The following is a 42,902-nucleotide window of genomic DNA, read 5'->3' as shown; positions in this document are numbered from 1 at the left end:
CCCGCCACCAACAACCCCCCACAACGGCCTAATATTTTTTACCCAATTTTTTTTCCCCGGTAGGCCTTGGGTGCCCCCGCGCGGGGGGGGTTTTTCCACCCCCGCCCCGGAGCGATGCTGAGAGGCCTAGTTGGGCAGCGAGAACACGGTCAGCGTACCGCCGAGTGCCGTGTAGTTGCTGAGCGCCGCGTAGCCGCCGACTGCGCCGAGACCGGCGGTCGGATCGGTCAGGCCTGCCGCCAGACCGATGCCGGCCCAGCCGCCCACGCCGGAGAGCACTGCGACATACTGCTTGCCGCCGTTCTCATAGGTGGTGACGTTGCCGATGATGCCGGAGGGAGTCTTGAACTTGTAGAGCTCCTTGCCGGTCTTGGCGTCGACTGCCTTCAGGTAGCCTTCGAGCGTTCCGTAGAACACCACATTGCCCGCGGTTGCGAGCGCACCCGACCAGACCGAGAACTGCTCCTTGTTCGACCAGACGATCTTGCCGGTCTTGCCGTCCCAGGCGATGAAGTTGCCCATGTGGGTTTCACCCTGCGGCGGATACATCGAGAGCGTTGCGCCCACGTAGGGCTGACCCGCGGTGTAGCTCACCTTGAACGGTTCGTAGTCCATGCAGACGTGGTTGGTCGGAACGTAGAACAGCTGCGTGTCCGGCGAGTAGGCTGCCGGCTGCTCGTCCTTGGTGCCGAGCGCGGCCGGGCAGATGCCCTTCACGTTGTGGTCCTCGCCCGCCTTGTCGGTCGAAGCTGCATCGAGCACCTTCGGGCGGCCGTAGGTCGGCGAGTTCTTGTCCATGTCGACGCCGGAGGTCCAGTTCACCTTCGGATCGTACTTTTCGGCGACCAGGAGCTCACCGGTGGCGCGATCGAGCGTGTAGCCGAGGCCGTTACGATCGAAATGCGTCAGCAGCTTGCGCGGCTGGCCGTTGATGGCCTGGTCCGAGAGGATCATCTCGTTGACGCCGTCATAGTCCCACTCGTCGTGGGGCGTCATCTGATAAACCCACTTGGCCTGGCCGGTGTCAGGGTTGCGAGCCCAGATCGTCATCGACCATTTGTTGTCGCCGGGACGCTGCTTCGGATTCCAGGTCGAGGGATTGCCCGACCCGTAATAGACGAGGTTCAGCTCGGGGTCGTAGGAGATCCAGCCCCAGGTGGCGCCGCCGCCGATCTTCCACTGATCGCCTTGCCAGGTCTTCAGGCTCGAGTCCTTGCCGACCGGCTTGCCGAGTGCGGTGGTCTTCTCTGCGTCGACCAGGATCTGATCGTCCGGTCCTTCAGAGTAGCCGCGCCAAGCCAGCTTGCCCGTCTTGATGTCGTAGGCGGTCATATGGGCTTGAACACCGAACTCGCCGCCGGAGATGCCGATCAGCACCTTGTCCTTGACGACCATGGGGGCCGAAGTACCGGTCTCGCCCTTGCTGGCGTCGCCGTTCTTCGCGGTCCATGCCACCTGACCGCTCTTGGCATCGAGCGCGACAAGCGTGGTGTCGGCTTGATGCAGGAAGATCTTGCCGTCGCCATAGGCCAGGCCGCGGTTGACCGTGTCGCAGCACATCACTGGAATGACGTTCGGATCCTGCTTCGGCTCGTACTTCCAGACGATCTTGTTCTCGTTGGAAAGGTCAATAGCGTAGACCTTGTTCGGGAACGGCGTGTGGACGTACATCATGTTGCCGATGATCAGCGGGCCGCCTTCGTGGCCGCGCAGCACGCCGGTCGAGAAGGTCCAGGCGACCTGGAGCTTGCCTACGTTTTGTGCGTTGATCTGGTTCAGCTTGGAATAGCGGGTGTTGGCGTAGTCGCCGGTCGGCATCACCCAGTCTTTCGGGTTCTGCGACATCTTGAGCACTTCGTCGTTGGCCGACGCGCTGCCGACGGCGAGAGCCGCCGCGGAGCCAAGATAGGCCGCGAGTAGTACCTTGCGCATAGTCATTCCTCCATTGGTCTCGTTTATTGTTTCCGAAGCATTGCTTAATCGCCGGGCTTTTCGTCCGGCGTCTGCTCGTGCAGGGCGGTCACGATTGGGACCAGAAACGATGCTGTGGTGTTTCCTCCTCCTGATGAGAGCCACGGGTCCACGTGCGGAGCGGCCCGTTCTTGTTGTTCCTGATACAATCCCTAACGACTTCGTCATCGGGAAACTTGCCCAAGAGAGAAGCTGGTTTGCTTGACAGCGCACGGGTCGGAAGTTTTTGATTTTGCAGTAGCGAATTCAGCGGCTTCCGCAACGCTTTGGCAGCGCCTTCACCGCTCAGGTTCCCCTTGACGGCGCTGCAACTAAGGCGGAGGATTAACTTACAAGGGTGGCAATGGAACGATGGCGCTCGTTCTAGAAGATCGCTCAAAATCGAGGTAAACGTCACGCAATCACGGTTCAGGGCTCCGGCAGCGCGGCTCGCGATTCGCGTCAAATCTCCGGATCAAACCAGTGGCTGGATTAATGTCCGACACGATTCACACGCTCTCGACGACGGGCATGACGCCGAAACGTCAGATCCAAAGCTGGATCGACGGGCTGACCAGCCTGTGTGGGCATTTCGACGTCGATCCGCTGGAAGCGTCTTCGCTCGAAGGCCGCATCGACTACACCAGCGTCTCGCGTCTGAAGCTCTGCCAGATCGAGGTCAGCCAACATCGCATCGCGCACACGCTGGCGCGCGCCAAGGCCAATGAACACCCGTATATCAAGATCCACTTCCAGACTTACGGCGTGTCCTATTTCGAGCAGGAAGGCCGCCACATCGAGCTGAACCCGGGCGACATCATCGCCTATGACGTCTCCTGTCCGCATTCGATCATCAGTCCCGCTTTCACGCGCCATGACGTGGTGATCGTGCCGAAGGCGCTGCTGCGCGACCGTGGATTCCCGTCGCAGCGAATGCCCGCCTGCAAATTGACCTCACGCACGGGGACGGGGCGCATCGCCCATGATTTCGTCCATGCGACCTTCGACGAGGCGGCCAAGCTGTCGGCGAACAGTGCGGTCGGCGTCGCCGATTCGCTGATCGACCTCTTGCTGCTGCCGCTGCGCGAGGCCGACACGATGCTCGATCGCGTCGGACCCGAAGCGACCTATGTGCGCGCGCAATTCTTCATCCGCGAGCATTTGCGCGATCCGGATCTGTGCATCGACCAGATCTCCGGCGAACTGGGCTGCTCCAAGCGTTATCTGCACATGCTGTTCTCGGAGCGCGGCACCACGGTGAGCGACTACATCTGGCAGGCGCGTCTTCAGAATTGCCGCCAGGAGCTCGAGGCCCACGCCGGCAAGACCATTACCGACGTCGCGTTCTCCTGGGGCTTCTCCAGCTCATCGCATTTCAGCCGGGTGTTCCGGAAATATTTCGGCGTAGTGCCGTCCTCGATCCACAAGGCGCAACAGGGCGCGGTTGCGGCGGACGAGCACTAGGCAAACGCCAGGTTCGGAGTCGACGCGACGGTTGACCGTCACGCGCCCGCGATGTCTCTCATGCCGATATGGCGATGTAGGGAATGCTGGTCAGGAGAGCGACGAGCAACACCGCGTTGCCCAGCATTCCACTCCAATGCAGTCGGCGTAGCCGGCGCGGGGCCTCGGCATCGCCGGCGTCCCTGGCGCTGAGCTGTTCGTCCATCTGTTGCATGAACCAGCGGCGCCCATAGATCGCCAAGGCTGCAAGGAGGCCAACGCCCATCGCTGCGACCAGACGACCGTCGAGCAGGAAAGCGACCGCTCCGATGATTCCGGCAACGCGCATCACCAGAAAATGCGCATTGAACATTCCGCGCAAAAGCTGGGCGACGGGCTGGATATCCAGCTTCACCAGCAGGAAGGCCGGAGACGCCAGGGTGAAATAGCCCATCGGAAAGAGTAGGATGATCATGACGGCTACGGCAACGCCATCCGGTGTCATGGGATCGGCCTTTCTCGTCCGCGCCGGCGAGACCTTCCCGCCAGCGTCGCACAATCATAGCGGGAAAATGCGCTTCCGGCACTAGGCTTTGGTCGGATGCCGCGCTGCGAAGGGCGTCATGCCTCGCGGTTCAGGCGGGTTCGAGGCCGAGCGATCGCGCGCTCTCGATCCAGATCGGCAGCTCGCGCTGATACAGGGCGTTGGTTTCCTTGAAGCCGATCGCGGGTTCGAGCACGAACGTGTTGAGAACCTCCTTCACCTTCGGATCGCTGTTGGCAGCGACGCAAAGCTCCGCCAGGCGATCGACGACCGGCTGCGGTGTCGCTTTCGGCACGGCCCAACCGGAGAAGCCGCTGACGGTGAAGAATTTCGACGTCGCGCCCTGCTCGGGGAGGGTTTTGATATCAGGGATGGCGTCGACCTTCTTCGAATGCACCGCGAACACGGTGCCGCGATCGCTTTGCAAGACCGATTGCGCTGCGGTGTAGCTGCCCATGGCCACATCGAGCGTACCTTCCAGCATGCCCGTCCACATCGGGGCTTCGCCGCGATAGTGGATCGGCTCGATGGCAAGGCCATACTGCTTGTTGAGCTCGTGGACCGTCATATGCGGGGCCGAGCCCGCGCTATAGGTGCCGAAGTTGACCTTGCCGCTCTTGCGCGCAAAGGCGACGAAATCCTCCAGCGTCTTGACGCCGGTTTTTGGGTTCGCCACCAGCAACAGGCCGGCGCCCGGAATGACGCTGACCAGCGTCAAATCCTTGTCCATGTCGTAGCCGGGAGTCTTCATCACCACCCGGTTCATGATGTAGGTGGTCGAGATCGAGCACAGGATTGTGTGGCCGTCGGGCTCTGCGCGGGCGACCTCCGCCGTCCCGATCGCGCCGGCGGCACCGGGCTTGTTCTCGACGACGACGGTCTTTCCGACCTGCTTGGCAATGAATTCACCATAGGCGCGCGCGAGCAGATCGGTCTGTCCGCCGGCGGGATAGCTGCAAATCATGCGGATCTGCCGCGATGGCCACGCAGCCTGCGCCGAGGCGCCACGCGAGACGAAAGGCATCGCGAGTGTGGTGGTGCCGGCGGCGATGAAGCGGCGGCGATCGAGTTTTGCGGACATGATTCTCTCCCGGGTTGTCGCCGACGGTACTGCATCGGGTCGCCTCTGCCATGGGTGGCTGGCGAGACAGATTGGCGCATTCGAAGGGCCGCGCTGGGTGCGCCAGCTGTCCACTAGCGCTGAATGATCTTCAACCAGACGTCGCCAAGGATCGCAGGCTCCCGCGGCGGCAGATAGCTCAGCCCCGCCTGTGTGCCGAATTCGGCGATCTTGCCCTCGGCAGCAAGCCCGGTCAGCGCCTTGTTGACGGCGTCGAGCAGTGCGGGATCGCTGGCCAGCCCGACATAGCCGCGATTGGCCCCGATCGGATAGTAATAGCCGGACGCGGTGATCGCCGTGTCGGGGTGCGCGGCGCGATGGGCGTCGAAGCGGCCGAGGTCGATCAGCGTCGCGTCATAATCGCCACGGGCAAGTGCGCCGAGGAGATCATCGCGGCCGGGGACGAGATGCGTGATGTCGTCGATCAGGCGCCCCTTGTCGAAGGTCATGAGGATCGCATCGCCGAGCGAGCCGCTCTCGATGACGAGGCGCAGGCCGGCGAGATCTCCGATATCGCCGATGTTGCGACCCCGCGCCTTCGGCCCGAGCACGACCGTCATCGGCGAGTAGACATAGGGCTGGCTCGGCGCGAGCACGCCGAGCGCGACGCGGCGGCGCCGGTCGTCGCGCGTGGCGCCGGCAAAATCCGGCAAGCGCGCCGTTTTCATGCCGGGCTTGACGAGGGAGTCCGTCGTCAGCGCGTAGCCGCCGACGAGCGAGCAACGCCCATCGGACAGCAGCGCATTGGCCTCGAGCTGCGGGCTCGAATCCTCGTCCAGCTTGCTCTCGAACCACTGGATCGTCAGCGGCCGTCCGAGCCGGTCGGCGATCGCCTGCGCCAGCAGCACGTCGAAACCCGAGCCGGGCTTGCCCTTGTGATGCACGGAGAGCGGCGGCCTGTCCTCGTCGAGACAAATCTTGAGCGGATCGTCGGCCGCGCGTGCAGCTGCGGCCGCCGCCGCGAGAATCGCGGCAATGCTCCAAACGGCCAGCCAGCGCCTCATGGTTTTCTCCGGCTCGAGATGAAGGCCCAGAGATTCCCGATCTCCTCGTCGCTGAGAATGTCAGCCCAGGGCGGCATCTTGTTGTTCTTGCCGTTCTTCACGGTGGTGACGAAGCGCGTCTTGTCGTCGGGGAAGGCGCGCAGGTCCGGCGTGATGGTGCCGGGGTTCATCATGTTGGGGCCGTGGCAGTGCGAGCATTTCTCGGCATAGGTCGACTTGCCGTGGTCGATCTGTGCCTGCACGGGATTGCCGGTTGAATCATCCGCGGCACGAACGGTCGCCGCAAGCGCGACCGTCAGCACCGCGACGGCGGCGAGGATCGCCACCGTCTTGTGAGATAGCTTTCTCAGCATCGTGCCGTGGTTATTGCTTGACCGCAAAAACCCAAAGTGAGCCGCCGGGCGGGACTTTGGCCAGCCGTTCGTCGCCGGAGAACAGCGAGTAGACGCCGCCATAGCCGCTCGTCACGGCGACATACTGCACGCCGTCCTGCTGCCAGGTCACCGGTTGTCCCTCGATGCCCGAGCCGGTCTGGAACTGCCAGAGCTTCTTGCCGGTATCGGCATCGAAGGCCTCGAACTCGCCGGTCAGCGCGCCCGAGAACACGACACCGCCCGCGGTCGACAGCACGCCGGAGAAGCGCGGGATGTCGCTGGGTGCTTCCCACTTCGCCTTGCCGGTCATGGGATCGATCGCCTTCAGATGACCGCGCGGGCCGTCACCCCATTCCCAGAGATCGGTGAGGTCCATGCCGAGATACCATTCACCCTGCTTGAAGGTGGCGGGTTCGGTCTTGTACCTGCCGCCGAAGGCGAGCGTGTTGGCGTAGGCGAGGCCGGTCTGCGGATTGAACGACATCGGCTCCCAGTTCTTGCCGCCGAGGATCGACGGATAGACGGTCACCTTCTTGCCCTCACGCGCATCCTTCGAGACGTCGGTCTCGATGGGACGTCCGGTCTTCATGTCGATTCCCGTCGCCCAGTTGACCTTCACGTAAGGATTGGCCGCGAGCAGCTTTCCGTTGGTGCGGTCGAGCACGTAGAAGAAGCCGTTGCGGTTGGCGTCCATCAACACCTTGGTCGGCTTGCCCTCGACGTTCATATCGGCGAGGACCATCTCGGCCACGCTGTCATAGTCGAACGGATTGTTGGGCGAGAACTGGTAGTGCCACTTGATCTTGCCGGTCTTGGGATCCATCGCCAGCACGGAGCAGGTGTAGAGGTTGTCGCCCGGGCGTACCGCCGAGTTGAACGGTCCGGGATTGCCGATACCCCAGTAAACCGTGTTCAGCTCGGGATCATAGGAGCCCGTAATCCAGGTCGAGCCACCGCCGAGCTTCCAGGTATCGCCCTTCCAGGTGTCGCCGCCGGGCTCATCCGGAGAGGGGATCGAATGGGTGCGCCACAGGTGCTTGCCCGTTGCGGGATCCCAGCCGTCGATGAAGCCGCGGGTGCCGAACTCGGCGCCGGAGATGCCGGTGATCACGACGCCGTCGGCGACCAGCGGCGCCACCGTCATCGAATAGCCTTCCTTGATATCGGCCGCCTTCTGCCGCCACAGCTCTTTGCCGTCCTTGGCGTCGAGCGCGATCACGTTGGCGTCCAGCGTGGTGCGGAACACCTTGCCCTCATAGAGTGCTGCGCCGCGATTGATGATGCCGCAGCAGACGATGCGCGGCGTTTCGGCAGGATACTCGACCTTGGATTTCCAGATCTGCTTGCCGGTCTTGGCGTCGACCGCCATGGTCGCGTTGTGCGACGTCACGTAGATCACGCCCTGGTACACCAGCGGCTGCGATTCCTCGCTGCGATCGTCGTTGAAAGAGTAGTTCCAGACCGGGACAAGGTTCTTGACGCTGTCCTTGTTGATCTGGTTCAGCGTCGAGAAACGCTGAAGATTGTAGCCCATCCCGTAGTTGAGAACGTTCGATGTATCGGTCGCGCCTTTGACCAGCTGCTCGCTGGTTTGTGCACTTGCACAAGTCGATGCAAGCATGACGAGGCTCGCGGCCATCGCAAAGCGTTTCATCCGTCCCTCCCAATATGCGCGCCTATTGACGCTGCGACAGCAACACTCCGCCCGAATGCAAAACGCGTCAATACGAAAGTCGTAATTGCGATGCCGATATGGTAGGCGGCGCGGGATGCCGTCACCTGACGGAGACCTGACAAAGCAACTCTCACTTGTGCGCAGGCGCTGAAGAAATTCCGCGGCATGGAGCAGAGCGCGTGCGCCACGGCAGCGGTCGCGCCGACGGGTTCTGCAAGTTGTGCGGTGCGCAGGCTGCAATTCGGGACTTGAACCGAGGCTCGCTTGTGGACTTATGTCGTTTCGATCCGGTTCGAATCGGAGCTCTTGGTGAGGGAGGTTTTCATGATATCGCGTCGCTCTGTTGCACTTGCGCTCACGATTGCACTGCTGTCCGGTCCGGCATGGTCGGCCTCCGGCAACGCGGTCAAGACGTTCGATACCGACAATGACGGCACCCTCGATCTTGCCGAGGTGAAGAAGGCGGCGGCGGCGTTGTTCGCCAAGCTCGATCCCGATCACGACGGCACGCTCGACGCCCGCGAATTGCGCGGACGGTTAACAGCGAAAGAACTCGCCGCCGCCGATCCCGATCGCGACGGGACTCTCACGCTCGACGAATATCTCTCGGTGGTGGAGCAGCGCTTCAACGCGGCGAATCCCGACAAGGATGGAACGCTGGATGCGAAGGAGCTGAACTCGCGCGCCGGTCGCGCGCTGCTGCGCTTGTTGCGGTGAGAACCGCGCCGCTTGACTGGGAGCGAAGGCGAGTTGCCCGAGAGAGAAATTTGCAAGCGCGATGCGACAGTTCGCTGTGTCAACGGTGCGATTCCAGACTTGCGCTGTGGCTGACGCAGCCCTAGGTTTTCGCCGGCGCGATGTCGCGCTCAATCCCTTGGGAGTCCCCGAATGGCCTGGAAAGCTCCGAAGATCGTGGAAGTGCCGGTCGGCATGGAAATCAACATGTACGCCTGCGCTTTGCGCAAGTAAGACCACAAGTAAGACTGACGACCTGCCGCGGCTTCGATGGCAACCACCGTCGAAGCCGTGGTAGTGTCGGGGATGCGCGCGAGAGCCCTTACATTCTGGACCATAGCCGCCTGCACCGTCGCGCTCGCGCCGGCATGCGTCCGCGCCGAAGAGGGCTTCGATACCGAACACATCTTCGGCTTCATGATCGGTACCGATGTCGGCAATCCCGGCGAGCGCGAATTCCAGACTCAGACGACAGGCCGATTCGGCAAAGGAGGCGGGACCTATCGCGCCCTCTCGCAGGAGGTCGAGATCGAGATCGTGCCGCTGCCGAACTTTCGCATCGAGGTCGGCGGCACTGCCACGCTGCACGACATCACCGGCGTTCCCGATCTCGGCGACCGCCGCCAGTTCAATTTCCAGGGCGCCTCGCTCGACCTGCGCTATCGCCTGCTCGATCGCGAGCGCGCGCCATTCGGGTTGACCGTCGCCGCCGAACTCCATGGCGACCGCATCGACGAGACTTCTGGAGCAAAAGGGCGGATGTACGGTACCGATTTCACGCTCGCCTTCGATCGCGAGCTGATCCCGAACTTCGCCATCGGGGCGCTCAACCTGATCTATCAACCCGAATGGGCGCGTTTCGAGATGGCGGGACTCTCCGAAAAGAGTTCGACCATCGGCGCGGCCTTCGCCGGCCTGGTGCGCGTGCGGCCCGATGTGCTGCTCGGCGGCGAGGTGCGCTACTTCCGGCAGTACGAAGGCATCGGCCTCGGCGAGTTCGCAGGACAGGCGCTTTTCGTCGGTCCGACCGCTTATTTCCAGCTTTCCGAGCGCTCGCGCCTGACCATGAGCTGGAGCATGCAGGCATGGGGCCGGCCGGCCGGATCGGGCGGCAATCTCGACCTCGTCAATTTCGAGCGCCACCAGGCAAGGCTGGTCTTTGGAGTTAATTTCTAGCGCTCGGGGAGAGTTGACAGGCAATTCCCGCTTTATTTCGGGCGGCCGGATTGAAACTTCCCGCTCATCGGAACGTAATCTTTTGTGCTAACTTCATCGCCTCTGCGAGGATCCCGGCATGAACCCGATCGACCTGGTGGTGACTGTGTGTGCGTTGCTCTCGCCTGCGACCTGCGAGGAGCAGCATCTGGTGTTCAACTATGCGGGGTCGCCGACGCAATGCGCGATGGCTGCCCCGCCCTATATCGCGCAATGGGTTGGCGACCATCCGAAGTGGCAGGCAGTGCGGTGGCGCTGCGAATATCCTCACCCGAACGACAAAGCGTGAGTCGCCGGCGTTATTTCGTGCAGTCCTTCAGATCCTTGTCGGCGATCGAGAACACCGCATCCGCCTTGATCTCGATGTCGCGCACGATGCATTGCCGCGCATTGGGATAGCTGACCCTGGCGTCGTAGCGGCCGGGCTCGACGCCGGTGATGCGCAGCCGCTCGTCGTGGTCGACCTCCTTGTCTTTGTCGTTCAGGCACTGGTTCGGCCCCCACTCGGTCTTCCCGGCCGGGGAGAGCTGGAAGCCGGAGATCGTCTCCGTCGTCAGATTCCAGAGCCGGATACCCTTGCCCTTGGCCTGGGCGAGCGCCGCGCCCGGCATCGCAACCAACAGGATGCCGATCGCAATCAGCGTACGCCGCATGATGACCCTCCCGCGAAGACGTCGTTGGTCCAATTGACCATGAGTTCTCATTGCGATTCAAGCTGCAACGCCGCGAGCTCGGCCCTGATCTTGCCGAGTTCGGCCTCGCTGCGCTCCGCGCGCGGGACGGCAATCGGCACCTCGCGCACGATGCGCGCCGGTCGCGGCGACAGCAAGAACAGGCGGTCGCCGAGCCGGATCGCGTCATCCAGGCTGTGGGTGACGAGCAACGTCATCACCGGACGGCGCGCCACCAGCGTCGCGATCTCGTCGCGCAAACGGCCGGCGAGTGCGTCGTCGAGCGAGGCGAGGGGCTCGTCGAGCACGAGCAGGTCAGGCTCGACGGCAAAGGCGCGAGCGAGCGCGACGCGCCGGGCGAGGCCAAGCGACAGCTCGCCTGGAAAATGACTGCGATGCGCGTCCAGCTCCAGGATCCTGAACAGCTCGGCGAGCTTGGCGTCGGTGACATCGGGTGCCGCAAGCCGCACATTCTGCTCGACCGAGCGCCATGGCAGCAGCCGCGGCTCCTGGAAAACCATGCCGATCCGCGCTTCCGGCGGGCGCGAGACGCGTCCCTCGAAATCGCGGTCGAGGCCGAGGATAATGCGCAGCATCGTGCTCTTGCCGCAGCCGGACGGTCCGATCAGCACGCCGACCTCGCCGGATTGAAGCGCGAAGCTGACCGGCGCGAGCACCTCCTGCGTCCCGCCCGCGGCACTCTTGAACCTCTTGCCTGTGATATCGACCTCAAGCCGCACGGGGGCGCCATCGTGTTGCGCGGGCTTCGAACGGTTGCACCAGCGCGGTCTCGATCACGAGCACGACGGCGGCGAAGGTTAGCGAATAGGCCAGCAGCCGCGGCGTGTCGAACAGCTGGAAGGCGACGCCGATCTCGAAGCCGACGCCGTTGGGTCGCCCCAGGAGTTCGGCGACCAGCACGATCTTCCACACCAGCGACAATCCGGAGCGGGCTGAGGCTGCGATATAGGGCGCCAGTTGCGGCAGCAGGACGTGGCGGAAGGCGCGCCAGCGCGGCATCGCGAACACGCTCGCCATCTCGTCGAGCGAGCGGTCGAGCGCGCGCGCGCCCTCGCGCAGGGTGACGATGGCGGTCGGCAGCTTGTTGATGGCGATCGCCGCGATCGCTGCGGCTTCGGTGAGCCCGGCCCAAATATAGGCCAGCACGATCACGACCAGCGCGGGCAGGTTCAGGAGCAGGATCAGCCAGGGATCGCCGAGCCGGTCGGCAAGCTTCACCCGTCCCATCAGATAGCCGATGGCGCTGCCGAGTGACATCGCCAGCACGAAGGCGAGGCTTACGCGGGCGAGCGTGGCGCCGAGATGCAGGAACAGGGCGCCGCTCGATGCTTCCGCGATGACGACGTCGAGCACGGCGGGCGGGGAGGGCAGCTTTGCGGCGCCGACGAAGAGGGCGGCAATCCACCAGATCGCGAGCAACAGGGCAAACGACAGAAGACGCAGCACCTCAGTCTCCGGCAACTGCGTGATAGAACGTGCCGGGATCGAGCTCGGCGGCCGGGCCGACGAGGTCGCGGCCGCCGGTTTCGGCCAGCACGCGGTAGAGCACGCGCGCGTCCTTTTCTTCGTCATCGATGCTCCGGCGCGGAATGCCGTCGCGATAGCGCTCGCGATAAGTCTTGAGCAGGGTGGCATCGCTCGTGCCGGTGAGCGGTGCGATCTTGTCCCAGGCGGCATCGGAGGTCACCAGCAGCTGCTTGGCCTTGCGGGTCATCGCGATGAAGCGCGCCACCGCATCGCGATGACTTGCCGCCCAGGTTTCGTCGAAGACATAGCCGACTGCGGAGACCGCGCCCTTGGCGCCGAGTTTCGGCAATATGTCCTCGATACCGGCAAGGCGTCTAAAACCCTTGGCCTCCAGCTGTGCGCAGAAATTCCAGAAATTGAGGCTCGCATCCATCTCGCCGTCGAGCGCCTTGGCGGCGAGCAGAGGCGGAGCACCATAGACGATGGTCGCCTCCGATTTCAGGTCGATGCCGTCCTGCTTCATGCGCGCCTGGAGCAGCAGCCAGCTCTTGTCGATGGGACCGCCGCCGACGGCGAGCTTGCGGCCCTTTAAATCGGCGAGCGACTTGATCGGCGAGGAGGCCGGCACCATCACCGCGCCGAGCGCGCTGGAATAGGGATAGAATGTCAGCTTGGCGCCAAGCGTGCGCTCGCGAGACACCCACAGCCAGTCGGACAGGATGATGTCGGCATTGCCGGCGCGCAGCGCGATCTTGCCGGCCTCGGGGCTCGCAAGCTCGGCGACGTCGAGCGACAGGTCGGCCTCCTTGTCGAGGCCGTTGGCGCGGATCGCGGCCAGCTCCCAGGAGAATGTTCCGGTCTTCTGCACCGCAAGGCGAATCGTATCCGCGGCGCGGCCGGGCCCGGTTAGCGTCAGCGCCACCGCGAGCGCCAATGATCCACCAAATGTTCTCATCACCTTGTGAGCCGTTTCCTCTGACAGAAGTGCTTTTCAGGACAATACGCATAGCATAGCTTCCGTCGCAACCAGCGGGAGGACGCTCATGAATCTGGCCGGACAGCTACGACCGATTGTCGCCGCATTGGCGGTGTGGGCTGCGACCGCGCTCGCCGCGCAGGCTGAACAGGCCAATGATTATCCGACGTCGGCGCGTGCCGAGTATGTCTATGGCTGCATGAAGGCGAATGGCGAGAGCCGGCAGGCGATCGAACAATGTTCCTGCTCGATCGACGTGGTGGCCTCGATCGTGTCCTATGAGCGCTACGTTACCGCAGAAACCGCGCTCAGCATGTCCCAGGTCCGCGGCAATCTCGGCGTCCAGTTCCGGACCTCGGAGCAGGCGAACTCGGCCGTGAATGATTTGAGGCGTGCCCAGGCGGAAGCCGAGGTGAGGTGTTTCTGACCGCTTGGTTGTACGACCACCGTATTCGTCATGCCCGGGCTTGTCCCCGGGCATCCACGTCTTGGCGGCACCTAAGATCGTGGATGGCCGGGACAAGCCCGGCCATGACGACCGGGAGCCTCACGTCCCCGGCTTCTCCACGTCCCACTCGTTCCGGAACACGTGTCCGTCCGTGTCCTTGGCTTCCGCGCGAAAACGCTTGGCGCCGTTGGATACATAGGTGAAGCGCAGATTTGGATCTTCCGAGATCGAGATGCCGCCTTCCATCGACAGCACGGGGCTGTCGTCCTGCGTCAGCTTGAGCTGGTTGATGAAGAAGGCGGGAATGTAGAGCTGTGTGACCTGGTCCATCTGCAGGCCGGAATTGTTGGGATGGCCGATCATGATCTGCGCTTCCCGCATGCGGCTCGCCGGGGCCTCCTCGCGCGCGAATTGGCGGTAGCGCATCTGGCCGAGCCGGTTCTGGGCCTCCTCGGCATTCTTCCCTGCTGGTGCCGAGCAGCCGCCGGAGGCCTTCACATAGACTTTCGACACATAGAGCTGGCCATCGCTGAGCTCGGCCACCGCATGAACGTCGGTGTAATTGTTGACGCGCACGCGGGTCGAGATTTCAGTGACGTTGGCATCCGGTCCGAGCTCGAACTTCGCCGCCATCGGCGCGGGATTACGATCGATCACCAGCGTGATCGAACGGATGCGGCGGGCATCGCCGGGCGAGAGCTTGCTGCGCAGGGTCACCGGCACGATGGCCGCGTCTTCGGCACGATACGGCATCTCGATTCCAATGACATTGCCGCCGTCATTCATCGGACGGTTGCTGAAGATGTCCTGCACCAGGCCCGGCCAGGGATCGTAAGCCTCTTCCGCCTGCGCCGGCACGGCGAATGCAATGCCGAGGAGCAGGGCGATCAGAGGCAGTCGGCGCGTGCATCCCGTCATGGTCATGGTCCCGCGGACGAAGCAACGTTTCACGCATCGTAGCGCGTCCGCTACTCCCATTCAATTTCCGAAAATGCTGCGGTTGCGTTGCGGGCGTTGTAGTCGTCGAACAGCTCCCAGTGCGGCCGTTCCGAGGCGGCGGCCTTGTCTGCAGCGGTTCGGATCGGTTCGCCCTTCTTGTTCGACGCCCGGATGTCCGCCAGCAGTGCCGTCAGATAGCGCCGTTCATCGGTCAGCGCGGCAGGCCATTCACTCACAGGTCCGTGACCGGGAACGACGCGCTGCGCCGGAATGCTCTCGAGTTCCGCGAGGATGCGAAGCCAGCCGCGAATGCTGCCGTCCATCACCGGAATATGGCGGAGGAAGATGAGGTCGCCAGTGAACAGCGTCTTCGTCATCTCATCGAACACGGTCAGGTCATTGTCGCTGTGCCCGGCCGGCCAGGCCCGCAGGGTCAGGCGGCGCGCACCGAGATCGAGCATCAGGGTGTCCGTGACGAGCATTGTGGGCGGCACGATTTTCACGGGAGATATCAATTCGTCGCCCATGATGCGCCTAAAATTGTCGAGATAGTACGGCCCGCGGGCAGCGAGCGCCCGCGGCAGTCGGCTGTGACCGACGAAAATGGTGTCCCCGGCGACGAAAGCCGCATTGCCGAAAACATGGTCGGGATGGCCGTGGGTATTGATGACGTAGCGGATCGGCTTGCTGGTGCGGGCCCGCACCGCCGCCAGCAGCGCCTCGCCCTCGCGAACGCTACCGCCGGTATCAATCACGGCCACCGCATCTTCGCCCACGATGAAGCCGACATTGGCGATGTCGCCCTCGTTCTCGCGGGTCATCAGGGCGATGGTCCCGGAGTGTACGAAGATTCCCGGCGCGACTTCGCTCACAGGCAATTCGGCCGCTGCGGCGCATGCTAGCGTCGCTGTTACCAGGGACAAGGCTGCGATCACGAGAGCGATGCGAGACACTTTTCAGCCTCAGTTCAAAGGTTGCGCGCATTGCACTGCAACAAAGAAAGCCAGCACAAAGTCTGGCAAAACATGGCGCGTCATGCGTTGCATGGCTAGCATTCAAACAAGCCTAGGAGGAAGCGCGATGACGGAGGCCGGACGACATCGTCGCTGGTTGCTTTCACTGAGTATCCTGGTTGCGTCTTGCGCGTTCGGCGACGTCGCCATAGCGCAGACCAACGAGACGGGTGACCTCTCGTTCGAGTTGGTCGACCCCAAGGTGCTGCGCGTCTGTTCCGACCCGCGCAATCTGCCGTTCTCGAATGAGAAGGGCGAGGGGTTCGAGAACAAGCTTGCCGAGCTGTTTGCGGACAAGCTCCAGAAGAAGCTCGACTATGTCTTTTTTCCGCAAGCCACCGGCTTCGTGCGCATGACGCTCGGCTCGCATCGCTGCGACGTCATCATGGGTTTTCCCCAAGGCGACGACCTCGTGCAAGGCACCAATCCCTATTACCGCACGAGCTATGCCTTGGTCGCGAAAACAGGCAGCGGGCTGGAGGAGGTCGACACGCTCGAGGATGCCAGGCTGAAGGGCAAGCATGTCGGCATCGTCGCCGGCACGCCGCCTGCGACCAACATGGCCATGGCGGGACTGATGGGTGATGCAAAGCCCTATCCGCTGATGATCGACACGCGCTACGACAATTCGGCGCAGGCAATGATCGATGATCTCACGGCGGGCAAGATCGACGCCGGCGTGCTGTGGGGACCGATGGCAGGGTTCTACGCGAAGAAGGCGGGCTCGCTTCATGTCACGCCGCTGGTGAAGGAAACCACCGGGCCAAAACTGGTCTATCGCATCGGCATGGGCGTGCGTGGCGCCGACCAGAACTGGAAGCGGCAGCTCAACAAGTTGATCCAGGAGAACCAGGGCGAGATCAACAAGATCCTGCTCGACTTCGGCGTGCCGCTGCTGGACGAGAACGATCGGCCGCTCGGCGCGGAGACGGCCAAGAAGGCACCATGAGGCAGACGCCATGAGGCGGCACCTTGCCGCCGGGCTGGTCGCCGCCGTGCTGGTGGCGCAGGTCGTTGCGCAGCAGCAGGAGCCGTTCGAGCCCGAGGGCTATCGCACCGACAACTACCGCGCGCCCGTGCCGGCGACGCTCGGCGGCGCGCGCGTGCTGTCGACGTCAGAAGCCGAGGCGATCTGGCACGCGAAGAGCGGCGCCTTCATCGACGTGCTGCCGCGCGCGCCGAAGCCGAAGAACCTTCCCGCGGTTACCGTTTGGCGCGAGGCGCCGCGCAAAAATATTCCGGGCAGCATCTGGCTGCCGGATACCGGCTACGGCACGCTGCCGCCCGCCATGGACGACTATTTCCAGCGCGGCCTGGCGCGTGCATCACACGGCGATAAGACCGCGCTGCTCGTGATCTATTGCCTGGCCGATTGCTGGATGTCCTGGAACGCCGCCAAGCGCGCGCACGCGTATGGCTACTCCAACATCGCCTGGTATCCCGATGGCACCGACGGCTGGGAGCGTGCAAAGCTTCCGACCGCGGAGGCGCAGCCCGAGCCGCGGCCGGAGCAGTAGGCAAGAGATCGTCATGCCTGGGCTTGTCCCGGGCATCCACGATCTTGGTGCCTCGTGGCTGTGCGTGGATGGCCGGGACAAGCCCGGCCATGACGCCCTGTCGCACGTGGGAAGAGGCGAGGAAAAGCTTACTGCTTCTGCAACTTCGTCAGCGTGCCCGTCCCGTTATTGTCGGTCGCAGAGTAGCTCACCCTGTCGCCGGCGTGGACGGCGTCGAGCATCGCGGCATCCTTGGCCTTATACTCCTGGAGCGCGCCGGCGCCACCTGCGCTGCCGCCGACTGTGCCCTTCTGCGTCTGCTGGATCAAAATCGTGCTGTTGAGCCGATCTATCCGGGTGACCATTCCGGTCAGATCGTCAGCGAATGCGCTGCTTGCGAGCATGCTGATGGCTGCAGCGCCTGCGAGGATGAATTTCGTGGTTCCCATCGAGGCCTCCCGATGCCTTGGATTACCCGTCGACAAGACATCCTAGACCGATTTGGTTCCGGCATATAGCACGGCGGCAGGTTAATGATCGCCATGGAGGCGCGGGAACCGGCCGCAAGCGGTCAATGAGGCTGACTCTATTCCATTTCCTGCTGGATCACGCGTCCAAGCGCAAACAGCCGCTGGTCGATGGTGGTGGGAACCTCGCAGACGAATCGCACCACCTTGTGGCGGTCCTCGAAAATGCGAGTCTTCCAGATCAGCTCGTTGCTGAGCGCATCGACCTTAGCCTCGTCGCGCGGCGTGGCGCCTTGGAGCGCCTGAAGCTGGACGCTCTCCTCGCGGATCTTGTCGGCGGCTTCGCGCTGCTTGCGGCTGACGCGTTCCAGCCCGCTCATGACCTGCGAGCGCTGAGCGTTGAGCGTGTCGAACAGGCCTGCGAACAGCAGTTTTGCGTTCGTGGTCTTGTCGGCCGCGGAGCCCGCCAAAAACTCCTTCACCAACTTCTCGCCCTCGTCCAGCGGCGTCTTGCGTGCCGACAGTTTGGCGACCAGCGCGCTGACCTTGGCGTCGTCCTTCCATTTGTTCTGCACGTCGTCGAGCGGAGGACCAGCCCATACGGCGGCGAGCGAAATTTCCGGCACTTTGGCCTGAGTGCAGGGCCAATCCGGATAGCGCGGATCGGCCGCGCGTGCCGCCGTGCTCGCGGCTGCGAGCATCAGAGCGGCCATGGCCAGAACCCGAACCGTCATCCTTCGCCTCCCGCAGGCCCCCGTCGCGCCAGCCCGCGCGAGGGATCATAGGCCAGAATCGCGCCGATCATGAAGACGATTGTGCAGGTCGCGACCACCGCCAGCGAGATCCAGTTGATCTGTCCGTACAGCGCGAAGCGGATCAGCTCGACCGCATGGGTGAACGGATTGGCCTCGCAAACATAGTAGAGATATGGGCTGCCCTCCTGCACCCGCCAGAGCGGGTAGAGTGCCGATGAAGCGAAGAACATCGGGAAAATGACAAAATTCATCACGCCGGCAAAGTTCTCCAGCTGCTTGATGCCGGAGGAGATCAGCATGCCGAGCGAGCCCAGCATCAGTCCGGACAGGATCAGTGCCGGCAGCACGGTGAGATAGCCTGACAGAGGAGGGGTGATGTCCCAGAACCAGGCGATCAGCAGGAACGCATAGACCTGGAGCAGCGACACCGCGGTGCCCGCGAGCAGCTTGCAGAACAACAGGTAGCCGCGCGGCAGTGGGCTCACCAGCAGCGTGCGCATGTTCCCCATCTCACGGTCATAGACCATCGAGAGCGAGGACTGCATGCCGTTGAAGAGCTGGATCATGGCCATCAGCCCCGGCGCGATGAACACCTCGTAGAGGATGTAGGTCTCGTAGGGCGGGATGATGGAGATGCCGAGCACTTGGCGGAAACCGGCGGCGAAGATGAACAGCCAGACCAGCGGCCGCACCAGCGCCGAGACGAACCGCTCGCGCTGGTGCAGGAAGCGCAGTCCCTCGCGCCAGACAATGCCCGTGAGGCAGGTCATGTATTCGGCGGCCGAGAAGCCGCGCTGCGCCTCGCGCGTGGTGATGCTGCTCATGCGCCGCCGCCCGGCAGGGTCTGCGCGCCGGTCAGGCGCATGAAGGCGGTGTTGACGTCCTGCGCGCCGGCTTCCGCGACGACGCGGCTCATCGGTCCCTGCGCCAGCACCTTGCCCTGATGCAGCACCACGAGATCGTCACCGGCCATGATTTCGTCGAACAGATGCGTGGCCCAGAGTACGCCGATGCCTTGCTCGCTCACGAGCTGGCGCACATGGCTGATGATGTCGGCGCGCGCCTTGACGTCGAGGCCGACGGTCGGCTCGTCCAGCAAGAGCAGGCGCGGCCGGTGCAGCAGCGCCCGGGCGATCTCCAGCCGCCGCATCTGCCCGCCCGAGAGATCGCGCACCTTGCTGCCGGCGCGCTCGGTAAGCCCGATGCGATCGAGCAGCTCGGCGGCTCGAGCGCCGGCTTCGCGGCGGCTGATGCCGTGGAGTGCGGCGTGATAGAGCAGGTTTTGCGTCAGCGACAGGTCGAGATCGAGCGTGCGCGGCTGGAACACGACGCCGAGCAACCGCAGCGCTTCGCCGGGACTCTTGCTGATGTCATGGCCGAAAATGCCGACGCGGCCGGACTGGATGCCGAACAGGCGCGTGATCAGCGAGAACAGCGTGCTCTTGCCCGCCCCGTTGAGGCCAAGCAGGGCCGTGAAGCTCGCGGGCTGCACGTTGAAGGACACGTCCATCAGCGCGCGGCGCGGTCCATAGGCGTGGCTGACGTCGTCGATCGATAGCGCGGGCACGGTCGCCGGATCGGGCCTTGGTGTTTCGCGTTGTTCGGCGATGGGAACAGGGATGGTCATGGCGCGATCGTGATACCCCAGGGCAGTTCGCCCACTTGAATGGTCTTGATCACCTTTTGCGCGGCGACGTCGATGACGGAGACGTCGTTCGAGACGCCATTGGTGGTGAGCAGAAATTTTTCGTCCGGCGTGAATGCCATGTGCCAGACCCGCTGTCCCACCAGCAGATATTTCGTCACCTTGCGCGAGGCGGTATCGACCACGGCGACGCGATTGGCGGGACCGAGCGCGATGAAGGCGGTCTTGTCGTCCCGGGTCATGCCGATGCCAACGGGCTGGATCGCCTCTTTCCTCAACCCCGGAATCTCGAAATTGATCTTGCCGGTCACCTCGTGCTTTCCGGGGTCGATGATCGAGACGGTGCCGCCGATCTCCGAGGACACCCACAATTCGGAAGCGTCGTGCTTGAATTCGGCAAAGCGCGGCCGCGCGTCGACCAGCACGTTGGCGACGATCTGGCGCGACGACGTGTCGATGAAATGCGCCATGTTGGTGGTCTCGGACGTGTTGATCAGCGTCTTGCCGTCCGGGCTGATGGTCATGCCCTCGGGCTCGACACCGACCTGGATGTCGCCAAGGCGGGCGCGCTTCTCGAGGTCGATCACGGTCACTGTGTTGTCGTTCTCGTTGGCGACATAGAGGACCTTGCCGGCGGCATCCTGGGCGAACAATTCAGGGTCGGGCCCGGAGGGCAGGCTGTCCACCACGGTTTGCGTCTTCGCGTCGATCATCTGGATGGTGTCGTCGTCGCCGACCGCGACCATCACGAACTTGCCGTCGCGCGTGAAGTCGATGCCGCGCGGGCGCTGGCCGACCTTGATGGTTTTGGTCACCGTCCAGCTATCGGTATCGATCACCGACACCGTGTTGCTCTTCTCGTTCGAGACATAGGCGATGAACGCATGCGCCGGCGCCGCCGCCAGCGCTAGTCCGGACAGCAATCCAACGCGCCACAAGCGCAACATCTTCTTCCTCACTTCAGCTTGCATTTGCTCTCCGGGCGGTCATAGCCGAGCGTGTCGAGCTCGGAGACCTGGTGCAGGAAACCTTCTTGCGGCGACACCGACACCACCATGCGGCCATCGACCAGCAGGATCGGCTGGCGCAGCTGCAGGTTCCAGTCGCGCAAGGTCAGCTTCGTGCCCTTGAAGGCGGCGACCGAGAACTCCGGGCCCTTGATGAAATCGGTGACCTTCTTGACGTCGCCGGAATTGGTGCGCGACGTGGCCTCTCCGATCATGCGCACGGCGGTCCACGCCTGCATGTCGAGCGCAGTCATCCGCCGCGCGTTGAGCTTGACGAAGCGGTTCTGCATCTGGATCGCGCCCCACTGGTCCTGCGCAGCGTCCCAGCTCCGCGGCACGAGGCCGGCCGAGCCCGCGACAGGCCGTGGATCCCAGGTGCGATAGGGCAGGTAGGCGCCGAACACCTCGCTCTCGTCAGCGGCGACCAGTACATCATAGGCCGGAGCTTGTTGCGTGAACACCGGCATCTGCCGCTGGATCAGCGTCACGCCGGAGTCCGTGCGGCGCGCGCCGCCTTTGTCTTCGAAGCTGCGCTCCTGCACGATCTTGGCGCCGAACCGCGTCGCGGTGCGCCGGAGCGCATCGGCGAACAGTCTGTCCTCGTCATGCGAGCCAACCACGAGCAGCCAGCGCTTCCATTGCTTCCACATTAGATACTGACCGAGCGCATCGGCCAGCATTGCGCGCGTCGGCGCGGTGTGGATGACGTTGGCACGGCAATCGGCCTCGCGCAGCCGCTCGTCGATCGCGCCGGCGTTGAACAGCAACGTGCCGCGCTCGCGCAGGGCGTCGGCGACCTTCAGCAGCGTGTCGGCCGGCAGGTCGGCGATGATGAAGCCGTTGCGTGCGGCGAGCTCTGTCGCGGCCTGCACGGCATCTTCGCCCTCCTTGATACGACGCTCCTCCAGCGCAAATCGCTGGTTGAGGAATTTGCCGGTGGTGTTGTTGTCCTCGATGGCCAGGCGTGCGCCGGCGACGCCGTCATTCTCCACGGGCTGCTCGACCAGCGACAGCGTTGATCTGGTGCCGGCGATTCCGAGATAGCCGACGCCGATCATGACAGGGTCGGCTGCGAGCGCACTCGTCGCAGCAAAACCCAGGCCGATCAGGCCGACCAACCATCGGATCATGTTTCCTCCAGATGTTCTCCCCGGCTTGACCGCCGATGGAGAATTGTCTCTGCTAAAGCATGACCGATTTGTCAGGGCATGCAACCCCGCATTTCGTCCTCACGCCGCCACGCCGGGAATCACGATCATGCGAGCGCTGATATGTTTCGCCGCTTTGCTGTTGACGGGCTCGGCCGCATTCGCCGACCCGCCGAAACTCGCGGTGTTCGATTTCGAACTGATCGACACCAGCCTGCCTGGCGAGTTCTACGGCTCCAAGCCCGAGGAAGCGCGGCTCGACCTCATCAGCGAGCAGTTGCGCAAGGCACTGGTTGAGTCAGGCAGGTTCCAGCTGCTCGATATCGCGCCGGTCCGGGACGCGGCCCGTCACGCCAATCTGCAGGCCTGCGGCGGCTGCGACCTCAAGCTTGCCGGGCAGCTGGGTGCCGATTTGGAAATCACCGGCATGGTGCAGAAGGTCTCGAACCTGATCATCAATCTGAACATCTACCTGCGCGACGTGAAGACCGGAAACATGATCACGGCCGCGAGCGCCGACATGCGCGGCAACACGGATGAATCCTGGACGCGCACGATGAGCTATCTGATCCGCAACCGCTTGCTGGCGCCGAACTACGGCAAGCCGTGAGGGAGATATTTACCCCTTCAATCGCTCCGCATGCCAGTGCAGGTGATCGCCCATGAAGGTCGAGATGAAATAATAGCTGTGGTCGTATCCCGCCTGCCGCCGCAGCGTCAGCGGAATGTTGGCCTTGGCACAGGCCGCCTGCAGCAATTCAGGACGAAGCTGCTCTTTCAAAAAGTTATCGGCCTCGCCGACGTCGACGAGGAAGCCTGAAAACTTCGCGCCGTCCTCGATCAGCGCCACCGTGTCGTGGCTGCGCCAAATGTCCTTGTTCGGCCCGAGATAGCCGGTCAACGCCTTGATGCCCCAGGGCACGAGCGACGGCGCCACGATCGGCGCAAAGGCGCTGGCCGCGCGAAAACGGTGCGGGTTGCGCAGCGCGACCGTCAGCGCGCCATGGCCGCCCATCGAATGGCCCATCACCGATTGGCGCTTCGCATCGACCGGAAAATTTTCCGCCACGAGTTTCGGCAGTTCGTCGGTGACGTAGCTCCACATGCGATAATTGCGTGAAAACGGCGCTTCCGTCGCGTCGACATAGAAGCCGGCGCCAAGACCGAAATCATAGGCATTATTGGCATCGCCGGGCACGTCGGGGCCTCGCGGGCTGGTGTCGGGCGCGACGAAGATCAAGCCGAGCTCGGCGCAGGCTTTGCGGAATTCGCCCTTCTCGGTGACGTTGGCGTGCGTGCAGGTGAGGCCGGAGAGATACCAGACCACAGGCAGCTGGGCGCCCTGTGCGTGCGGGGGAACATAGACCGAGAACGTCATGTCGGTTCCGGTCGCCTGGCTGGCATGGCGATACACGCCCTGCACGCCGCCATAGGATGTATTGGTCGAGACAGTCTGGATCGTCATGCCGTTATGCTCCGTGGCATCAAACCACATCAGGATTGCAACGCTTGTGTGACCGAATTCGCGGCGGCCGTCAGGCCACGCCGCTGTCGATCGCCAGCCGCACCAGCTCGACAGAGGTTTTCACCCCGAGCTTCTGGCGCATGATGGACGAGGTGTTGGCGACAGTCTTGTAGGACGACTGCACCAGCCAGGCGATCTCGGATAGGCTCTTTCCGGCGCTGAGCAGCCGCAAAATCTCCATCTCGCGCGCGTTCAGCTTCGACAGCGGGCTTTGCGCCAGCGCGGGTCCCGCAAAGGCGATGCTGCGCGCGATCGCGCTCGGCAGATAGGTGCCGCCGCCGCCGACGGTGCGAATCGCCTCGACGAGATCGTCGGGGTCACCGGTCTTGGAGACATAGCCCTTGGCGCCGCACTCGATCGCCCGCGCGGCAAAAGCAGGGTCGTCGTTCATGCTGAACATGATGATCCGGGCCTCGGGCGCGCGCTCGAGGATGCGGCGCGCGAGCTCGAAGCCGGACACGGTCGGCAGGTTGATGTCGATGATCGAGAGGTCGGGGCGCTCGACGATGAAGACGCACTCGCCGTCTTCGGCGTCGGCGGCCTCCAAAATCTCGATCTCGCCCTCGTCCGCCAGCACGGCACGGCAGCCGGAGGCGACGATGGGATGATCGTCGACGATCAAAATGCGCATAGGCGTTCCTCGCGACAGCGTCTTGGCCTGTTTCGCGCCCGGCCGGGATTGCTGTACGCTTTCGATTAGATATCGGGCGCTTCGCCTCTGTCAACGTTATCGGACAAGGGGCAGGCCAATCCTTCGCGGGGGCACGGGCGATACCAATGTGGCAAAATCTATCCTTGCGCGGGCGCATCAACCTGCTGCTGGCGCTGCTGCTGGCGCTGGGACTCGCCGTGAATATCGGCCGCCAGGTCGCGGAAGCCGGGCCGCGCGTGCAGGCCGAGGACCAGAGCGTGATCCGGCTCGCGCGCGAATTCATCGAGATGATCGTTGCGGATCTCAACGAGGCGCCCGATCCGGATGCCAGGCTGAACCAGATCGCACGCGACCTCAGCCGCCTGCGCCATGTCAGCATCGCGCTTCGGGACGAAGCCGGCCGTCCGCTGACGCAGCCCCGGACCGACGCCGATGACGACACCCGCGCGCCGCCGGCCTGGTTCGTCAGCCTGGTTCATCCCGAGCAGACCGCGGTGAGCGTGCCCGTCTCGATCCATGGCAAGCCGGGTTCGCTGCTGATCACCTCCCATCCCGATGACGAGATCGCCGAGATCTGGGACGCCATCGTGACCCAGCTCGAGGTCGGCTCGGTGATCGCGCTGGCGCTATTCCTGGTGATGATGAATGTGATCGGCCGGGCATTGGCGCCGCTCCAATCCCTTGCGGACGTGATGGCCGAGCTCGAAGACGGGCGTTATCAGGCGCGCGTCGCGCCGGGCGGCGCGCCGGAACTCGCCGCGATCTGCACCAAGCTCAACCATCTTGCGGCAACGCTCAGTGACGCCATCGAGGACAAGCGGCGCCTCGCCGAGCGAACGGTGTCGCTCCAGGACGTCGAGCGCAAGGAGATCGCGCGCGAGCTCCATGACGAGTTCGGGCCATACTTGTTCTCGCTACGCGCGCATGCCAGCGCGCTGGCGAAGCAGGCGGACGGACGCGCCCCGAATGCGGAGGCCGTGCGAAAACACGGCAGTGCCATGCTGGAGCAGATCAACGCGCTTCAGCAGTTCAATCGCCGCGTGCTGGAGCGCCTCCGGCCAGTCGGCCTGGCCGAGTTCGGCCTGCGCCAGGCGCTGGAATCGCTGTCGCGGCTGTGGCGGGAGTCGCATCCCGATGTCACCATCGAGACCGTGATCTCGCCGGCGCTTGGCGTCACCGGGGAGACCGCCGACCTCACCATCTACCGCATCGTGCAGGAGGCGCTCACCAACGTGTTCCGCCACGCCGGCGCGACCTCGGTTAACGTCGTCATCGAGCCGGTGGCGGAGGCGGCAAGCGACGGCCGCAGCTGTGCCCGGGTGCGGGTCAGCGACAATGGCCGCGGCATGGAGCCCGGCCAAAAGCTCGGCTTCGGGCTCGTCGGCATGCGCGAGCGGATTCTCGCGCTGGGCGGCACGCTCAACGTCGTCTCGGGTGACGGTGGTCTGACCGTAGAGGCCCTGGTCCCGACAGCAGCGGCCTGATCGCGTCGGGAAAAATTCCCGATTTGGTCGGGAAAATTGGTGCGATACGGCCCGACCTTTTGTGGCTGGCGCACGCATTCCTGCCGATTACACTCGTCTCGACCAACCGGGGGAAGATCAAAACAGTCGGTGGTCACGGATGGGAAGGCTGGGATGGGCGATCGTGTTTGGTTCAAGCGTTTTCGGTTCAAGCCTATTGGGTTCAAGCCTCTTGGGTTCAATCGTCGTTTGTTGATCGCCTTGGTTTCGACCGGGCTGCTCTCCGTCTTCGCGATCCCCGCGGGGGCCGCGCAGGACGAGGAAACCAACGTCCAGAACCTGCCGCCGGTCGAGGTGACGGCGCCGCCGCGGTCAACGGCGCGGCGCACCGCGTCATCGCGTCCGGTCGCGCACATCGGAGCGCCGTCATCCGCCAGCCCCAAGACGCGCCTCTACGTCTATCCGACCGCGCCGGGTACCGGCGGAGGTCTTGACGTCGACAAGGTCCCCTCGGCGATCAACGCCGTCGACGCCAGCCAGATCAAGCGCACCGGCTCGCTGAACATCACCGACGCGCTTCGCGACAACATCGCCGGCGTCAACATCAGCGAGGTTACCGGCAATCCATTTCAGCCGGATGTCGAATTCCGCGGCTTCGTTGCCTCGCCGGTGACGGGCACGCCGCAAGGCCTCGCTGTGTATCAGAACGGGGTTCGCATCAACGAGGCCTTCTCCGACGCCGTCAACTGGGACCTGATCCCGACCGCGGCGATCCGGTCGGTGACGCTCGTGACCAACAATCCCGCCTTCGGCCTCAACGCGCTGGGCGGCGCGATCAATTTGCAAATGAAGGACGGTTTTACCTATCAGGGCTCGGAGCTTGATCTCATGGGCGGCTCGTTCGGCCGCATTCAGGGCTCGGCGCAATGGGGTAAGACGGTCGACAAGAACTACGGCGTCTATGCCGCGCTCGAAGGCCTGCACGACAACGGCTTCCGCAATTTCTCCCAATCGGACGTGCGGCGCTTCTACGGCGACGTCGGTTACAAGGCGGGCGACAGCGAATTCCACGCCAACATGGGCGTCGCCAAGAACGATTTCGGCGCCAACGCCACCGTTCCCGCCGAGCTGCTCGACAAATATTGGGGCGCGACCTACACGACCCCGCAGACCACTTCCAACCGCGTCGGCTATCTCAACCTGACGGGCAAGGTCGATGCGACGCCGACCTGGACGCTCGAAGGCACCGCGCATGTGCGCAGGTACGAGCAGAAGCTCGTCGACGGCAATCCGACCGACGCGCAGGAATGCACTGACCCGGGGCTCGCTGGGCTTCTTTGCTTCGGCGACGGCGCCACACCGGCAAACGGCGTGAACGGCCTGCCGCTTGCCAATCCTTTCGCGTCCGGGACCATCCTCGGCGAGATCGACCGGAGCTCGATACGTTCGACCACCTTCGGCGTGTCGGGGCAGGCCACCAACACCGACCAGCTGTTCGGCCACGACAACCGCTTCGTGATGGGCGCGACCTATGACGCCAGTGTCACGCGCTATAACGCCACCGCCGAAATCGGCACGATCGGAGAAAGCTACGTCGTCAGCGGCGGCGGCCTCTTCCTGGGGCCGACTGGCGTACCTGATACCGTTGCCGGCCCTGTCTCGCTGCGGACCGTCAATCAATATAACGGCCTCTACGCAATGGACACGTTCAATATCACGGACGCCTTCGCCGTCACCGGCGGCGGCCGGTTCAACGTCGCGCGCATCACGCTGGAGGATCAGCTCGGGACCGATCTCAACGGCGATCACACCTTCACCCGCTTCAATCCGGTAATCGGCGGCACCTACAAGATCACGCCGGAGCTGACGGCCTACGCCGGCTATTCCGAGGCCAACCGCGTTCCGACGCCGCTCGAGCTCGGCTGCTCGGATCCAGCCCGTCCCTGTCTGATTGCCGCGTTTCTCGTCTCCGATCCGCCATTGAAGCAGGTCGTGTCCAAGACCGTGGAAGCGGGCCTGCGCGGCAGCAGGGAGCTGAACATCGGCACGCTCGGCTGGAAAATCGGCGGCTTCCGCGCCACCAATTACGACGACATCGTCGCCGTTCCCGCAGTCGGCCGCACCGGCTTCGGCTATTTCTCCAACGTCGGCCGTACCAGGCGTCAGGGGCTCGAAGCTGAGGTCAACATCAAGTCGCCCACGCTTCAGTTTCAGGCGAGCTACGCTTTCGTCGACGCACGCTATCTCGACGCTTTCGCGCTCGGTTCCGAAAGCCCGTTCAGGGATACTGTCACCGAGACCATTCAGGTGCTACCCGGCAACCAGCTCCCCGCGATCCCGCGCCATCGCGTCAAGGTCGGCATCGACTATGCCGTCACCGACGTGTGGAAGGTTGGCGGCAACGCGCTGTTCGTCTCCAGCCAATATCTGGTCGGCGACGAGTCCAACCAATATACGAAGCTGCCGTCCTACACCGTGTTCAACTTGCACACGTCCTACCAGGTAACCAAGAACGTCCAGCTCTACGGCAAGATCGACAATATCTTCGACAGGCGCTACGCGACCTACGGACAGTTCTTCGACCGCGAAGCCGTGCCCAACTTCACCAATGGCGGTGCCGAGTTCACCGACCCGCGCTCGCTCAGTCCGGCAAGGCCGCGTGCGTTCTATGCGGGGATGCGGGTGACGTTCTGATCTTGGCTCGGTAAGCCCGGGTTGGCGCCGCCCGGCATGGCGTGTCACGCCGGCTCTGCTCTACCTGAAGCCGATTGACTCATTGTTCATGTTTTGTTCTTATGCTGCTCGTCCAGCCAAGGGAGCGAGCCATGGACAACCGCATCAACGAAATCCGCAGGATCATCAGGGCGTTACGCGTCAGCATGCGTGAGGCCGAGGCGATCATGCATGAGCAGATCAACAGGGACGAGGACTGCAGCTTCGTCGCAGGCGAAGTCATGAAGATGCGCACGGTAATGAGCGGGCTCGTTCAGGAGCGGGCCGCGCTCGGAGACACCGACCCGATCGTCGTCGCCAGCCTGTTCGTTCCCCGCCGTCGGCCGATGCCATCGCGCGTCGGGGTTGAGAAGCGCAGCCTTGTTCCGCCGCGAAAGATGGCACGAGCATGAAGGGGGAGAGGCCGACCTACTTCTCCGACATGCAGGAGCCGCCGGAATTTCTGAAGGCGCTTCATCATGCGCGGCGCCTGTCCTGCCTCGAGGGTTGGTGCCGCATGCACATCGAGGCCATCCAGGTTGCGATTGATCAGTACGCGGAGGCGGCTCTCGGTAACCGGGAGTTCTTCCTCAATAAGCCGCACAGCATCGGTGGAAGTCGCAGCGGCGGCGACGTGCCGTGACAGCGGTGCGTGTCAGCGTATCGACCTTTTGACATCTCCGATGATCCCGCCCGCCGGCGAAGCTTGGCGTCGCGTTGTTTTTACCGATCGGAAACCATAGCGAATGATCCTAAAATTGTAACGAAACTGTTCGGCTGTCTCTGCGTCGGTTCGTCGGAGGGCCCGTCCGATGACAGAGCACCAGTTGAGAGAGCAGGAATTCCAGATCGCGCGGTACCGGCATTTGGAGCGCGAAGTGACCGATCCACTTGCCGCCTGTCTGCTTCACAGCATCATTGAAGACCTGGAGGCCGAGCTGCGCAGGAATAGCCCGGATTGGCACGGGCCGCGCGATTAACGCTTTGTTAGCGCTGATCGTGTCGATATGCGCGAGGAAATACCAGGGGAGACTGCTCCCATGTTGAAGGACGGCACCTACGCCGCCTGGTACAAGACGCCGCTCGATCAGGGGACCGGGATCGTCCATATCGCAGACGGACAGATCTGGGGCTGCGACAGCCTGATGACCTATCACGGCTCTTGCAAGGTCGACGGCGATCGCTTCACCGCCACCGTGTCGACGAAGCGCCATACCGACGGACGCGCAACCGTGTTCGGCGTCGACGATGAGCTCACGCTGGACATCGAGGGAAACTGCCCGGGCAAGGTGGCGACCTACACGGCGACGGCAGCGCAAGCGCCGGGAATGATCCTCCAGGGTACGCTGATTCTGACGGAACAGCAGGCGCCCGCACCTGAACGAACCGGGCAGATGCCGCCGTTCAATCCCGACAAGCTGCCAAAGTTGCCGAAGCGCTCGCGCTGATCGCGGAAGCCCGCGCGCCACCGCGGCGGAAGGACCTCATGTCTGCTCCCGACCCAGGCAGACATTCCGCAATCCAGGCTCGCCAAGCAACGAGAACGGTCCCGTCGTTGGTCATGGCAACACCGAGCCAATTCATCCGCGCTGGATTCCCGCCGTCATCAAGCGATCACTGCGAATACGAAAGCTGATCTTCCGTGACGACTCGCTCGATTTTCTCCGACTTGCACTTGATGCGGTATCGGAGACGTCCATCGGACTCGATGGGCATATGCTGGACGATGGTGTAAATCATCGGTGGCTCAGTTGCGGCACGTCCTTGTGGGCCTTGGGGCTGGTGGCGAACGTCTTCATTCAGCTTGTAGGCATACGACATATATCTACCTCGAATTCACGGTGGCTCTGACGCGGGTCAGTCATTGTATCCCTGGCAGGACAGGCGCTTGGTCAAGCGGAAGAGGTTACCACAGTCTGATGCGGTCAAACCGCGTCATAAGTCAGTCGTTCTCTTGCTTGACCGGTGCAGACAGACAATCGCCCAGAGCGGAGCGGCGATGGCTGCAGCATACGCCATATTTGCGAAGTTTGGTCGTAATTTCCGAGCGGTATATGGCATTCTGTGAGCCTACGGGCCCTCGTATCGAGGGAACTGACAACTTCCTTGCCGGATTGGGCTGGAATTCGAATGACGGTGGGGCTGGTATTTCGGCTTTGGGGTAGCTCTGCCGACGATCGCCCTAGCCCCTTTCGGACAACTTTGTCGCATTCCGCAATCCTGCATCCTCGGCCCTCGGCTCGCCCGCTTCTCAAACGACCCGCGATTCGCCATGGTGCCACCGAAAGAGCATCACCCCGGAGCACGATCAATGTCGGACAAGGTCTCGCGTCGCCAGTTCGCCACGCTGGCGGGATTGTCCGCAGCCGGAATCGCCAATCCTCTCGAGGTCGCGGACGCCAAGCCCGCATCGCCGCCGCGAAACGTGGACGGTTTCCCCGCGGGCTTCGTCTGGGGCACGGCGACCTCGTCCTATCAGGTCGAGGGCGCGGTCAACGAGGACGGGCGAGGGGCCTCGATCTGGGACAAGTTCGTCCGCATCCCCGGCAAGATCGAGGATGGCTCGACCGGCGACCGCGCCAACGAGCACTATCACCGCTACAAGGAGGACATCGCGCTCATCAGGGAGCTCGGCTGCAAGGCCTATCGCTTCTCGGTGGCCTGGCCGCGGCTGTTTCCGGACGGCGACGGCAAGCCCAACCCGAAGGGACTCGATTTCTACAACCGCCTGGTCGACGAACTCCTCAAGAACGGCATCGAGCCGTGGCTGACGCTCTATCATTGGGACCTGCCGCAATCGCTCCAGGACCGGTTTGGCGGCTGGCGGTCGACGGAGACCTGCAAGATCTTCGGTGATTACGCGGCCTATGTCGCCGAGCACCTGACCGATCGCGTCAAGAACGTATTCACACTGAACGAGAGCGGTCGCTTCGTCTATTTCGGCTACGGCATCGGCATCGACGCGCCCGGCGTGACGCTGCCACAAGCCGAGGTCAACCAGATCAGGCACAACAGCGCGCTCGCGCACGGGCTTGCGGTGCAGGCGGTACGCGCCCATGGCCGCCGTGGCACCAGGGTGGGGCCGGCGGAGAACATCGATGCCTGTGCCCCCGCGATCGACACGCCGGAGAACGTCCGCGCCGCAGAGATCGCGCTGCGCGAAATGAACGCCGGCTATCTCAACGTCATCATGACGGGCCAGTACACCGACGCCTTCCTGAATTTCGCCGGGCGCGACGCGCCGAAATACACGGATGCGGAGCTGAAGATCATCTCCTCGCCGGTCGATTTCCTCGGCCTCAACATCTACGCGCCGCAGAACTATGTGGTGGCCTCCGACCAGGGCGCGGGCTTCATGCCGCTGCCGATCCCGAAATCCTTCCCGCACATGAATTCGGACTGGCTGCGCGTCGGCCCCGAGACGATCTACTGGGTGCCCAAGCTGGCGGCAAAGATCTGGAAAACGGACGCGATTTATATCAGCGAGAACGGCACCTCCGGCGACGACGTCGTGACGCCCGACGGCAAGATCTACGACACCGACCGCATCATGTATTTGCGCAACTACCTGGCCCAGCTCCAGCGCGCCACCGCCGAAGGCGTGCCGGTGCGCGGCTATTTCCTCTGGAGCCTGATGGACAATTTCGAATGGGTATTTGGGCTCAACAAGCGCTTTGGGCTCTACCACGTCAATTTCGATACGCAGGTGCGTACGCCGAAACTCAGCGCCAGCTTCTATCGCAACGTGATCGCGAAGAACGCAGCGGGGGTTTGATTGCTCTCCCTCGCCCCGCTCTTGCGGAAGGGCGACGAGCTTGGCTCGCGTTGAGAGGGCGGGGTGAGGCGGTTCCGCCAGCGCGCATTGACTCCCTTGGCCCGCTGATTCAAAACGCTTCCAACCGTTCAACAAGAGGATAATGCCAATGATCGACGCACTCATCATCGATGCCTGCCGGACCCCGCGGGGCGTTGGCAAGGCCGGCAAGGGGGCGCTCTCGGGCATTCATCCGCAGCAGCTGGGAGCAACCGTGCTGCGCGCGCTCGCGACGCGCACCGGCATCGACACCGCCGACGTCGACGACGTCATCTGGGGCTGCAGCGCGCAGGTCGCAACGCAAGGCGGCGATCTCGGCCGCATGTCGGCGCTGGACGCCGGCTACGACGTGCGCGCGAGTGCCGTAACGCTCGACCGCTTCTGCGGCTCCGGCATCACCGCCGTCAACATGGCCGCAAGCTCGATCATGTCGGGCACGGAGGACCTCGTCGTCGCCGGCGGCTGCGAGATGATGTCGATGGAAGGACGCCGCGGCGGCGGTCCGATGATGATGGACAACGGCAATCTGCGCCTGCGAGCGCGGCATCCGCAGTCGCATCAGGGCGTCTGCGCCGACGCGATCGCGACGCTGGAAGGCATCACGCGAAGGGACGTCGACGCGCTGGGCCTCGAAAGCCAGAAGCGTGCCGCGCATGCGATCGCGAACGGCCACTTCAAGAAGAGCCTTGTGCCGGTGCATCGCGAGGACGGCAGCCTCGCGCTCGACCATGAAGAATATCCGCGGCCGCAGACCACGATGGAAGGGCTGAGCGCTTTGAAGCCCGCATTCCCCGCTGTCGCCGACCATGCGCTCGACGACAAGGGCACGACCTATCGCGGCCTGATCCTGCAGAAATACCCCGACCTCGAGATCGACTTCATGCACCACGCCGGCAACTCGTCCGGCGTCGTCGACGGCGCCGCCGCGATCCTTCTGGCTTCGCCCGCTTACGCCAGGGCGCACGGCCTGAAGCCGCGCGCCCGCGTCGTCGCGATGGCGAATATGGGGGACTCGCCGACGCTGATGCTGAACGCGCCGGTGCCGGCGACGCGCAAGGTGTTGGCGAAGGCGGGGCTGACCATCGACGACATCGACCTGTTCGAGATCAACGAGGCCTTTGCCGTGGTTGCGGAAAAATACATCCGCGACCTCAAGCTCGACCGCGCCAGGGTCAACGTCAATGGCGGCTCGATCGCACTCGGCCATCCCATCGGCGCCACCGGCTCGATCCTGATCGGCACCATGCTCGACGAGCTCGAACGGCGCGACTTGAAGCGCGGTCTCGTCACCATGTGCGCGGCCGGTGGCATGGCCCCGGCCGTCATCATCGAACGTATCTAGCGCGAGCGAAGCTCGTCGCGCTCCCTAGAAATAAGGGAGAGAAAGTACCCGCGATCGCCACATCACGACGATCTAGGCTTGTTTTCCAGGGTGAATCGCGACCGGACTCCGACAAAGAGGCCGGTCATCGCTTGTCGAAAGCATCGAATCAGCTTTAGCAAGGCTGCGTGCGGGCCTTTGAAACAAGGTAAAATCCGCTGCCTGAGGCCTCTCCCGCTCCGGAAGTGGCTAAAAAGCAGGGTTTTTTGCCACAGAGGGCCAAAAAAGCCCGTAAAACCCCGACAAAACTGTGCAGAAGGCTATAGGCCTTCACCGGTTGGTCTAATATGCAGCCGTTAACGAATCAGAGGAGACACGATGGCCACCCAAATGTCGAAATCGCAGCTGATCGAAAAGATCGCGACCACCACCGAGCTTTCCAAGCGTGACGTCAAGAGCGTCATGGAGACGCTGACCGACGTCGGTCACAAGGAGCTCAAGAAGAACGGCCTGTTCCTGGTGCCGGGCTTCGCCAAGTTCGTGGTCATCAAGAAGCCCGCGACCAAGGCGCGCAAGGGCACCAACCCGTTCACGGGCGAAGAGATGATGTTCAAGGCCAAGCCGGCCCGGAAGATCGTTCGCGCCCGCCCGGTCAAGGCCGCCAAGGACGCCGTGGGCTAACAAGGCGAAGGCCCCCTCGAGCGAGGGGGCCTTTTGTTCGGGGCTGTCGCGAGGACTTGAGACGGAGGGCTCAACCCTTGCGGCGCTTCGCCCGGACCGGGGCCGGCTGAAGCCGCGGTCCCGGCATCGCCAGCGCATCGCGAACCCCGTCGATGGCGCGATCCAGCAACTGGCGCAGCCGCTGCGTCGTCCGCGATCGCTTCGCTCTTTCCAGCAATTTCTTCATGGCATTCACTCCGCCGCTTCGACCTTGGCATCGGCTTGGGCCTCGGCCGGCTCGAGCGCCGCGGCGATGGCTTCGTCGACGCGCTCCAGCCAGATGAATTCGAGGTTGTCCCGCGCGCTCTGCGGGATATCGTCGTAATCTCGCTTGTTGCGCGCCGGCAGCATCACCCGCTTCAGGCCCGCGGCCGCGGCTGCCACCACCTTCTCCTTGATGCCACCGACCGGCAGCACCAGGCCGCGCAGCGAGATCTCGCCGGTCATGGCGGTGTCGCTGCGCACCGTGCGATTGGTGAGCAGGGACGTCAGCGCCGTGAACATCGCAACGCCCGCGCTCGGTCCGTCCTTCGGGGTCGCGCCTGCCGGCACGTGAACGTGGATGTCGCTCTTTTCGAACAGCTGCGGATCGATGCCGAGCTGCGTGGCCTTGCTCTTCACCAGCGTCATCGCAGCCTGCACGCTCTCGCGCATGACCTCGCCGAGCTGGCCGGTCAGGATCATGCCGCCGCGGCCTGATACCCGCGAGGCCTCGATGAACAGGATGTCGCCGCCGACCGGCGTCCAGGCCAGGCCAGTGGCCACGCCTGGAATGCTGGTGCGCTGCGCGATCTCGCCTTCGAAGCGCGGCTGGCCGAGCACAGTGCCGATGTCCTTTGGCGTCACGACGATCTTGGCAGCCGTGCCCTCGGCGACCTGCACGGCAGCATGGCGGAACAGCTTTCCGATCTCGCGCTCCAGGTTACGCACGCCGGCTTCGCGGGTGTAGCCCTTGACCACCAGCTTCAGCGCCTCCGGCTCGATCTCGGCTTGCTCCGGCGTCAAGCCGTTGGCCTCGAGCTGCCGCCGCACCAGATAGCGCCGCGCGATCTCCAGCTTCTCATCCTCGGTGTAGCCGGCGAGGCTGATCAGCTCCATGCGGTCCAGCAACGGACCCGGGATCTGGTCCAGCATGTTTGCGGTCGCGATGAACACCACGCGCGACAGGTCGAAGGGCACGCCCAGGTAATTGTCCCGGAATGTCCCGTTCTGCTCGGGGTCGAGCACCTCCAGCATCGCGGCGGAAGGATCGCCCTGCACGCCGCGGCCCATCTTGTCGATCTCGTCCAGCATCATGACGCAGTTCCGGGCGCCGGCCTTCTTGATGCCCTGGATGATGTTGCCGGGCAGCGCGCCGATATAGGTGCGCCGGTGGCCGCGGATCTCGGCCTCGTCATGCACGCCGCCGAGGCTGACGCGCACGAAGGGACGGTCCATCGCGCGTGCGATGGACTGGCCGAGCGAGGTCTTGCCGACGCCGGGCGGTCCGATGAAGCACAGGATCGGCGCCTTGCCCTGCGGCGCCAGCTTGCGCACCGCCAGATATTCGATGATCCGGCTCTTGATCTTCTCCAGGCCAAAGTGATCGGCGTCGAGGATGCGGCGCGCTTCCTTGATGTCGATCGGCTTCTCCGCGGGCAGTGCCCACGGCAGCTCGATCAGCCAGTCCAGGTAAGTGCGGACCATGCCGGCCTCGCCGGCGGCCTCCGGCATGCGCTCGTAGCGGCGCAGCTCCTTCTTCGCATGTGCATCGGCCTCGGGCGGCATGTTGGCCTTGGCGATGGCAGCCGTCAGCTCGGCCACCTCGGCCGCCTTGCCGTCGCCTTCGCCGAGCTGGCGCTGAATGGTCGCCATCTGCTCGCGCAGGATCGCTTCGCGCTGCCGCTCGTCGAAGCTGGCGCGGGTCTGCTGGCCGATCTCGTTGCTGATGCGCAGCACCTCCAGCCGTTCGGCCAGATGCTTCGACACCTTCTCGACACGCAGAGCGAGGTCGATGGTCTCCAGCACCTCCTGCTTGTCCTGCGGCTTGATGTCCATGAACGAGGTCGCCAGGTCCGCCAGCGCGCCGGGCGCCGTGGTGCCCTGGAACATCGCGACCAGTTCGGGCGGCGCCTGCGGCAGCAGCTCGATCGCCTCGATGGCCTGGCGCTGCAGGTTCAGCCCGCGGGCCTCGATCTCGGGCGTGCTGGTGGTCGGCTCCGGAATCTGCTGGATCCGCGCGGCCGGGAACGGCGTCCCCGGCAGGAAGTCGAGGATGCGCGCGCGCTGCACGCCCTGGCAGACGATGTGATGGGTGCCGTCGGGCGCGGTGATGTAGCGCACGATGTTGGCGATGGTCGCGACCCGATAGAGGTCGTCCGGTCCGGGCTCCTCGGTCTCGGGGCTGCGTTGCAGGACGATGCCGACCGGTCGCTGCTCGCGCAGCGCCTGTTGCGCGGCGGCGACCGACTTCGGCCGTGCGATCGCGATCGGCGCGATGGCGCCGGGGAACAGCACCATTTCGCGCACGGGAATGATGATCAGCGCGTCTTCGGGAATCTTCACGTCGGAATTGCTCTGGGGATTGGTCGGTGCGGTATTCATTGGTTCGGTGGCCATGATCGACCTCAGGATTTGGCGAGGCGCAGCGCGACGCAGCCGTCCATCACGAAGCGGCTGATGGCGTAACGGCCAACGGGCAATGCAATGCGGCGCTCAAAACGCCCCTGCGGCAGTTCGAGCCGGTGGATGCGGGCGTTGCGAAGCTCTGGCGGAAGGGTGCGCTGGCCGGAGATGACGAGCACGCCGTCATGGATGACAGTCTCGACATTGTCGGGATTGACGCCGGGAAGCGCGACCAGGATCAGGAGCTCATGCTCGGTTTCGAGCACGTCGATCGGCGGCTCCCAGCAGGCTTCCTGCCGGCCGAACTGCTGGCGCAGCCGTTCGGCGCGGGTCAGCGAGTCCAAGGCTTCGGACAGCATCCAGTCGAGGGGATTTTTGGGTTGCATGATGCGGGCTCGGCGGGTGAGGAACGCTGAATATGGGGCCGGTTCCCGAGAATTCCAGCCCGGCTGCGCGCAGGTGCCATGCGGATCGTGCGATCCGAAAACAAGCGCCGCGGCCTTCCGGGCCGCGGCGTTCCGTCGTCACCCTATGTGTGCCTCAGGCCGCTTGGCGGTATTCCTCTTCCGCCTCGAGGTTGATCACGGAGGTGGCGAGCTCGGTCAGGGCGTGATCGGTCGCCTCTTCCTCGTCCAGCGTCGCCTGCAGCAGCTTTGCCGCGTCCTGCATGCCGAGCTCCTCGGCCCAGGTGCGCAGCGTGCCGTAGCGGGAGATTTCGTAGTGCTCGACCGCCTGCGCGGCTGCGAGCAGGCCGGCGTCGAGCGCAGGCGCGTTCTTGAACTCCTTCATGATCTCGGCACCTTCGTCGGTGATGCCGTTGATCGCTTCGCAAGGCTTGCCGCGGGCCGGCTTGCCCAGCATCTTAAAGATCTGGTCCAGACGTTTGACCTGGCCCTGGGTCTCGCGCAGATGCTTGTTGAAAGCCGCCGCGAGCTCCTTCGAGTTGGCAGCCTTGGCCATCTTGGGCAGGGTCTTGATGATCTTGTTCTCGGCGAAATAGATGTCCTTGAGCGTCTCCAGGAATAGGTCGCTCAACATCTTCGGCGCCTGACGGGCGCGGCCCGTCGACGATTTCTTGCTTGTGCGCTTCTTTGCTCGTTTTGCCATACATCCTCCTCTTGAGGTGACGCGCGAAGGCATCGCCTTCCGCAATCCTCAGGCGATCAAAAGCTTTCGGAGAACGAAAGTTCCAAACTGCAGCCTGCGCTCAGGTCGGGCGCTTGTAGGGATCTTCCTGCCGCTGCCGCGCCTCGGTGTTGCGGTCGAGCTGCGCGCGCTCGCGGCGCCGCAGGCGCCCCGCCTTCGCCACGCCGTAGACGAGGACCGCACCGAGCACGAAGGCACCGATGAACCAGAGCCAGAGCAGGTTGCCCGAAAGGTGACCCAGCAACATTCCAATTCCACTGTCACTCATTGTGCATCTCCGGTGATTTTTAAAGCGGTTCTATCGGGCTAAGTCAGTCCGCCAGCCATCGTTCCTGCGTCCAGGGAGCCCACCGAGACATGATCGACTTCACCCTGTCCGCGTTCGTGACACTGCTGCTCGTGGTCGATCCGGTGGGCCTTGCGCCGGCCTTCCTCGCCGCGACCGGAGGCATGCCCGACAAGACCAAACGCACCATCGCGCTACGCGCGCCGCTGATTGCGGCGTCGATCCTGGTGGTGATCGCCCTGATCGGAAACTGGCTGCTGCGCCAGCTCGGGATCGGCATCCCCGCCTTCCAGATCGCCGGCGGGCTGCTGCTGTTCGGCGTGTCCTACCAGATGATCTTCGGCGACCGTCCGCATCGCGAGGCCCGCGAGGCCGACAAGGCAACGTCGGAGCATGCCTCCGACGTCGCGGTATTCCCGCTGGCGATCCCGATGATGGCCGGTCCCGGCGCGATCGCCACCACGCTGCTCCTGACCGGCGATGCCGGCTACGGACCGAGGCTCGCGATCATCATCGCGGTCGTGCTCGCCGTGTGCCTGCTCTGCATGCTCTGCTTTGTCTCCGCGAACATGATCGCGCGGACCCTCGGGCGCACCGGCAACGCCGTCCTCTCGCGCGTGCTCGGCATGCTGCTCGCGGCCTATTCGGTGCAGTTCGTGATCAACGGCTTCGCTGCTGTCCGGGCGAGCTTGCCGTAGAGCTGCGACAATCTGTTAATGCGTTGATTTTCATGTTTATTCCATGATGCCATGAGGCGGTTAGCGGGATCGCGCGCGATCCGGTCCGCTTTCTCTTGCGCTGCCATATTGCTTGACGTACTCCCCGTCTGACAGGCGCCCATCGTCAGGAAATCGAGATGTCGATGACAGCGGACGAGCTCGACAAGAGACAGGCCATCATCGGCGCCTGCCGCCGCATGAATGCGCTCGGCATCAACCAGGGCACCTCGGGCAATATCAGCGTCCGGCATGTGGACGGGCTTCTGGTCACCCCGACCAGCGTGCCCTACGACGCCATGACGCCGGACCAGATCGTGTTCATGACGATGGACGGATCGCACGCGCCCGATCAGAAGCCGTCCAGCGAGTGGCGCTTCCACCTCGACATCCTGAAGGCCCGGCCAGACGTCGACGCCGTCGTCCACGCCCATCCGACCTATTGCACCATCCTGGCGATCATGGGCCTGGAGATCCCGCCCGTGCACTACATGATTGCAGCCGCCGGCGGCGACAGCATCCGCTGCGCGCCCTATGCCACCTTCGGAACGGCGGAGCTGTCCGAACATGCCGTGCGGGCGCTGGAGGGGCGGCTTGCCTGCCTGCTCGACCATCACGGCATGATCGCAATCGGCAAGTCGCTGGACAAGGCGATGTGGCTCGCCGTCGAGGTCGAGACGCTGGCGCGGCAATATCACGGCTGTCTCCAGATCGGAGAGCCGCCGCTGCTGTCGAGCGCCGAGATCGAGCGGGTCCGCCAGCGCATGTCCGGTTACGGCATGTCGGAAGAGTAGGGCGGACAGAACGTGTTCCTGCGGATCAGACATCTCGCCGACCGCAAGGGGACGAACCGCATCATGGTTCGGCTGCGGGCGCTGCTGCGCAGCAACGAATTCTATCTGATCCCGCTGGCGCTGGTGATCGGCACGCTCGCCGGCGCCATCGTGACGCTGATGGCCGAGATTGCGCAGATTGCCCATATGGTGATCTACGGCATTCCCATCGACGTCCGCCTGTCCGCCAATACCAGCGTCAGTCCGTGGGCCGCGCTGATCGCGCCCGCGCTGGGCGGGTTGGTGCTTGGGATCATGGAGTGGTGGCGGCGACGGCTCAAGCTCTCCAGCGCGGTCGATCCGATCGAGGCGAACGCACTGCGCGGCGGCAATCTGTCGATGCGCGACAGCGTGGTGGTGTCCAGCCAGACGCTGATCTCGAACGGCTGCGGCGCCTCCGTCGGCCTCGAGGCCGGCTATACCCAGATCGGCTCGGGTATCGCCTCGTTGCTCGGCAAGTTCTTCAATCTGCGCCGCAACGATCTGCGCCTGATCGTCGGCTGCGGTGCCGCTGCGGCGATCGCGGCGGCCTTCGGTGCACCGATCACGGGCGCCTTCTACGCCTGCGAGCTGATCGTCGGCGTCTACTCGGTCGGCAGCGCGGCGCCGATCCTCGCCGCCTCGCTCGCGGGCGCCCTGACCGCGCAATGGCTCGGCGGCGCGCCATACTCGCTCGAAATACCCAAGGTCAGCGCCGTCGGCGTCGAGCAATATCTGGCGCTGATCGGTCTCGCGCTCGTCACCAGCGGTGTCGGCATCGCCGTGATGCGCTCGTCCTCGATGTTCGAGCGCCTGTTCAAATGGCTGCCGGTCTGGTTGCGCCCGGTGATCGGCGGCCTCATCGTCGGCGGTTTTGCGATCGTCACGCCGCAGGTGCTGGCGGCCGGCCACGGCGCAATGGTGCTCGATCTCTTTCACGACATGACGATCGGCCTGATCGCGCTGATCATCGCCTTGAAGGTGACGGCCTGCCTGATCTCGCTCGCCTCCGGTTTCCGCGGCGGCCTGTTCTTTGCCTCGCTGTTCGTGGGCAGCCTGATCGGAAAGTTCTTCTCCGCGGTGCTGCTCTTGATCAGCCCGAACTTCGTGATCGATCCGCTGGTCTCGATGCTGACGGGCATGGCGACGCTGGGCGTCGCCATCGTCGGCGGTCCCTTGACCATGTCGTTCCTCGTGCTCGAGATGACCCGCAACGTCGACGTTACCGCCGTGGTGCTCGCCGGCTGCATCGTCACCTCGATCTGCGTCCGCTTCATGTTCGGGCACTCCTTCTCGACCTGGCGCTTGCATCTGCGCGGCGAGACCATCCGCAGCGCCAACGACGTCGGCTGGCTGCGCAACCTCACCGTCGAGCGGCTGATGCGCTCAGATGTTGGCAAGGTGCCGTCGACCACGACGATCGCCGCGGTCCGCCGCGAATTCGCGCTGGGCTCGCGGCCCGGGATCGTCATCGTCAACAATGCGGACGAATATGTCGGCCTTGTCCTGCTGCCCGACCTGTTCTCGGGCGACCTCGACACCATCGCCGACGAAATCCAGGTGATCGAGCTCGCGCGCCTGACCGAGATCGTGCTGATCCCGGAAATGAACGTGAAGTCGGCGATGGCGGTGTTCGACGAGGCGGAGGCCGAGATGCTGGCGGTGGTCGATTCCACCGACAGCCGCAAGGTGGTCGGCTTCCTTACCGAGACCTTCGCCCGCCGCCGCTATGTCGAGGAGATCGACAAGGCGACGCGCGGCGTACTCGGCGCGCTGTCGTAAGGTCACACGGAAGCGGGACGGCGTGCATCATGCGCCGCCGTCCGCGCCTGCTATCGGCCTGGCTGCAAGGGAGCAGCGACGACGCTAGCCACGATCCGGCGGACCAGTGGCAGCACCATCAGCAGCGTCGGAAAGGCGACGAGCCATGACAGCGCCCAGGCGCCCGGCCAGGTTGCGAGGAACGCCGGCGTTGCGCCGAGGCTTCGAAGGGTGGAAATGACCGACACCACGGCTGTCATGAGGATGGACAGCACAAATGGCATCACGATCGACGCATAGCGCGCCGGCAGTTTGCGAACCGCAATCATCTGGTTTCTCTTGGAATAAGACGCGTCAGTCACGGTGAACCCAAGAATGGCATCGATCCCGACGGCGTCGGTTGATGCGTTGGTTCACGTAAAACGCTTACGGCGACCGAAAGACGGTGCGCCTGTTCATTATCCGCTCATGTTGGATGGTTCAAGCTGGATCTGGACGTTCGATCTACAATCGTTCAACGCGTGGCAGATTGCCGCGATCACGAAACCATTTCAGTGGTTTGGACGTTTAGTCTTTTTTTTTATGTCGCTTCGAGCGAGAACAGGAAGGTCAAGATGAATAAAGGACCGATGATTTCCGCAGCCGGCCGCAGCGTTGGGCTGGCAGCTTTCGCAAGTCTTGTTCTGATGACGGCCCCGATCACCCCTTCGGCTGCCAACTCGCCCGCGCCCACCAAAGCCGCTGCCGCGGGCTCGGTCGCTCCGGCTGCCACCGATTTCAGCGCGGCTCGCCGCCACCGCTATTATCGGCGAGGTCCGAACGCTGCAGGCCTCGCTTTCATGGGCGTGGCGGCAGGTCTGATCGGCGGCGCGATCGCAGAGAGCAGGCGCCAGGAGTACTACGAGGACCGCTATAATTACGGTCCCGGTCCTTACTACGGCGGCCAGGGATATTACGGCGGCGGTCCCTACTATGGTCCGCGTGGCTATTATCAGCCGTATTAGGCGCCTGTCCTCGCCGCAGTCTCGTTCTCGCCAAGGGGCGGTGTTTTGCACCGCCCCTTGTTGCTTCTGCGCGAGGCGTCTCATTGCGCGACCTGTGTCGCGGGCGCGTCAATCCCCTCCAGAAAAAATATTCCGCTTTACCGAAATTCGGAAACGGCGTATGTGTCGCCCATCCTGGCTCATCCTTGAGGGGCGATCTTGTGGTCGTCATGTTCGCGAGCCGGGCTTGCGGTGGACGCGGCAGCGTTCGGGT

Annotated in this window: 48 protein-coding genes; 22 read left to right on the top strand and 26 right to left on the bottom strand. The window is 63.8% G+C overall.

Translation table 11 applies throughout. From position 1 onward, the window contains the following. Positions 1-126: 126 nt before the first annotated feature. Positions 127-1,932: a lanthanide-dependent methanol dehydrogenase XoxF5 gene (gene xoxF5, locus AC0L23_RS28190; protein ID WP_018460306.1), complete on the bottom strand. Its 1,806-nt coding sequence runs from the start codon at positions 1,930-1,932 to the stop codon at positions 127-129. A 513-nt stretch (positions 1,933-2,445) separates the two neighbouring features. Here xoxF5 and AC0L23_RS28185 point away from each other — a divergent pair. Continuing rightward, positions 2,446-3,414, top strand: coding sequence for a helix-turn-helix domain-containing protein (locus AC0L23_RS28185; protein WP_007601369.1), 969 nt, complete (start codon positions 2,446-2,448; stop codon positions 3,412-3,414). Positions 3,415-3,472: 58 nt separating this feature from the next. Here the strand turns inward: AC0L23_RS28185 and AC0L23_RS28180 are convergent, their stop codons facing one another. The 5 genes from AC0L23_RS28180 to AC0L23_RS28160 all read right to left on the bottom strand — a co-directional run bounded on the left by AC0L23_RS28180 (position 3,473) and on the right by AC0L23_RS28160 (position 8,089). Next, positions 3,473-3,898: a hypothetical protein gene (locus AC0L23_RS28180; protein ID WP_085350671.1), complete on the bottom strand. Its 426-nt coding sequence runs from the start codon at positions 3,896-3,898 to the stop codon at positions 3,473-3,475. A 130-nt stretch (positions 3,899-4,028) separates the two neighbouring features. Further along, positions 4,029-5,018: a Bug family tripartite tricarboxylate transporter substrate binding protein gene (locus AC0L23_RS28175; RefSeq protein WP_085384845.1), complete on the bottom strand. Its 990-nt coding sequence runs from the start codon at positions 5,016-5,018 to the stop codon at positions 4,029-4,031. A 113-nt stretch (positions 5,019-5,131) separates the two neighbouring features. Further along, positions 5,132-6,061: a substrate-binding periplasmic protein gene (locus tag AC0L23_RS28170; protein WP_085350563.1), complete on the bottom strand. Its 930-nt coding sequence runs from the start codon at positions 6,059-6,061 to the stop codon at positions 5,132-5,134. Continuing rightward, positions 6,058-6,414, bottom strand: a complete 357-nt coding sequence (locus tag AC0L23_RS28165; RefSeq protein ID WP_018460302.1) for a c-type cytochrome — start codon at positions 6,412-6,414, stop codon at positions 6,058-6,060. The genes AC0L23_RS28170 and AC0L23_RS28165 overlap by 4 nt, the downstream gene beginning before the upstream one ends. Positions 6,415-6,424: 10 nt before the next feature. Continuing rightward, positions 6,425-8,089, bottom strand: a complete 1,665-nt coding sequence (locus AC0L23_RS28160; protein WP_085350564.1) for a methanol/ethanol family PQQ-dependent dehydrogenase — start codon at positions 8,087-8,089, stop codon at positions 6,425-6,427. Between the two features lie 345 nt (positions 8,090-8,434). Between AC0L23_RS28160 and AC0L23_RS28155 the strand changes: the two genes are divergently transcribed. The 4 genes from AC0L23_RS28155 to AC0L23_RS28140 all read left to right on the top strand — a co-directional run bounded on the left by AC0L23_RS28155 (position 8,435) and on the right by AC0L23_RS28140 (position 10,349). Then, positions 8,435-8,827 carry an EF-hand domain-containing protein gene (locus AC0L23_RS28155; protein WP_026233996.1) on the top strand — a complete coding sequence of 131 codons (393 nt, stop codon included), beginning with the start codon at positions 8,435-8,437 and terminating at the stop codon, positions 8,825-8,827. Between the two features lie 171 nt (positions 8,828-8,998). Beyond that, positions 8,999-9,079: a pyrroloquinoline quinone precursor peptide PqqA gene (pqqA, locus tag AC0L23_RS28150; RefSeq protein WP_018460299.1), complete on the top strand. Its 81-nt coding sequence runs from the start codon at positions 8,999-9,001 to the stop codon at positions 9,077-9,079. Positions 9,080-9,115: 36 nt separating this feature from the next. Beyond that, the gene (locus AC0L23_RS28145; RefSeq protein ID WP_085350565.1) at positions 9,116-10,021 is read left to right on the top strand and encodes a hypothetical protein; all 906 of its coding nucleotides are present in this window, start codon (positions 9,116-9,118) and stop codon (positions 10,019-10,021) included. A gap of 118 nt (positions 10,022-10,139) precedes the next feature. After that, on the top strand, positions 10,140-10,349 hold the full coding sequence (locus AC0L23_RS28140; protein ID WP_007601386.1) for a hypothetical protein: 210 nt from the start codon (positions 10,140-10,142) through the stop codon (positions 10,347-10,349). Positions 10,350-10,359: 10 nt separating this feature from the next. Here the strand turns inward: AC0L23_RS28140 and AC0L23_RS28135 are convergent, their stop codons facing one another. From AC0L23_RS28135 to AC0L23_RS28120, 4 genes are read right to left on the bottom strand one after another with little or no spacing between them, the layout of a single operon-like run. Beyond that, the gene (locus AC0L23_RS28135) at positions 10,360-10,713 is read right to left on the bottom strand and encodes a hypothetical protein (RefSeq protein WP_085350566.1); all 354 of its coding nucleotides are present in this window, start codon (positions 10,711-10,713) and stop codon (positions 10,360-10,362) included. Positions 10,714-10,760: 47 nt separating this feature from the next. After that, entirely contained in the window at positions 10,761-11,471 is a 711-nt protein-coding gene (locus tag AC0L23_RS28130; RefSeq protein WP_085350567.1) for an ABC transporter ATP-binding protein, read from the bottom strand. Next, positions 11,461-12,198 carry an ABC transporter permease gene (locus AC0L23_RS28125; RefSeq protein WP_085350568.1) on the bottom strand — a complete coding sequence of 246 codons (738 nt, stop codon included), beginning with the start codon at positions 12,196-12,198 and terminating at the stop codon, positions 11,461-11,463. Before AC0L23_RS28125 ends, AC0L23_RS28130 begins: the two co-directional genes overlap by 11 nt. Before the next feature lies 1 nt (position 12,199). Next, a complete protein-coding gene (locus AC0L23_RS28120) occupies positions 12,200-13,174 on the bottom strand; it encodes an ABC transporter substrate-binding protein (RefSeq protein WP_473357557.1) in 975 nt (324 codons plus the stop codon). A gap of 88 nt (positions 13,175-13,262) precedes the next feature. Here AC0L23_RS28120 and AC0L23_RS28115 point away from each other — a divergent pair, with 88 nt between their 5' ends. Then, complete coding sequence (locus AC0L23_RS28115; protein ID WP_018460292.1) at positions 13,263-13,622, top strand: hypothetical protein; 360 nt, start codon at positions 13,263-13,265, stop codon at positions 13,620-13,622. Between the two features lie 120 nt (positions 13,623-13,742). Here AC0L23_RS28115 and AC0L23_RS28110 read toward each other — a convergent pair whose 3' ends face one another. Continuing rightward, the gene (locus AC0L23_RS28110; protein WP_162496349.1) at positions 13,743-14,561 is read right to left on the bottom strand and encodes a quinoprotein dehydrogenase-associated SoxYZ-like carrier; all 819 of its coding nucleotides are present in this window, start codon (positions 14,559-14,561) and stop codon (positions 13,743-13,745) included. Between the two features lie 50 nt (positions 14,562-14,611). Then, positions 14,612-15,535: a quinoprotein relay system zinc metallohydrolase 2 gene (locus tag AC0L23_RS28105; RefSeq protein ID WP_085395382.1), complete on the bottom strand. Its 924-nt coding sequence runs from the start codon at positions 15,533-15,535 to the stop codon at positions 14,612-14,614. Between the two features lie 127 nt (positions 15,536-15,662). On the opposite strand from AC0L23_RS28105, the gene AC0L23_RS28100 reads away from it, so the two are divergent. Beyond that, complete coding sequence (locus AC0L23_RS28100; RefSeq protein ID WP_085384841.1) at positions 15,663-16,544, top strand: substrate-binding domain-containing protein; 882 nt, start codon at positions 15,663-15,665, stop codon at positions 16,542-16,544. Positions 16,545-16,554: 10 nt separating this feature from the next. Beyond that, the gene (locus tag AC0L23_RS28095) at positions 16,555-17,112 is read left to right on the top strand and encodes a PQQ-dependent catabolism-associated CXXCW motif protein (protein ID WP_085384840.1); all 558 of its coding nucleotides are present in this window, start codon (positions 16,555-16,557) and stop codon (positions 17,110-17,112) included. Positions 17,113-17,240: 128 nt separating this feature from the next. On the opposite strand, the gene AC0L23_RS28090 is transcribed toward AC0L23_RS28095, so the two are convergent. The 6 genes from AC0L23_RS28090 to AC0L23_RS28065 form a co-directional block, all read right to left on the bottom strand. Next, positions 17,241-17,540: a copper-binding protein gene (locus AC0L23_RS28090; RefSeq protein WP_085384839.1), complete on the bottom strand. Its 300-nt coding sequence runs from the start codon at positions 17,538-17,540 to the stop codon at positions 17,241-17,243. 137 nt (positions 17,541-17,677) lie between these two features. Continuing rightward, complete coding sequence (locus AC0L23_RS28085) at positions 17,678-18,292, bottom strand: hypothetical protein (RefSeq protein WP_026233992.1); 615 nt, start codon at positions 18,290-18,292, stop codon at positions 17,678-17,680. After that, positions 18,289-19,137, bottom strand: a complete 849-nt coding sequence (locus tag AC0L23_RS28080) for an ABC transporter permease (protein ID WP_018460286.1) — start codon at positions 19,135-19,137, stop codon at positions 18,289-18,291. The genes AC0L23_RS28085 and AC0L23_RS28080 overlap by 4 nt, the downstream gene beginning before the upstream one ends. Continuing rightward, complete coding sequence (locus tag AC0L23_RS28075; RefSeq protein WP_085384838.1) at positions 19,134-19,940, bottom strand: ABC transporter ATP-binding protein; 807 nt, start codon at positions 19,938-19,940, stop codon at positions 19,134-19,136. The genes AC0L23_RS28080 and AC0L23_RS28075 overlap by 4 nt, the downstream gene beginning before the upstream one ends. Further along, positions 19,937-20,929 carry a YVTN family beta-propeller repeat protein gene (locus AC0L23_RS28070; protein WP_094183726.1) on the bottom strand — a complete coding sequence of 331 codons (993 nt, stop codon included), beginning with the start codon at positions 20,927-20,929 and terminating at the stop codon, positions 19,937-19,939. The genes AC0L23_RS28075 and AC0L23_RS28070 overlap by 4 nt, the downstream gene beginning before the upstream one ends. Next, positions 20,914-22,095 carry an ABC transporter substrate-binding protein gene (locus AC0L23_RS28065; RefSeq protein WP_085361041.1) on the bottom strand — a complete coding sequence of 394 codons (1,182 nt, stop codon included), beginning with the start codon at positions 22,093-22,095 and terminating at the stop codon, positions 20,914-20,916. The genes AC0L23_RS28070 and AC0L23_RS28065 overlap by 16 nt, the downstream gene beginning before the upstream one ends. A gap of 127 nt (positions 22,096-22,222) precedes the next feature. On the opposite strand from AC0L23_RS28065, the gene AC0L23_RS28060 reads away from it, so the two are divergent. Beyond that, positions 22,223-22,723, top strand: a complete 501-nt coding sequence (locus AC0L23_RS28060; protein ID WP_085350576.1) for a DUF3280 domain-containing protein — start codon at positions 22,223-22,225, stop codon at positions 22,721-22,723. Between the two features lie 9 nt (positions 22,724-22,732). Here AC0L23_RS28060 and fghA read toward each other — a convergent pair whose 3' ends face one another. Both fghA and AC0L23_RS28050 read right to left on the bottom strand, forming a co-directional pair. Further along, positions 22,733-23,578 (bottom strand): S-formylglutathione hydrolase, encoded by an 846-nt coding sequence (gene fghA / locus AC0L23_RS28055; RefSeq protein ID WP_085361085.1) that lies wholly within the window; start codon positions 23,576-23,578, stop codon positions 22,733-22,735. Positions 23,579-23,648: 70 nt separating this feature from the next. Continuing rightward, the gene (locus tag AC0L23_RS28050; protein WP_018460280.1) at positions 23,649-24,269 is read right to left on the bottom strand and encodes a response regulator; all 621 of its coding nucleotides are present in this window, start codon (positions 24,267-24,269) and stop codon (positions 23,649-23,651) included. Between the two features lie 146 nt (positions 24,270-24,415). Here AC0L23_RS28050 and AC0L23_RS28045 point away from each other — a divergent pair, with 146 nt between their 5' ends. From AC0L23_RS28045 to AC0L23_RS28005, 9 genes are all read left to right on the top strand, one after another. After that, positions 24,416-25,774, top strand: a complete 1,359-nt coding sequence (locus AC0L23_RS28045) for a histidine kinase (RefSeq protein ID WP_026233990.1) — start codon at positions 24,416-24,418, stop codon at positions 25,772-25,774. 153 nt (positions 25,775-25,927) lie between these two features. Then, positions 25,928-28,447 (top strand): TonB-dependent receptor, encoded by a 2,520-nt coding sequence (locus AC0L23_RS28040; protein WP_244561271.1) that lies wholly within the window; start codon positions 25,928-25,930, stop codon positions 28,445-28,447. Positions 28,448-28,578: 131 nt separating this feature from the next. Continuing rightward, positions 28,579-28,878, top strand: a complete 300-nt coding sequence (locus AC0L23_RS28035) for a hypothetical protein (RefSeq protein WP_085384859.1) — start codon at positions 28,579-28,581, stop codon at positions 28,876-28,878. Continuing rightward, positions 28,875-29,108, top strand: a complete 234-nt coding sequence (locus AC0L23_RS28030; protein WP_018460276.1) for a hypothetical protein — start codon at positions 28,875-28,877, stop codon at positions 29,106-29,108. The genes AC0L23_RS28035 and AC0L23_RS28030 overlap by 4 nt, the downstream gene beginning before the upstream one ends. A gap of 169 nt (positions 29,109-29,277) precedes the next feature. Next, complete coding sequence (locus AC0L23_RS28025) at positions 29,278-29,445, top strand: hypothetical protein (protein WP_007601419.1); 168 nt, start codon at positions 29,278-29,280, stop codon at positions 29,443-29,445. Between the two features lie 60 nt (positions 29,446-29,505). Next, positions 29,506-29,913, top strand: a complete 408-nt coding sequence (locus AC0L23_RS28020) for a hypothetical protein (protein WP_018460275.1) — start codon at positions 29,506-29,508, stop codon at positions 29,911-29,913. An 863-nt stretch (positions 29,914-30,776) separates the two neighbouring features. Beyond that, positions 30,777-32,240 (top strand): GH1 family beta-glucosidase, encoded by a 1,464-nt coding sequence (locus tag AC0L23_RS28015; protein ID WP_085361044.1) that lies wholly within the window; start codon positions 30,777-30,779, stop codon positions 32,238-32,240. A gap of 148 nt (positions 32,241-32,388) precedes the next feature. Continuing rightward, on the top strand, positions 32,389-33,621 hold the full coding sequence (locus AC0L23_RS28010) for an acetyl-CoA C-acetyltransferase (RefSeq protein ID WP_085350582.1): 1,233 nt from the start codon (positions 32,389-32,391) through the stop codon (positions 33,619-33,621). Between the two features lie 357 nt (positions 33,622-33,978). Beyond that, positions 33,979-34,281: an HU family DNA-binding protein gene (locus AC0L23_RS28005; RefSeq protein ID WP_007601427.1), complete on the top strand. Its 303-nt coding sequence runs from the start codon at positions 33,979-33,981 to the stop codon at positions 34,279-34,281. 70 nt (positions 34,282-34,351) lie between these two features. On the opposite strand, the gene AC0L23_RS28000 is transcribed toward AC0L23_RS28005, so the two are convergent. The 5 genes from AC0L23_RS28000 to AC0L23_RS27980 all read right to left on the bottom strand — a co-directional run bounded on the left by AC0L23_RS28000 (position 34,352) and on the right by AC0L23_RS27980 (position 38,338). Further along, positions 34,352-34,507 carry a hypothetical protein gene (locus AC0L23_RS28000; RefSeq protein ID WP_162847267.1) on the bottom strand — a complete coding sequence of 52 codons (156 nt, stop codon included), beginning with the start codon at positions 34,505-34,507 and terminating at the stop codon, positions 34,352-34,354. A gap of 5 nt (positions 34,508-34,512) precedes the next feature. Then, entirely contained in the window at positions 34,513-36,918 is a 2,406-nt protein-coding gene (gene lon / locus AC0L23_RS27995) for an endopeptidase La (RefSeq protein WP_085350583.1), read from the bottom strand. An 8-nt stretch (positions 36,919-36,926) separates the two neighbouring features. Beyond that, positions 36,927-37,310 carry an Hsp20/alpha crystallin family protein gene (locus tag AC0L23_RS27990; protein ID WP_007601432.1) on the bottom strand — a complete coding sequence of 128 codons (384 nt, stop codon included), beginning with the start codon at positions 37,308-37,310 and terminating at the stop codon, positions 36,927-36,929. Between the two features lie 154 nt (positions 37,311-37,464). Further along, positions 37,465-38,031: a YciE/YciF ferroxidase family protein gene (locus tag AC0L23_RS27985; protein ID WP_085384836.1), complete on the bottom strand. Its 567-nt coding sequence runs from the start codon at positions 38,029-38,031 to the stop codon at positions 37,465-37,467. A 100-nt stretch (positions 38,032-38,131) separates the two neighbouring features. Then, entirely contained in the window at positions 38,132-38,338 is a 207-nt protein-coding gene (locus tag AC0L23_RS27980) for a hypothetical protein (protein ID WP_007601434.1), read from the bottom strand. An 89-nt stretch (positions 38,339-38,427) separates the two neighbouring features. Between AC0L23_RS27980 and AC0L23_RS27975 the strand changes: the two genes are divergently transcribed. The 3 genes from AC0L23_RS27975 (at position 38,428) to AC0L23_RS27965 (ending at position 41,666) form a co-directional block, all read left to right on the top strand. Further along, complete coding sequence (locus AC0L23_RS27975; protein WP_377791692.1) at positions 38,428-39,054, top strand: MarC family protein; 627 nt, start codon at positions 38,428-38,430, stop codon at positions 39,052-39,054. Positions 39,055-39,212: 158 nt separating this feature from the next. Continuing rightward, positions 39,213-39,866: a class II aldolase/adducin family protein gene (locus AC0L23_RS27970; RefSeq protein ID WP_247475178.1), complete on the top strand. Its 654-nt coding sequence runs from the start codon at positions 39,213-39,215 to the stop codon at positions 39,864-39,866. Positions 39,867-39,878: 12 nt separating this feature from the next. Further along, positions 39,879-41,666, top strand: a complete 1,788-nt coding sequence (locus AC0L23_RS27965; RefSeq protein ID WP_085384834.1) for a chloride channel protein — start codon at positions 39,879-39,881, stop codon at positions 41,664-41,666. 50 nt (positions 41,667-41,716) lie between these two features. On the opposite strand, the gene AC0L23_RS27960 is transcribed toward AC0L23_RS27965, so the two are convergent. Beyond that, positions 41,717-41,974, bottom strand: coding sequence for a DUF2798 domain-containing protein (locus AC0L23_RS27960; protein WP_085350586.1), 258 nt, complete (start codon positions 41,972-41,974; stop codon positions 41,717-41,719). Between the two features lie 285 nt (positions 41,975-42,259). Here AC0L23_RS27960 and AC0L23_RS27955 point away from each other — a divergent pair, with 285 nt between their 5' ends. Beyond that, on the top strand, positions 42,260-42,649 hold the full coding sequence (locus AC0L23_RS27955) for a hypothetical protein (RefSeq protein ID WP_085350675.1): 390 nt from the start codon (positions 42,260-42,262) through the stop codon (positions 42,647-42,649). Positions 42,650-42,902: the final 253 nt, after the last annotated feature.

The organism is Bradyrhizobium sp. MI1.4 (assembly GCF_055811315.1).
This window is presented reverse-complemented; position numbering and strand designations above follow the sequence as displayed.

Bases quoted from the DNA above. Each gene is read 5' to 3' on its own strand.
- xoxF5 (WP_018460306.1), bottom strand. From the start codon at position 1,932: ATGCGCAAGGTACTACTCGCGGCCTATCTTGGCTCCGCGGCGGCTCTC.
- AC0L23_RS28185 (WP_007601369.1), top strand. From the start codon at position 2,446: ATGTCCGACACGATTCACACGCTCTCGACGACGGGCATGACGCCGAAA.
- AC0L23_RS28180 (WP_085350671.1), bottom strand. From the start codon at position 3,898: ATGACACCGGATGGCGTTGCCGTAGCCGTCATGATCATCCTACTCTTT.
- AC0L23_RS28175 (WP_085384845.1), bottom strand. From the start codon at position 5,018: ATGTCCGCAAAACTCGATCGCCGCCGCTTCATCGCCGCCGGCACCACC.
- AC0L23_RS28170 (WP_085350563.1), bottom strand. From the start codon at position 6,061: ATGAGGCGCTGGCTGGCCGTTTGGAGCATTGCCGCGATTCTCGCGGCG.
- AC0L23_RS28165 (WP_018460302.1), bottom strand. From the start codon at position 6,414: ATGCTGAGAAAGCTATCTCACAAGACGGTGGCGATCCTCGCCGCCGTC.
- AC0L23_RS28160 (WP_085350564.1), bottom strand. From the start codon at position 8,089: ATGAAACGCTTTGCGATGGCCGCGAGCCTCGTCATGCTTGCATCGACT.
- AC0L23_RS28155 (WP_026233996.1), top strand. From the start codon at position 8,435: ATGATATCGCGTCGCTCTGTTGCACTTGCGCTCACGATTGCACTGCTG.
- pqqA (WP_018460299.1), top strand. From the start codon at position 8,999: ATGGCCTGGAAAGCTCCGAAGATCGTGGAAGTGCCGGTCGGCATGGAA.
- AC0L23_RS28145 (WP_085350565.1), top strand. From the start codon at position 9,116: ATGGCAACCACCGTCGAAGCCGTGGTAGTGTCGGGGATGCGCGCGAGA.
- AC0L23_RS28140 (WP_007601386.1), top strand. From the start codon at position 10,140: ATGAACCCGATCGACCTGGTGGTGACTGTGTGTGCGTTGCTCTCGCCT.
- AC0L23_RS28135 (WP_085350566.1), bottom strand. From the start codon at position 10,713: ATGCGGCGTACGCTGATTGCGATCGGCATCCTGTTGGTTGCGATGCCG.
- AC0L23_RS28120 (WP_473357557.1), bottom strand. From the start codon at position 13,174: ATGAGAACATTTGGTGGATCATTGGCGCTCGCGGTGGCGCTGACGCTA.
- AC0L23_RS28115 (WP_018460292.1), top strand. From the start codon at position 13,263: ATGAATCTGGCCGGACAGCTACGACCGATTGTCGCCGCATTGGCGGTG.
- AC0L23_RS28110 (WP_162496349.1), bottom strand. From the start codon at position 14,561: ATGACGGGATGCACGCGCCGACTGCCTCTGATCGCCCTGCTCCTCGGC.
- AC0L23_RS28100 (WP_085384841.1), top strand. From the start codon at position 15,663: ATGACGGAGGCCGGACGACATCGTCGCTGGTTGCTTTCACTGAGTATC.
- AC0L23_RS28095 (WP_085384840.1), top strand. From the start codon at position 16,555: ATGAGGCGGCACCTTGCCGCCGGGCTGGTCGCCGCCGTGCTGGTGGCG.
- AC0L23_RS28090 (WP_085384839.1), bottom strand. From the start codon at position 17,540: ATGGGAACCACGAAATTCATCCTCGCAGGCGCTGCAGCCATCAGCATG.
- AC0L23_RS28085 (WP_026233992.1), bottom strand. From the start codon at position 18,292: ATGACGGTTCGGGTTCTGGCCATGGCCGCTCTGATGCTCGCAGCCGCG.
- AC0L23_RS28080 (WP_018460286.1), bottom strand. From the start codon at position 19,137: ATGAGCAGCATCACCACGCGCGAGGCGCAGCGCGGCTTCTCGGCCGCC.
- AC0L23_RS28075 (WP_085384838.1), bottom strand. From the start codon at position 19,940: ATGACCATCCCTGTTCCCATCGCCGAACAACGCGAAACACCAAGGCCC.
- AC0L23_RS28070 (WP_094183726.1), bottom strand. From the start codon at position 20,929: ATGCAAGCTGAAGTGAGGAAGAAGATGTTGCGCTTGTGGCGCGTTGGA.
- AC0L23_RS28065 (WP_085361041.1), bottom strand. From the start codon at position 22,095: ATGATCCGATGGTTGGTCGGCCTGATCGGCCTGGGTTTTGCTGCGACG.
- AC0L23_RS28060 (WP_085350576.1), top strand. From the start codon at position 22,223: ATGCGAGCGCTGATATGTTTCGCCGCTTTGCTGTTGACGGGCTCGGCC.
- fghA (WP_085361085.1), bottom strand. From the start codon at position 23,578: ATGACGATCCAGACTGTCTCGACCAATACATCCTATGGCGGCGTGCAG.
- AC0L23_RS28050 (WP_018460280.1), bottom strand. From the start codon at position 24,269: ATGCGCATTTTGATCGTCGACGATCATCCCATCGTCGCCTCCGGCTGC.
- AC0L23_RS28045 (WP_026233990.1), top strand. From the start codon at position 24,416: ATGTGGCAAAATCTATCCTTGCGCGGGCGCATCAACCTGCTGCTGGCG.
- AC0L23_RS28040 (WP_244561271.1), top strand. From the start codon at position 25,928: ATGGGCGATCGTGTTTGGTTCAAGCGTTTTCGGTTCAAGCCTATTGGG.
- AC0L23_RS28035 (WP_085384859.1), top strand. From the start codon at position 28,579: ATGGACAACCGCATCAACGAAATCCGCAGGATCATCAGGGCGTTACGC.
- AC0L23_RS28030 (WP_018460276.1), top strand. From the start codon at position 28,875: ATGAAGGGGGAGAGGCCGACCTACTTCTCCGACATGCAGGAGCCGCCG.
- AC0L23_RS28025 (WP_007601419.1), top strand. From the start codon at position 29,278: ATGACAGAGCACCAGTTGAGAGAGCAGGAATTCCAGATCGCGCGGTAC.
- AC0L23_RS28020 (WP_018460275.1), top strand. From the start codon at position 29,506: ATGTTGAAGGACGGCACCTACGCCGCCTGGTACAAGACGCCGCTCGAT.
- AC0L23_RS28015 (WP_085361044.1), top strand. From the start codon at position 30,777: ATGTCGGACAAGGTCTCGCGTCGCCAGTTCGCCACGCTGGCGGGATTG.
- AC0L23_RS28010 (WP_085350582.1), top strand. From the start codon at position 32,389: ATGATCGACGCACTCATCATCGATGCCTGCCGGACCCCGCGGGGCGTT.
- AC0L23_RS28005 (WP_007601427.1), top strand. From the start codon at position 33,979: ATGGCCACCCAAATGTCGAAATCGCAGCTGATCGAAAAGATCGCGACC.
- AC0L23_RS28000 (WP_162847267.1), bottom strand. From the start codon at position 34,507: ATGAAGAAATTGCTGGAAAGAGCGAAGCGATCGCGGACGACGCAGCGG.
- lon (WP_085350583.1), bottom strand. From the start codon at position 36,918: ATGGCCACCGAACCAATGAATACCGCACCGACCAATCCCCAGAGCAAT.
- AC0L23_RS27990 (WP_007601432.1), bottom strand. From the start codon at position 37,310: ATGCAACCCAAAAATCCCCTCGACTGGATGCTGTCCGAAGCCTTGGAC.
- AC0L23_RS27985 (WP_085384836.1), bottom strand. From the start codon at position 38,031: ATGGCAAAACGAGCAAAGAAGCGCACAAGCAAGAAATCGTCGACGGGC.
- AC0L23_RS27980 (WP_007601434.1), bottom strand. From the start codon at position 38,338: ATGAGTGACAGTGGAATTGGAATGTTGCTGGGTCACCTTTCGGGCAAC.
- AC0L23_RS27975 (WP_377791692.1), top strand. From the start codon at position 38,428: ATGATCGACTTCACCCTGTCCGCGTTCGTGACACTGCTGCTCGTGGTC.
- AC0L23_RS27970 (WP_247475178.1), top strand. From the start codon at position 39,213: ATGTCGATGACAGCGGACGAGCTCGACAAGAGACAGGCCATCATCGGC.
- AC0L23_RS27960 (WP_085350586.1), bottom strand. From the start codon at position 41,974: ATGATTGCGGTTCGCAAACTGCCGGCGCGCTATGCGTCGATCGTGATG.
- AC0L23_RS27955 (WP_085350675.1), top strand. From the start codon at position 42,260: ATGAATAAAGGACCGATGATTTCCGCAGCCGGCCGCAGCGTTGGGCTG.